Here is a 57,140-nt window from a genome sequence, read left to right as displayed (position 1 = left end):
GATAAACCTGGCGTTTTCGGTTATCTGGCTGCGGTATTTCCGCCAGGGGCCGCTGGAGTGGGCGTGGCGTCAGTTAACCGCAAAAGCGTCAGGTGTTTCATTGAATAATACATCCAGATAACGATCTGGATCACAATCATTAACAAAATGGATGTAACCGTTTTCATCTGTGTGAGCTTCTTCACGTAGTCCCCTTTCTCTCGCTGCCAAAATAGCCACCTTGCTAAACACAGGGGGTGTCTGTGAGTTGCTGCAATCCTTTTAAGGATGGTGAATATGATCACCATTCGTGACGTCGCCCGTCAGGCGGGCGTTTCTGTGGCCACCGTCTCTCGCGTGCTGAATAACAGCGCGCTGGTCAGCCCTGAAACCCGTGAAACCGTAATGAAAGCCGTGACCCAACTGGGTTACCGCCCCAATGCTAACGCGCAGGCGCTGGCTACGCAGGTCAGTGACACCATTGGCGTGGTAGTGATGGACGTGTCGGATGCGTTTTTTGGCGCGCTGGTGAAAGCGGTGGATGTTGTCGCCCAGCAGCACCAAAAGTATGTGCTGATCGGCAACAGCTATCATGAAGCAGAAAAAGAGCGCTATGCCATCGAAGTGCTGATCCGCCAGCGTTGTAACGCGCTGATTGTGCATTCAAAAGCCCTGAGTGATGAGGAGCTTGCCGGATTTATGGAGCAAATCCCCGGCATGGTGCTCATCAACCGGATTGTGCCCGGCTATGCCCACCGTTGCGTGGGGCTGGATAACGTGAGCGGCGCCATGATGGCCACGCGCATGCTGATTAATAACGGGCACCAGCGAATCGGTTATCTGGCCTCCAGCCACGCGATTGAGGACGACGAACTGCGTCGCGAAGGCTGGCAAAACGCCCTGAAAGAGCACGGCATTGCGCCTGCTGAAAGCTGGGTAGCCACCGGTACCCCGGACATGCAGGGAGGGGAGGCGGCGATGGTCGAGCTGCTGGGCCGTAACCTGCAGCTCTCCGCGGTGTTTGCCTACAACGACAGCATGGCTGCCGGAGCACTGACGGCGTTAAAAGATAACGGCATTGCGGTGCCACAGCATTTGTCGTTGATCGGTTTTGACGATATTCCCATTGCCCGTTACACCGACCCGCAGCTGACAACGGTACGCTATCCCATTGTCTCGATGGCCAAACTGGCGACTGAGCTGGCGTTACAGGGCGCGGCAGGGCTGCTTGATACGGGAGCAACACACTGTTTCATGCCGACATTAGTGCGCCGCCATTCGGTCTCTGCCCGGCAAATTGTGGTTCCGATCACTAACTGATAAAGCCAGCTGATGTAACCGTTTTCAATCTGTGAGTAAATTCACAGTATCTTAACAAGGCGCTGACTATGATGTCAGCGTTTTAGGGGCTGAAACGCTATGTAACAGTGATTATTCACTTTCACTATAGCCAACGTGCCGCAAACAACGAATAAAACGCATTTCTGGAGCGTTACCGAACACGGAAGATAGAAATTTTATAAGTGAACTTCGGCTGTCAGTAACGTTTTATTAACACCTGCCCGCCGATCGTTATTCACAAGAACTACCCTGCATAAAAAAAACCGGAGATACCATGAATAAGAAGGTGTTGACTCTGTCTGCTGTAATGGCAAGCATGCTTTTTGGTGCAGCAGCGCACGCTGCGGATACCCGTATTGGTGTGACTATCTATAAATACGACGACAACTTCATGTCTGTTGTGCGTAAAGCGATCGAGAAAGATGCTAAAGCAGCGCCAGATGTTCAGCTGCTGATGAATGACTCCCAGAACGACCAGTCCAAACAGAACGATCAGATTGACGTCCTGCTGGCAAAAGGTGTGAAGGCACTGGCAATCAACCTGGTTGACCCGGCTGCTGCAGGCACAGTTATCGAGAAAGCGCGCGGCCAGAACGTGCCAATCGTCTTCTTCAACAAAGAACCTTCCCGTAAAGCGCTGGACAGCTATGACAAAGCGTATTACGTCGGTACTGACTCCAAAGAGTCCGGTATTATTCAGGGCGATCTGATCGCGAAACACTGGGCGGCCAACCCGAACTGGGATCTGAACAAAGACGGCCAGATCCAGTTTGTGCTGCTGAAAGGCGAGCCAGGCCACCCGGATGCTGAAGCGCGTACCACTTACGTTGTCAAAGAGCTGAACGACAAAGGTCTGAAAACCCAGCAGCTGGCTTTAGATACCGCGATGTGGGATACCGCTCAGGCGAAAGATAAAATGGACGCGTGGCTGTCTGGTCCTAACGCGAACAAAATTGAAGTGGTCATCGCTAACAACGACGCGATGGCAATGGGTGCGGTAGAAGCCCTGAAAGCACACAACAAATCCTCTATCCCTGTGTTCGGCGTGGATGCGCTGCCAGAAGCGCTGGCACTGGTGAAATCAGGTGCGATGGCCGGTACCGTGCTGAACGATGCCAACAACCAGGCGAAAGCCACCTTCGATCTGGCGAAAAACCTGGCCGACGGTAAAGGTGCGGCTGATGGCACCAACTGGAAAATCGACAATAAAATCGTTCGCGTACCTTACGTGGGCGTAGACCAGTCCAACCTGGCTGAGTTTATCGGTAAATAAGATAGTTAGTTATGTCTCCACAGGGCGCAACATGTTGCGCCCTTTTATAACGCGATATGCGAGGCCAACAAGGTATAATTATGGTCAGCACAACTACTCCGTCGTCCGGTGAATTCTTGTTGGAAATGAACGGCATCAACAAGTCGTTTCCCGGTGTTAAGGCACTCGATAATGTTAATTTAAAAGTTCGGCCTCATTCAATTCATGCCTTAATGGGTGAGAACGGTGCCGGTAAATCAACATTATTAAAATGTCTTTTTGGGATCTATCAAAAAGATTCTGGCAGCATTCTTTTTCAGGGGAAAGAGATCGATTTCCATTCAGCGAAAGAAGCACTGGAAAACGGTATCTCTATGGTTCACCAGGAATTGAACCTGGTACTGCAACGCTCGGTAATGGATAATATGTGGTTGGGACGTTATCCAACCAAAGGTGTTTTTGTCGATCAGGACAAAATGTACCGTGACACCAAAGCCATTTTCGATGAGCTGGATATTGATATCGATCCGCGCGCCCGCGTGGGAACATTATCCGTCTCGCAAATGCAGATGATCGAAATTGCTAAAGCGTTCTCCTATGATGCCAAAATTGTCATCATGGATGAACCGACATCGTCATTAACGGAAAAAGAGGTTAACCACCTTTTTACCATTATTCGTAAGCTAAAAGATCGCGGCTGCGGCATTGTTTATATCTCCCATAAAATGGAAGAGATCTTCCAGCTGTGTGATGAGATAACCATCCTGCGCGACGGCCAGTGGATTGCCACTCAGCCTCTCGAAGGGCTGGACATGGACAAGATCATCGCCATGATGGTGGGCCGTTCCCTGAACCAGCGTTTCCCGGACAAAGAGAACAAGCCGGGTGAGGTGATCCTTGAGGTGCGTAATCTGACCTCGCTGCGTCAGCCCTCTATTCGCGACGTCTCCTTCGACCTGCACAAGGGCGAAATTCTGGGCATTGCAGGCCTGGTCGGGGCAAAACGTACCGATATCGTCGAAACCCTGTTTGGTATTCGCGAGAAAGCCGAAGGCACCATCACGCTGCACGGTAAGAAAATTAACAACCACAACGCCAACGAAGCCATTAATAATGGTTTTGCACTGGTGACGGAAGAGCGGCGTTCGACCGGTATTTATGCCTATCTGGATATTAACTTTAACTCGTTAATTTCTAATATCCGCAACTATAAAAACAAAGTGGGTCTGCTGGATAACTCCCGCATGAAGAGCGATACCCAGTGGGTTATTGACTCTATGCGCGTAAAAACGCCGGGGCATCGTACGCAAATTGGTTCGCTGTCGGGCGGTAACCAGCAAAAAGTCATTATCGGTCGTTGGTTATTAACGCAGCCAGAAATTCTGATGCTGGATGAACCAACCCGCGGTATTGACGTCGGCGCGAAGTTTGAAATTTATCAGCTGATCGCTGAGCTGGCGAAAAAGGATAAAGGGATCATTATTATCTCTTCCGAAATGCCGGAATTGTTAGGGATCACAGACCGTATTCTGGTTATGAGCAATGGTCTCGTTGCCGGTATTGTTGACACGAAAACGACAACGCAAAACGAAATTTTGCGTTTAGCGTCTTTGCACCTTTAAGATCAGGGGCTCCTCATGAGTGCGTTAAATAAAAAAAGTTTTCTCACTTATCTGAAAGAAGGCGGTATTTACGTTGTTCTTTTAGTATTGCTGGCCATTATCATTTTCCAGGACCCTACGTTCTTAAGTCTGCTGAACCTGAGTAACATTCTGACTCAGTCTTCCGTACGTATTATCATCGCGCTGGGCGTGGCGGGGCTCATCGTCACCCAGGGGACTGACCTTTCCGCAGGGCGCCAGGTCGGCCTGGCGGCGGTGATCGCGGCAACCCTGTTGCAGTCGATGGAAAACGCCAACAAGGTGTTCCCGGAAATGGCGACCATGCCCATTTTCGTGGTGATCCTGATTGTCTGCGCCATCGGTGCGGTGATTGGTCTGATCAACGGTATTATCATCGCTTACCTGAACGTGACGCCATTTATCACCACCCTGGGTACGATGATCATCGTTTACGGTATCAACTCCCTGTACTACGACTTCGTCGGTGCGTCCCCCATCTCGGGCTTCGACAGCGGCTTCTCGACCTTCACGCAAGGATTTATTGCGCTGGGCAGCTTCCGCCTGTCGTATATCACCTTCTACGCGTTGATTGCGGTGGCGTTCGTCTGGATCCTGTGGAACAAAACCCGCTTTGGTAAGAACATCTTCGCCATCGGGGGGAACCCGGAAGCAGCGAAAGTGTCCGGCGTTAACGTGGCCCTGAACCTGCTGATGATTTATGCCCTGTCCGGTGTGTTCTATGCCTTCGGCGGGATGCTGGAAGCGGGCCGTATCGGCTCTGCCACCAACAACCTCGGCTTTATGTACGAACTGGATGCGATTGCCGCCTGCGTGGTCGGTGGGGTCTCCTTCAGCGGCGGTGTGGGTACCGTGCTTGGCGTGGTCACCGGTGTGATCATCTTTACGGTCATCAACTATGGCCTGACCTACATCGGCGTGAACCCGTACTGGCAGTACATCATCAAGGGCGCCATTATCATCTTCGCGGTTGCGCTGGATTCACTGAAATACGCGCGTAAGAAATAATTATCAGGCGAATAAATAAAACCCGCTGCCCGTGAACGGCATGCGGGTTTTTTACGTGAAAAGTGAAGCTATAAGCGATTTGGAAATGGGCACCAGTCCGGTTTGAAGCCCAAAGGGTTTAAAGATTTTATTTATAATGTCAGCGGAATAATTGCCTCTGCCATTTTCTACATCCGACAATGTTTTCCGGGATACGCTGACCAGCTTTGCATATTCATCCTGCTTCATCCCCAACACTTCGACCCTGAGTCTTTTCAGCGCCTCACCCTGTGTGATTTTACCCAGTAAAATGTCCCGTATGGCTGCATGCAGTACAGCCTGGCGATCAAGAGTACTAATCCGTGTTAAGCCTGGTGAAACGCGTTGCCTCTTTACTACCGATGACTTGTCCGGATCTTCATCCTCATCATGACGTCGCTTTTCATTTACGCTGCGTACCCGGGCTAATGTTTGTAGAAGCTCTGATTCAAACTTATTAGATGTTTTCATAATAAACCCCAACGAGAAAGTTTATTCGGAATATAGCGAAAACCAATCGCGGGCATTTCCATTATTTGGTCGGGAACGCCTCGCGCCTCCAGCCTTTCCGGGAGATCGATGAGCTGGACGGCTGTCTCATGCAGAGCGTCAAGTAAAGTTGTGGGAGGGATCCACTCCGCCAGCGCTTGCGCGATAGCGTTGAAATTATAATCCCCCCCTGATTCACAAGATAATGACCACTTCAGGGTTCGCGGTATCCCCTCTGGATCGGCTTTCATTGGAGCAAAATCATAAACAGGGGAGAGCATAATGTGATTTTCAGCTTTCACAAAGGCGGTATTTCGCCCATGGTTGTCACTATTCCCAAAAATAATATTTAACAGATCGCGACGTACCCATTCTGTTACAAAACCAGGGATATCAAATTGATAGCCCTGCTGCTGAACCATATGGCTGGAGGTAATTTTATTAATTAACGCGCGCAGCGTTGCCTCATGATCCAGGAGAGTACCGGGTGCTTTTTGTAATAGTGAATACACCGATTCCATACCCAGCCTGATCAGTTGATCCTGCTCATTTCTCACTATGTCGAAACGTGGCAACCACAGCGAAGGATAGTGGCTACCTTCTTCAAGGCGCATTGTGTCCACTGGGATCGTGGAAAAGCCCATCGCGTTAAGCTCATGGTAATAATGAAATTCAGCCCGGAGAATATTACAATCAACTTCTGTTCTGTTTCCGCGTGGATATTTAACCAAATAATAGCGGTCCCGGTTATCCGGTTCGTTTTGCCAGGTATCGATCCATATGGCATCCGTTTCACTACAGCGCAGCAACAGTTTCGGCGCTTCACCCCCAGCGCCGGTTGCACCACCCGCCGCCGCGCCTCTTTCCTGGGCATAATCCAGAAAATCTGCCGCACGATCGATGACGTCCGCAACCGTAAACGTTTTAGTGCGTGCGAATTCATTCCATTCAGGAACGGATTCTTTTATACGCAAATTCCCGACAGGGGACATTGTGCCAAATTTCAACAATAAAAAATTCTGCTGACCAACAGGCAACTCACTGATATCGAGTGCATTTATCCAATAACGGCGACTGGCTCCGGCAGGAATGATATCGTCGATAAATCGCAGCCAGCCCGGTTGACCCTGGTCATCAAAAAAGAGTGATACAGGGTGGTTGACTGAGACCGCGTGAAAATCATCATAGTTAAGAAAATTAATCGCATACTCAGTAAGATAGTCTAACTGTGTGGTGTTCCAGTCATTGTTTTCGCTTCCCGGATATTTGATGAGGGCGATATCCGTCCATGTTTCATTCAGATATGCTTGTACGGTTAACGTCTCCATCTCACCTCCATAAAACGGCAATGAGTAAAATATTACTCATTGTTAATGAAAATGGCAACTAGCGCCACTTATATCACTCATTAGGCATCTGATGACAGAGTAGTGCGTGTTATATCACGCGTTATAGAATTTGATTACTTTTTCTTCTGCATGTCCAGCAACTGCTCCGGCGTCACCGCCGGATAACCCTGCGCATCTTCCGGCACTTCATGCATGGCCGGAATTGGCACCAGTGGGCCTAAAAAGCGCGGTTCACGTTTGAAGATATAGAGATCGGCCAGCGCGCCAAAGCGAGCGCCAAACTCACGCACGCGCACGCTCAGCATATCTTTTGGCGAGGGCACCGCATAACACTGCGCCTGAATGCCCATGTGCAGCGCGATAAACAGCGCACGTTCGCAGTGGAAGCGCTGGGTGATGATGATGAAGTCGTTGGTGTCGAACACTTTGCGCGTGCGCACGATGGAGTCGAGCGTGCGGAACCCGGCGTAGTCGAGCACGATATCTGCCGGATCAACGCCTGCGGCAATCAGGTCTTTGCGCATGGTGACCGGTTCGTTGTAGCTTTGCAGCGCGTTATCGCCGCTTAACAGCAGGTAATTGACCTTGCCGCTGTTGTAGGCGTTGAGCGCGCCCTGAATGCGGTAGCGGTAATACTGATTGATGACGCCGGTGCGGTAATACTTTGCGGTGCCGAGCACCACACCCACCTGGCGATAGGGCAGGTCCTGCAGGTCATCAAAAATGTAGGGGGCCGTTTTCCAGCTCATCCACCGGTCGAGACCCAGCACGATCAACAGCAGTATGCCGACCAGGACAGACAGGCTGTAAAAAACGCGCTTTAACATGCAGATGGCTCGTACCGAAGGTGAATTTAACTCAGGCTACTGTACCCGCCTGGTTAGCGCAAGAAACAGCGCATCAACTGAAGGCTTTTTCAGCAAAACGGGCGGGCATGTCTGCCCGCCAGAAGGATCACGCCAGCAATACACGCTCGATTGACGTGCAGCCCAGCGCTTTCAGGGTGGCGGCGGTGGCATCCCATTGAATCAGCGGTGCATCGGCAATTTCTGCCAGAATGGCGCGCTGAATATCCGGGTAGTCATAGCCGTTCAGACTCAGCAGGTTCAGTGCGCCCTGCAGCGGTGGCAGCGTTGGGTTAAACGCGGCGTTTTCGGCATAGCTGCCGCTAAAAATACGCCCATCGCGGCATTGCAGTGCCACGCCGCTCGGGGATTTGCTGTACGGCGTATGGCTTTTGTTGGCAGCGCGAATGGCCGCCTGGGTCAGGTCATCACCGGTCAGCGTGTAACCGTGATCCTGCTCGTCCATCAGCAGGGTTTTGATTTCAAGATCTTTCGGACCAAAGGCGTCAGGCAGGTAGTCGCCCAGCGTATGCGGCGCGCGACCCGGCAGATTGATGCGCAGCTGCAGCCCGCTGTTCAGTTCATTCATAAACTGACGGCAGTGCCCGCACGGGGTGTAGTTCACGGTAATGGCGCTCAGGGCCTTTTCGCCGCGCAGCCAGGCGTGGCTGATGGCGCTCTGTTCCGCATGAACAGTCTGCTGCATGGTTGCGCCCAGGAACTCCATGTTTCCGCCGAAGTACCAGGTTCCGCTGACGCCGCGCGCAATGGCGCCAACGTTAAAGTGGGAAAGATCGGCACGTGCACAGGCGGCAGCCAGCGGCAGCAATGCGAAAGCCAGCGCGTCTTCGTCAAGATCCGTGGCCTGTTTCAGCGTGGTGATCTGCTCAGCGGTGAGCAGGGCGGGGAAATGCTCATCCGCCAGAATCGGGGCCAGAGCTGATTGCAAATTCTCTGCAAGCCGGGCGAAAGCCGCTTGAAAACGTGGATGCATGGCGTTTGCCTCATAAAGGTTAATGGATCGGTAGTGTACGGAGCCGTCGGGGCTTTATATGTGATCCATATCTCATTATGTATGCAACTTATGAAAACAAAATGAAATTTGCGCGACGCATCGCAAATTTTAGCCCATCACCGCCAGAATCACGGGGAAAATGAACGGCGCCATCAGCGAGGTCATGATTCCGCAGATCACCAGTGCCAGCGAGCTGAACGCCCCCTCCTGATAATCCAGCTCCGCACAGCGGGCGGTGCCCAGCGCGTGCGACGCGGTGCCCATCGCCAGACCGCGTGCGGCTTTGGTATGAATGCGCATGACATTGAGCAGGGTATGGCCAAACACGGCGCCCAGTATGCCGACAAAGATCACGCACATGGCGCTGATGGCAGGAATGCCGCCGAGGCTGCCGCCCACGGCCATGGCGATAGGCGTGGTCACCGATTTCGGCAGAATAGAGGCGGCAATTTGCGCAGAGGCCCCCATCAGCAGTGCGACTGAAGTACCGGTGATCATCGCCACCAGGCTCCCCACAAAACAGATGGTAATAATGGATTTCCAGCGGGCGCGGATCTGGTGCAGCTGTTCATATAAAGGAAACGCGAGTGCGACCACGGCGGGTTGTAGCAGGTCGTTTAAAATTTTGCTCCCGGCAAAGTAGCGTTCGTAAGGAATACCGGTAAGCAGCAGGAACGGGATAATCACCACCATCGCCACCAGCAACGGGTTAAGCAGCGGCATCTTGAACCGGGCGGCAAGTTTGCGTGCCGCGAAGAATACCGCCAGGGTTAATGGCAGCGACCACCAGATATTGGCCATCATTGTTTTGTTCCTTTCTGTCCAACCACTTTACGTTCGCCATGTACCAGATGCGAACTCCAGCTCACCACAAGGAAAACCACCAGCGTACTGACCGCGCAGGAGACGACAATCGGGCCGAACTGGGCTTTAAGCAGATCGAAGTACTGCATGACCCCGACGCCAATCGGCACGAACAGCAGCGCCATATAGCGAATAAGAACGAAGCAGCCGGGGTTGACCCACTTAGCGGGCAGAATTTGCAACGCCAGCAGAACAAAGAGGATCAGCATGCCGATAATGCTGCCGGGAATGGTGATAGGAAGCAGGGAAGCGATGAAAATCCCGGCGTACAGGCAGGCGTAAATCAGGACGAATGCGCGCAGATATTGCCAGATAATGTTCAATGATTTTCTCATGGTTAAAATCCTTGCTGAAACGCATTCATCATACAATTAAACCCGAAAGTGTGCCATGGATCACATCATGAATTTTAAGCATACCCGTCATTCCAGAATAGAACGTCGTGCTTTCAACATACATACAGAGCGATTACTATAGCGCGTCTTTTTTCACAGGTACTGCTATGCGTGTTTTACTGGCCCCAATGGAAGGCGTGCTCGATTCCCTCGTGCGCGAACTTCTGACCGAGGTGAACGATTACGATCTCTGCGTGACGGAGTTTTTGCGCGTGGTCGATATGTTGTTGCCGGTAAAATCGTTTTACAGACTCTGTCCGGAGCTGCACCGCCAGAGCCGGACCACCTCCGGCACGCTGGTGCGTATTCAACTGCTGGGCCAGTATCCTGAATGGCTGGCCGAGAACGCCGCCCGTGCCGTCGAGCTCGGCTCTTACGGGGTCGATCTCAACTGTGGCTGCCCGTCGAAGCTGGTGAACGGCAGCGGCGGCGGGGCGACGCTGCTGAAAGATCCTGAGCTGATTTACCGTGGCGCGAAAGCGATGCGTGAAGCCGTGCCTGCCCATTTGCCGGTGACGGTGAAAGTGCGCCTGGGCTGGGACAGCGACGCGCGGCAGTTTGAAATTGCCGATGCGGTGCAGCAGGCCGGGGCTACTGAACTGGTGGTGCATGGCCGCACCAAAGAAGATGGCTACAAAGCCGAGCGCATTAACTGGCAGGCAATTGGTGAGATCCGCAAACGCCTCAGCATTCCGGTGATCGCCAACGGTGAAATCTGGGATTACCAGAGCGCGCAGGCCTGTCTCAAAGCCACCGGCTGCGAGGCGGTGATGATCGGCCGCGGGGCATTGAATGTGCCTAACCTCAGCCGGGTGATTAAATATAACGAGCCGCGTATGCCGTGGGCTGATGTTGTGACGCTGCTGCAAAAATATAGCCGTCTGGAAAAGCAGGGCGACACCGGGCTATATCACGTGGCGCGTATCAAACAGTGGCTCAGCTATTTACGCAAAGAGTACGATGAAGCGCTGGGGTTATTTCAGGAGATTCGGACATTACAGACTTCTGCGGATATTGCGCGGGTGATCCAGGCAAAATAATAAGCGTGTGACCGCAATTATCCCTGTGAAGCGCTGGACCAGACGCATGGGCTGGTTGACCTTTGCCCGGCGCGGTGCCGGGCAAATGAATCAGAAAATCATCTTGAACACACCCGTTACTACCAGCAGTCCTATCAGAAATATAATTAAAATGACCCACAATAATATTTTCATTCCCTTCTCCTGCGTATGTATGCCAACAGTAAGTGTAGCAGGCAATTTATAATTGAGATGAATTTGTTAATTTGGCTTATTCTCGGCATGTATAATTTTCTAATTACAAAAATGTATGACAATTTGCGCATTGCCACGCATTACTAAAAAAAAGAGAGGTATCAGGCGTACTTTGCGCCTTTATTTTTTGGCGTGAATGGCGTAATGAAACGTTTTCTTATTTTATCTCTGAGTGCTCCCTTTGCCGTTATTCTGGCCGGCTGTGCGCCGCAACATGCCACGGTAACTCCCCTTAATACCCAGTCACTCACGGCGTCGGTTAATACGGTGCTGCCTCATCAGGACTGGCCGAAAAATGCATGGTGGAAAGCGTATAACGATCCGCAGCTTGATAAGCTAATTGCCAAAGCATTAAGCGATGCGCCCGATATGCAGATTGCCCGTCAGCGTATTACCCTTGCCGAAGCCCAGGCCAAAGCAGCCCTGGCGGCCGACGGCCCGCAAATTGATTTTTCGGCCGATGCTGAACGTCAGAAAATGTCCGCTGAAGGGCTGATGGGGCCCTTTGCCATAACCGACCCGGCTGCGGGCACCACCGGCCCCTGGTATACCAACGGTACCTTTGGTCTGACTGCGGGCTGGGATCTGGATTTGTGGGGCAAAAATCGCGCCCGGTTGGAGGCCCGGATAGGCAAGGTGAATGCGCAAAAAGCGGAGCTTGAGCAGACCCGTCAACTGCTTGCCAGCAGCGTGGCGCGGCTCTACTGGGACTGGCAAACTCAGGCCGCCGTGGAGGAGGTCCTCACGCAGATCAAATCCCAACAGGACAATATCATCGGTGCCGATCGCGAGCTGTATCAGCACGGGATCACCTCCTCTGTGGAAGGTGTCGAAACCGACATCAGTGCCAGCAAAACCGAAGAGCAGATCGCAGAGGTTCACGGCAAAATGAAAGCCATCGAGGCGCGTCTGAACGCGTTGACTAATACCCCCGCGCTGGCGCTCACACGGCATGCCCTACCGACGGTTGAAGCGTCGTTACCGTCGACGCTGGGATATGAACTGCTGGCCCGACGACCGGATCTGCAGGCGGCGCACTGGTATATCGAAGCCTCAATGAGCGAGGTCGATGCCGCCAGAGCGGCGTTTTATCCTGATGTGAATCTGATGGCGTTTTTACAACAAGATGCCCTGCATCTGAGCGATCTGTTCCGTTCTTCAGCTCAGCAAATGGGTGTGACCGCCGGGCTGACTCTGCCCATTTTTGACAGCGGCAGGCTGAACGCGCAGCTGGATATTGCCCAGGCGCAGAACAATCTGTCGGTGGCGAACTACAACAAGGCGGTGGTGGATGCCGTGAACCAGGTGGCGCGTACGGCCAGCGAAGTGGAAATGCTGACGGCGAAAAATCAGCATCAGCAGCAGGTAGAAAAAGATGCGGCGCGCGTCGTGGAGCTGGCGCAGGCACGTTTTAGCGCCGGAATTATTGCCGGCTCGCGCGTCAGTGAAGCCAGAATTCCAGCGCTGAAGGAACATCTCGCCGGATTGATGCTGCAGGGCGAGTATATCGACGCCACGCTACAGCTCACCTCCGCGCTGGGTGGTGGTTATCATCATGGCTAATCAGGGTCATTATCTATACTTACCTCTTTGCCGTTCTTCAGGAGGTGAGTATGACCAAAGTAGCGATTGTTACCGCATCGGATTCCGGGATTGGTAAAACCACGGCCCTGATGCTGGCTGAACGTGGGTTTGATATTGGCGTCACCTGGCACTCTGATGAACAAGGGGCCCGGGATACCTGCCGCGAAGTGGAGGCGCAGGGACGGCGGGCTGAAGCTATCCACCTAGATCTAAGCACCCTCCCACAGGGCGCGCAGGCGATTGAAACGTTAATTGCCCGTTTTGGTCGCCTGGACGTGCTGGTTAACAATGCGGGGGCGATGACCAAAGCGCCCTTCCTGGATATGCCGTTTGACGACTGGCGAAACATTTTCACCGTCGACGTGGACGGTGCGTTTCTCTGTTCGCAGATTGCCGCACGTAAAATGGTGGAGCAGGGGGAAGGAGGGCGAATCGTCAATATCACCTCGGTGCACGAACATACGCCGCTGCCGGAAGCCAGCGCCTATACCGCCGCAAAACATGCGCTGGGAGGTTTAACCAAATCGATGGCGCTGGAACTGGTGCAGCACAACATTCTGGTCAACGCCGTTGCGCCGGGGGCGATTGCCACACCGATGAATGATATGGACGAGAGTGAAGTGAAGGAAGGATCGATGCCAGCGATCCCGCTCGCAAGACCGGGATATACCAAAGAGATCGCCAGTCTGGTGGCGTGGTTATGCGACAGCGACGCCAGCTACACCACAGGGCAGTCGTTTATCGTCGATGGCGGGTTTATGCTGGCGAATCCGCAGTTTAAGCCAGCGGGGTAGCTTCCCCTCACCCCGTGGGAGAGGGTGTGTTAAGTTCCCTCTCCCTGTGGGAGAGGGTTAGGGTGAGGGCAACAGACCGCACTCACTCCTCATCCTGCTTCTTCTCTCTGTGCCGCATCCACAGCCTGACTCCAATCACCGCCACAACCACCAGAATCAGCCACGCCCAGTGCTTCAGATGCTGGTCAAGGTTATGCAGCCACGGGCCAATCACTTCTCCCCCCACGTAACCGAGCGTGGTAAAGATCAGCGCCCAGGCGCACGCGCCAATCACGTTCAGCGGCAGGAAAATTTTCGGCGGCAGGCGGCTGGCGCCAATCAATATCGGCCCGATAATCCGAAAGCCGTACATAAAGCGGGTGCCAATCACAAACAGGTAAGGGTGGCGCTGGATCAGCCGCTGCGCGCGGTTAATTTTCTTCTTGTGCTTAGCGAAACGCTTAAGCAGCGTCGGCCCAAAACGCAGCCCCAGAAAGTAGAGCAGCTGATCGCCAATCATCCCGCCCAGCGCAACCGCGGCGACAACCAGCGGGAATTTAAGTAATCCCTGATGCGCGGCGACGCCGCCTAACAGGGTGATGGTTTCACCTTCTGCCACGCTTCCGACAACCAGCGCAGCGTATCCGTATTGTTCAATAACTCCGTTGATATCCATTACGTAAATATCATCTCCCTCAGCGTGCCTCGGTTAATCATATACCCCTTGTGACAACCGCGGGGCAATCAACGGAAATTTCCCACTGTACATAAAATAATCTAAACCCTGCATTATACTTAAGGTATCGATGACGGGCCGACAACAAGGGGGCGCTATGAACCATGTCTGGGGACTTTTTTCCCATCCCGATCGTGAAATGCATGTCATCAAAAGTGAGAACGAAACGGTCTCGCATCATTACACGCACCACGTGCTGCTGATGGCGGCGGTGCCGGTGATATGCGCGTTTATTGGTACAACACAAATCGGCTGGAACTTTGGTGATGGCACCGTAGTACAGCTTTCCTGGTTTACCGGGCTTTATCTTGCCATTCTCTTTTATGGCCTGATGCTGGCAGGGGTGGCGGTTATGGGACGCGTCATTCACTGGATGGCACGTAACTATCCGCAGCGTCCTTCCCTGGCACACTGTATGGTCTTTGCCGGATACGTCGCAACCCCGCTGTTCTTAAGCGGTATTGTTGCGCTCTATCCCCTGGTCTGGCTGTGCGCGCTGATCGGGACCATTGCGCTCTTTTACACTGGCTATCTGCTGTATCTGGGCGTACCAACCTTCCTGAATATCAATAAAGAAGAAGGCCTGAGCTTTTCCAGCTCTACGCTCGCCATCGGCGTGCTGGTACTGGAGGCGTTACTGGCGCTGACGGTGATTCTTTGGGGTTATGGTTACCGTCTCTTCTGAGTTAATTGCATTGCTGGCGTAAATGCCAGCAATGCAGCATCTGTTCACGATTATCCGCTGGCGACAATGCACGGTGACCGCTATGATGCCGAAGCCAGCCTGTGTTTCTCCGTCGACGCAGGCGGTGTACGTCATAACGTGCGTGAATAATTATCAGAAGTCTCACCATGCTGAAATTCCGAGTTTCTTTACTTAGCCTGGCACTGTTGCTGGGGGCGTCCGCTGGCGTGCCAGCTGTCGCCAAAACGCCCGCGGTGACCACCGCTGCTGCTCAACCGCAAATCGCTTCCGGCAGCGCGATGATTGTTGATCTCAACACTAATAAGGTGATCTACGCCAGCCACCCGGATCTGGTGCGCCCGATCGCCTCGATAACCAAATTAATGACCGCGATGGTAGTGCTGGATGCACATCTGCCGCTGGATGAAAAACTGAAAGTGGATATCAGCCACACGCCGGAGATGAAAGGGGTTTACTCCCGCGTGCGCCTGAACAGTGAAATCAGTCGTAAAAATATGCTCTTGCTGGCGCTGATGTCGTCAGAAAACCGCGCCGCGGCGAGCCTCGCCCACCATTATCCGGGCGGCTACGACGCCTTCATTCGAGCGATGAATGCCAAAGCCAAAGCGCTGGGAATGAATAACACCCGTTTTGTTGAGCCGACAGGTCTGTCGATTCACAACGTCTCTACGGCGCGCGATCTGACCAAACTGCTGATTGCCAGCAAACAGTACCCGCTGATTGGGCAGCTCAGTACCACCCGTGAAGAGATGGCGACCTTTGCGAACCCGGCCTATACGCTGCCGTTTCGCAATACGAACCACCTGGTGTACCGCGAGAACTGGAATATTCAGTTAACGAAAACCGGCTTTACTAACGCGGCGGGTCACTGTCTGGTGATGCGTACCGTGTTCAACGGTAAACCGGTGGCGCTGGTGGTGATGGATGCCTTCGGCAAATATACTCACTTCGCCGATGCCAGCCGACTGCGCACCTGGATTGAAACCGGGAAAGTGCAGCCTGTTCCGGCCGCAGCATTGACGTATAAAAAGCAGAAAGCCGAGCAGATGGCGACGGCGCAGAACGATTAGGTAAAAGCAAAACGGTAACTGTGTTACCGTTTTTTATGTTTTCTCCCTCTCCCGGTGGAAGAGGGCGGGGGTGAGGGCACCAGACCGCACTGGGCCTATTCCGGCAGGGTCCAGTCTCCGTCGTTGAGCGGGCGCTGCATAATCACCGTATCCCGCCAGTCGCCTTTTTTGTAGCCCACGCTGCGTAGCTGACCGACCACTTCAAAACCGTGCTTTTTATGCAGCCGCAATGACCCGGCGTTATTATGGCCATCCCCCACAACGGCAATCATCTGACGCCAGGGACCTTGTTCGCAGCGTTCAATCAGCGCGTCCATTAGTGCGCTACCAAAACCGCGTCCGGTGGTACTGGCATCCACGTAGATTGACTCTTCCAGCGTGAAGCGATACGCGTGTCGTGGACGGTATGGCGTGGCGTAGCAATAGCCCACCACAATGCCGCGATACAGCGCCACCAGCCAGGGCAAACCGTTATCGGTCACGTTTTTCAACCGCTTACGCATTTCATCAACGGTGGGGGGGATTTCCTCAAACGACGCACGTCCGTGAAGTACATGCCATGCATAAATAGCCGAAATGGCATGCACATCGTCGGGAAGGGCATCGCGCACTTCCACTTCGGTTACGGATAAAATATCAACAGCCGACATGATGTGCCTGCTCCTCGTCAAAGAATGCCGGAGAAACGTTTCTCCGGCGAGTGCAGGTACTCTAGTACGATTGAGCTGTGCTTAACAATCTCTTAAATATGGCTGTATGAATTAATCAGATGGTTGCGTAATGGCCTGCTCTGCGTTACCGCTCTCTTTCCAGTATTTATTCCGCGTTGTTTTACCAATGCCGGGATTCATACTGTTTGTAGGGTCATTCTCGCGATAAAACTGCTTAAGTGTCTCAGGGGCTTTGTAAAGATGCCCAACGTTGTGTTCCGCAGGATATTGTGCGCCTCGTTCGCGCAGAAGGGCGAGCATCTCCTCTTTCAACGCGTGCGCGTCGACCCCTTTTTTAACGATGTAATCCTGGTGGAAGACGTAGCACATAAAGTGGCCGTAGTAGAGCTTATGCACCAGCTTGCTGTCGATTTCAGGCGGCAGGTGTTCAAACCACTCGGTATCGTTGCGTCGCAGGGCAATATCCAGCGCCAGAATATCCTCTACTTCTTCTGAGTGTACGGCCTGATAACGGATGGCGGCCCCCGCAGCGGCAAAACGGTGCAGGAACGCTTTGCTCCCCTCCTCAGGTGTACAGGCGAAGAAATCTCCCTCGGCGGTTTTGAAGAATTCGCTCAGCCAGTTTTGTGCTTCGGCGATCCCGTCCCCGGCCATTTTCAGCAGCAGGTGATGTTCATACTTGTCGCGCCAGGTTTTCATTCGCTCCGGCAGGTGGGCCGGGAAAACGTTACCCAGCTTCTGCATAAAGCGGTCGGTGAAGTGGGGTTTAAACAGCGGCACTTTCTCCAGCATTGCATCAGTGCGGCCCTTCATGGTGAAGAAGAACGGCATTTTGTCGGTGCCGAGCTTGTCGATCATCAGGAACGTATCTTTGCCGTAGCGTTCGGCGATGTCGTAAATATCCCGATGCATATACTCGCCCGCCACCGGCAGATGCGTGAATTCGCCCAGAATATGACGACGGATTTCGGTCAGCACGTCAGGCTGATTGGTGCCGATGTAAAACACCTGCTGTTTTTTCTCGGCCGGGAAGGTGTCGAGCCGGACCGCGAAAACGGCCAGTTTGCCCGCGCAGCCGGAGGATTCGAACAGGCGATCCGGGTCGGCGTTGTAACGCGCTGGTGTATCCGCGTTGATATCCCGTACGCGGGTGATGTAATCGTGATCGTGGGCATGACGGCCATCGTGCTGTACATCTTCATCTTTCACGCGATCGTCGTCGAGCTTACTCAGGATCTGCTCCGGCGTGACGCCCAGATCGATTCCCAGATGGTTCACCAGCGTCAGCTTGCCGTTTTCATCAATACGGGCATAGAGCGACATTTCGGTATAAGCCGGGCCGCGCTGCACCAGCGAACCGCCGGAATTATTACAAATCCCACCAATGACGGAGGCGCCGATGCAGGATGAACCAATCACCGAATGCGGTTCTCGCCCAAGCGGCTTAAGCGCTTTTTCCAGCGAGTAGAGGGTGGTGCCAGGGAAGGCCAGTACCTGCTCGCCTTTATCGAGCAGGTGAAGTTTGTCGAGGCGCAGGGTGCTGATAATCACGATGTCGCGATCGTAATCGTTGCCGTTCGGCGTCGAGCCTTCGGTCAGGCCGGTGTTAGCCGCCTGCATTAAAATAATCTTGTCCGCGGCGACGCAGGCGCTCAGGACGCGCCACAGCTCCAGCAGCGTGCCGGGAAAAACCACCGCCAGCGCATCGCCCTGTCCGGAACGAAAGCCCTTACGGTAGCGGGCAGTTTTGGCCGGGTCGGTAAGCAGGTGAGAGTGACCAACCAGGCGCGACAGTTCGTTAATAAAAGTCGTGTTATCGGCAGTTCGAACAGAAGACATCTTCCACTCCTTGTGGTGGGGCAAATTTCTCGCTGTAAAGCATAGCGCGATTAGCTGTTTAGAGGGCGCGTATTTGCGAGAAAAATCAGAGAATAACCCTGCAACGTTCTGAGGGTTTGTGGCACACTGCGCTTTTCGCACGCCCTGGCCGAGATCTTCCGGCGGAAATTGATGAGAGAGTAAAACGACATGAAATGGCTATGTTCTGTAGGTGTCGCCGTCAGCCTGGCACTGCAACCTGCGCTGGCAGATGAACTGTTTGGCAATCACCCGCTTACGCCTGAAGCACGGGACGCGTTTGTCACGGAATTGCTCAAGAAAATGACGGTCGATGAGAAGATCGGCCAGCTGCGTCTTATCAGCGTCGGCCCGGATAACCCGAAAGAGGCGATCCGCGAGATGATTAAAGAGAGCCAGGTAGGGGCGATTTTTAACACCGTGACCCGTCAGGATATCCGCAAAATGCAGGATCAGGTGATGGAACTTAGCCGCCTGAAAATTCCGCTGTTCTTCGCCTATGACGTGGTACACGGACAGCGTACCGTTTTCCCTATCAGCCTCGGTCTGGCCTCCTCCTTTAACCTCGACGCGGTGAAAACCGTCGGGCGCGTCTCGGCATATGAAGCCGCAGACGACGGCCTGAACATGACCTGGGCCCCGATGGTTGACGTCTCCCGCGATCCGCGCTGGGGCCGCGCGTCAGAGGGCTTTGGTGAAGATACTTATTTGACCGCCACGATGGGGAAAACCATGGTGGAAGCGATGCAGGGTAAAAGCCCGGCGGATCGTTATTCGGTCATGACCAGCGTCAAGCACTTCGCCGCCTATGGTGCCGTGGAAGGCGGTAAAGAGTACAACACCGTCGACATGAGCCCGCAGCGCCTGTTTAACGATTACATGCCGCCGTACAAAGCAGGCCTGGATGCCGGTAGCGGCGCGGTGATGGTCGCCCTGAACTCGCTCAACGGCACGCCTGCCACCTCTGACTCCTGGCTGCTGAAAGACGTGCTGCGCGACCAGTGGGGCTTCAAGGGCATCACCGTCTCTGACCATGGCGCCATTAAAGAGCTCATCAAACACGGTACGGCCTCCGACCCGGAAGATGCGGTGCGCGTGGCGCTCAAATCCGGCATCAACATGAGCATGAGCGACGAATATTACAGCAAATACCTGCCGGGGCTGGTGAAGAGCGGCAAGGTGACGATGGCGGAGCTGGACGATGCCACGCGTCACGTGCTGAACGTGAAATATGACATGGGGCTGTTTAACGATCCATACAGCCACCTGGGTCCGAAAGAGTCAGACCCGGCGGACACCAATGCCGAAAGCCGTCTGCACCGTAAAGAGGCCCGTGAAGTGGCGCGTGAAAGCCTGGTGCTGCTGAAAAACCGCCTCGACACGCTGCCGCTGAAAAAATCCGGCACCATTGCGGTGGTCGGCCCGCTGGCCGACAGCAAGCGCGACGTGATGGGTAGCTGGTCTGCTGCGGGCGTGGCCGATCAGTCCGTGACCGTGCTCACCGGTATTAAAAATGCGGTCGGTGAAAACGCTAAGGTGGTGTACGCCAAAGGGGCGAACGTCACTGATGATAAAGATATCGTGACCTTCCTCAATCAGTATGAAGAGGCGGTGAAGGTGGATCCGCGCTCGCCGAAAGAGATGATTGACGAAGCGGTAAACGCCGCGAAACAGTCTGACGTGGTGGTTGCCGTGGTGGGTGAAGCACAGGGGATGGCACACGAAGCCTCCAGCCGAACGGACATCACGATCCCGCAAAGCCAGCGCGATCTGATCGCCGCCCTGAAAGCCACCGGCAAGCCGCTGGTGCTGGTGCTGATGAACGGTCGTCCACTGGCGCTGGTGAAAGAAGATCAGCAGGCTGATGCTATTCTGGAAACCTGGTTCGCCGGTACGGAAGGGGGTAACGCCATCGCCGACGTGCTGTTTGGTGATTACAACCCGTCGGGCAAACTGCCGATGTCCTTCCCGCGCTCTGTCGGGCAGATCCCGGTGTACTACAGCCACCTGAATACCGGCCGTCCGTATAACGCTGATAAGCCAAACAAGTACACCTCCCGCTATTTCGATGAAGCGAACGGTCCGCTGTATCCGTTTGGGTACGGTTTGAGCTATACCACCTTTAAGGTCTCTGACGTGAAAATGTCGGCCCCGAGCCTGAAGCGTGACGGTAAAGTGACTGCCAGCGTTGACGTGACGAACACCGGTAAACGTGAAGGTGCGACGGTGATCCAGATGTATGTTCAGGATGTGACCGCCTCCATGAGCCGTCCGGTGAAACAGCTGCGCGGCTTTGAGAAGGTCAACCTGAAACCTGGTGAAACCAAAACCATCAGCTTCCCGATCGACGTGGATGCCCTGAAGTTCTGGAACCAGCAGATGAAATACGATGCGGAACCGGGCAAGTTCAATGTCTACATTGGTGTGGATTCCGCCCGCGTCAATAAAGGCGAGTTCGAGCTGCTGTAACCTTTCCCTCCTTTGCATCCCCCGTTCACCGGGGGATGCGTCTTACCTTATGCTAAAAAGGCATTTTGCCGGGTAAATCCGCCGTTTTAAGCTACGCTTTTCTCTCAAGCCTCTGAAAAAGGCAGCAAAAAAATGAGGATAGTGGAATGACGATTAAAACGGGGATGGTAGTTTCTGCGGCGTTATTCGCGACGCTAAGCCTGCCGCTACAGGCGGCAGAACCGGTAAAAGTGGGCTCAAAGATCGACACTGAAGGCGCGCTGCTCGGGAATATTATTTTGCAGGTGCTGGAAAGCCACGGCGTGAAAACCGTGAATAAAGTTCAGCTGGGTACCACGCCCGTGGTACGCGGGGCCATCACCTCCGGCGAGCTGGATATCTACCCGGAATACACCGGCAACGGGGCATTTTTCTTCAAAGATGAAAACGATCCGGCATGGAAAAACGCCAAAGCCGGGTATGAAAAAGTCAAAAAACTCGATGCAGAACAGAACAAGCTGGTCTGGCTGACTCCGGCTCCGGCCAACAACACCTGGACCATCGCGGTGCGTAAAGACGTGGCGGAGAAAGGCAAACTGACGTCACTTGCGGATCTCAGCCGCTATCTGAAAGAGAAGGGCGACTTCAAGCTTGCGGCCTCGGCGGAGTTTATCGAGCGTCCGGACGCGCTGCCTGCTTTCGAAAAAGCCTACGACTTCAAGCTTGACCAGGCACAGCTGCTCTCGCTCGCGGGCGGTGACACCGCGGTGACCATCAAGGCGGCGGCGCAGCAGACCTCCGGTGTCAATGCGGCGATGGCCTACGGTACGGACGGCCCGGTCGCGGCGCTTGGTCTGCAGACCTTAACCGATCCAAAAGGCGTTCAGCCTATTTATGCCCCCACGCCGGTGGTGCGTGAGGCGGTGCTAAAAGCCTACCCGGATATCGCCGACTGGCTCAAACCGGTCTTTGAAAAACTGGATGCAAAAACGCTGCAACAGCTCAATGCGAGCATTGCCGTAGAGGGACTGGATGCCAAAAAAGTGGCCGCCGATTTCCTGAAACAACAAGGGCTTGTGAAGTAACAGGACAGGGCTGTGCCAATAAAATGTCATAACCGCGTACTGCTGCTGTTGGCCTGTGTGGCCATTGCGGCGGTCGCGCTACCGTTTGTCAATGTGGCGCCAAACCGCCTGATGTCGGGGGAAGGGCGCGCGCTCTGGCAGGTCTGGCCGTTTACGCCGCTGCTGCTGGTTGTGGCGCTGGGTGCACTGGTTGTGCTCTCGCTCAGCCGTGGGCGGGTTGCACAGTGGCTGACGTTACTCCTCAGTGAAGGTCTCTTCATCACCTTGTTCTGGAGTGCCGGGCTTGCCGCCACGCACATGACCTCGGCGGAAAGTCCACTGGCGCGAACCACCGTGGGCAGTGGCCTGTGGCTGTGGCTGGCGCTGTGTCTGCTGGCCTGCAGCGATGCGATCCGCCGCCTGATCCCGTCGTCTGCCTGGCGCTGGGTGCTCAATGCCCAGATCTGGTGTATTCCGTTGCTGCTGCTGTTCAGCGGTGAGCTGAATAATCTCTCGCTGTTAAAAGAGTACGCCAACCGTCAGGAGGTGTTTGATGATGCGCTGGCGCAACACCTGACGATCCTCTTCGGCACGCTGTTCCCGGCGTTACTGCTGGGGGTACCGCTGGGCATGTGGTGTTATCGTCATCCCTCCCGCCAGGGCGGGGTTTTTGCCGTGCTCAACGTGATCCAGACCATCCCTTCCGTGGCCCTGTTTGGCCTGCTGATTGCGCCGCTGGCGGGGCTGGTGAAGTCATTTCCGGCGTTAGCCTCGGTCGGTATCGCCGGAACCGGATTAACCCCCGCGCTTATTGCCCTGGTACTGTACGCGCTGCTGCCGCTGGTCCGTGGCGTGGTGGCAGGCTTAAGCCAGGTCGCGCCGGATGTGCTGGAGAGCGCCCACGCGATGGGGATGAGCCGGCGACAGTGCTTCTGGCAGATCCAGCTGCCGCTCGCCTTGCCCCTGCTGCTGCGCAGCCTGCGGGTGGTGGCAGTCCAGACCGTCGGGATGGCGGTTATCGCCGCGCTGATTGGCGCAGGCGGTTTTGGCGCGCTGGTGTTCCAGGGGCTGCTGAGCAGCGCGCTGGATCTGGTGTTACTGGGCGTGGTGCCCACGATTGCACTGGCGGTCGTCATCGATGCGCTGTTTGCCTTATGGCTCGCGTTGCTCGGGAGAAGAGCCAATGATTGAATTTCACGATGTCAGTAAAACATTTGCCGGTCGTCCGGCAGCAAGTCACCTGAACCTGAATTTTGCCGAGGGGGCGTTTTCGGTACTGATTGGCACCTCGGGGTCGGGGAAATCCACCACGCTGAAGATGATCAACCGCCTGGTGGAGCACGACAGCGGTGTAATACGTTTTGCCGGGGAAGAGATCCGCAGTCTGCCGGTGCTGGAGCTGCGTCGTCGCATGGGTTACGCCATCCAGTCCATCGGCCTGTTTCCCCACTGGACGGTCGCGCAGAACATTGCCACCGTGCTGCAGCTGGAAAAATGGTCGCGGGCAAAGAGTGACGAGAGGGTGGACGAGCTTATGTCGCTGCTGGGGTTAGAGCCTGGGCTGCGTGGCCGCTATCCGCATCAGCTTTCAGGTGGACAACAGCAGCGTGTGGGAGTGGCGCGCGCGCTGGCGGCGAACCCGCAGGTATTGCTGATGGATGAGCCTTTTGGCGCGCTCGATCCCGTTACGCGCGGGGCACTGCAGACCGAGATGACCCGCATTCACCGCATCCTTGGCCGGACGATCGTCCTCGTGACCCACGATATTGATGAGGCGCTGCGGCTGGCCGATCATCTGGTGTTGATGGACCACGGGGAAGTGATCCAGCAGGGCACGCCGCTTGAACTGCTGACCCATCCGCAGAACGATTTTGTGCGCGAGTTTTTTGGACGCAGCGAACTGGGCGTCAGACTGCTCTCCCTGCGAACCGTCAGCGATTATATGCGTCGACAGGATGTGGCGATGGGCGGTGAAGCATTACAAGAACAGATGAGCCTGCGGGACGCACTCTCCGCGTTTGTGGCGCGCCAGTGCGAGGTGCTGCCGGTTACGGATGCCGCTGGGGCACCGTGTGGCACCCTGCATTTTCGCGATCTGCTGGCCGGGGAGGTGACGCGTGAAGGTCATGCGTGATCCGCTCCTCTGGCTGACGGGGCTTTTTGTTGCACTGCTGTTTCTGATGCCACACAGTGGGGCGCTGTTCAGCTCGCTTTTTCCCGGCCTGCCGCGCCCCGTCTATCAGCAGGAGAGTTTTATCAATCTTGCCCTGGCGCACCTGTGGCTGGTGGCGCTCTCCAGCGCGATTGCCGTGGTGCTGGGCGTGGGGGCGGGGATTGCGGTCACCCGGCCCTGGGGGAGAGAGTTTCGCCCGCTGGTAGAGACGATTGCGGCTATCGGACAGACATTTCCGCCGGTGGCGGTACTGGCGATTGCGGTGCCGGTGATCGGGTTTGGTCAGCAACCGGCTATCATTGCGCTGGTCCTTTACGGCGTGTTGCCTGTTCTTCAGGGGACGCTGGCGGGCATTGCGTCGGTACCGGCATCGGTACTGAGCGTGGCCGAAGGGATGGGCATGAGCAGCGGTCAGCGGCTGTGCAAGGTTGAGCTGCCGCTTGCGGCACCGGTGATTATCGCGGGGATCCGTACGTCGGTGATTATTAACATCGGCACGGCGACCATCGCGTCTACGGTGGGGGCCAATACGCTGGGAACGCCGATCATTATCGGCTTAAGCGGGTTTAATACGGCCTATATCGTTCAGGGTGCGGTACTGGTCGCGCTGGCGGCCATCGTTATCGATCGCCTGTTTGAACGACTGGCCCGGCTTCTCAGCCGACACCGCCACGAACAATAAATGAGTACCCGGCCAGCATCACGCCGCCGATGCCGCTTACGGCCATCAGTACAAAAAGGGTAATTACGGCCAGTTTGGTTGCCTTCATCATCTGCTCCTGTTGTTAACGGAACAATTATACGGTGAAGCGCAGCTGTTAATGAACCATTAAATGCCGTTACGTTTCGTCGGGGCCTAGGGCGTAAACCGGATAACCGTGCTCCCGCCATTCCGTCAGCCGCTGTTGCTGCGAGGCGGTGGGCACTTCCCCGCACCAGACCAGCAGAGTCTGGCCGTCGAAGAATTCGGGCCGTAGCTGAGCCAGCGAATGCGCCAGCACCTCCACGCGCCAGCCCTGCTGGGTGGCGATCCAGGCTTCGAGCCACAGCCGCGTGGTATCGTGCACGTTCCAGCCAACAACCAGCGCGTCTTTTCCGCCCTTGTTTCGCGCCGAGGCAAGACAGACGGCGATATAATTGATCAGCACCCCGTCGAGCATACTCAGCAGCGCCTGCAGGGTAGAGTGCTGGCATTGCAGCCGTCGACGAAGCGGGATGAAAAGATGGTTGATTAAGGTTTGCGCCGGATAATCGCGGCCTTGCTCTTTGATCCACGCGCGCAGACGTTGAACGTTGCCCGCCTGCAGAAGCCGGAGCAGGGTTTCCTGCTGTTCGCGCCAGCGGTGTTGGGTATCGGGATCGTCATGGCAGAGCAGCGACTTTACCTTGCTCACCTGCACACCGTTATCTATCCAGCTTTTGATCTCGCGGATCCGATCGATGTCGGCATCATTGAAAAGGCGGTGACCACCGTCCGTGCGCTGCGGTTTGAGTAAACCATACCGTCGCTGCCAAGCCCGTAGCGTGACGGGATTGATATCACAAAGGAGTGCCACTTCACCGATCGTGTAAAGCGCCATATTCGCCCCCTGGCTAACGCGTCCCCAGCTTAACTGTAGACCCAGTTTGTCGAACCAGGAAGAATTGCCTTTTTTTTGTACAAATAATGCGAAGCAGCCGTTATGTTCGGCAAAAGATGTGATGACGGACACGATTTACCGCTTTTTTGGACTGCTTCAAAGAAACTTCGGCGCCTTCAGTGTATGTTACGCGTTTTCAGAAGGTGCGGTTCCTGAGTATGTACGAGTTTAATCTGGTGCTGCTGTTGCTTCAGCAGATGTGCGTGTTTCTTGTCATCGCCTGGTTGATGAGTAAGACGCGTCTGTTTATCCCGCTGATGCAAGTCACCGTCCGCCTGCCGCACAAGCTCCTCTGTTATGTGACCTTCTCCATTTTCTGCATCATGGGGACCTATTTTGGCCTCCATATTGAAGACTCGATTGCCAATACGCGCGCCATCGGCGCGGTGATGGGCGGGCTGCTCGGCGGCCCGGTTGTGGGTGGCCTTGTCGGTTTAACCGGTGGGCTGCACCGCTATTCCATGGGCGGGATGACGGCGCTGAGCTGCATGATCTCGACCATCGTGGAAGGGCTGCTTGGTGGCCTGGTGCACAGCTACATGATCAAACGTGGCCGCCCGGATAAAGTCTTCAGCCCGCTTACCGCTGGCGCGATCACCTTTGTGGCCGAAATGGCGCAAATGGCGATCATTCTGCTTATCGCCCGACCTTTTGAGGACGCACTGCATCTGGTGAACAGTATTGCCGCCCCGATGATGGTCACCAACACCGTGGGCGCGGCGCTGTTTATGCGCATTCTGCTCGACAAGCGCGCCATGTTTGAGAAATACACCTCGGCGTTCTCTGCCACGGCACTGAAAGTCGCCGCTTCAACCGAGGGGATCCTGCGTCAGGGCTTTAACGAAGAAAACAGCATGAAGGTGGCGCAGGTACTCTATCAGGAGCTGGATATCGGTGCCGTTGCGATTACCGATCGTGAAAAGCTGCTGGCCTTTACCGGTACCGGCGACGATCACCACCTTCCTGGCAGACCGATTTCGTCCGCGTATACGCTTCGTGCGATAGAGACCGGTGAGGTAGTCTATGCCGACGGTAACGAAGTGCCTTACCGCTGTTCGCTGCATCCGCAGTGTAAGCTCGGCTCTACGCTGGTCATTCCGCTGCGGGGGGAAAACCAGCGGGTGATGGGAACCATTAAGCTCTACGAAGCGAAGAACCGCTTGTTCAGCTCGATCAACCGGACGTTGGGGGAGGGGATTGCGCAGCTGCTTTCCGCGCAGATCCTGGCGGGGCAATATGAGCGGCAAAAAGCCCTGTTAACGCAGTCGGAGATTAAGCTCCTGCACGCTCAGGTGAACCCGCATTTCCTGTTTAATGCCCTCAACACCCTGAAAGCGGTGATCCGCCGCGACAGCGATCAGGCCGCGCAGCTGGTGCAGTTTCTGTCGACGTTTTTCCGCAAGAACCTGAAACGGCCGTCTGAGATTGTGACCCTGGCCGATGAGATTGAACATGTTAACGCCTATCTGCAGATTGAGCAGGCGCGCTTCCAGTCTCGTCTGCAGGTGTCGTTATCCGTGCCGGATGAGCTGGCGTATCAGCATCTCCCGGCCTTTACGCTGCAGCCTATTGTGGAAAATGCCATTAAACACGGGACATCGCAGCTTCTGGGCACCGGGGAGATCACTATTTCTGCCAGCCGTTTTAATCATCATCTGGTGCTGAATATTGAAGACAATGCCGGGCTTTACGTCCCGTCCGCTTCCGGCGGGCTGGGGATGAGCCTGGTGGATAAACGCCTGCGCGCTCACTTTGGGGATGGATGTGGCATCACCGTGGCCTGTGAGCCGGACCGATTTACCCGTATTACGTTACGATTGCCGCTGGAGGAGACCGCATGTTAAGAGTGCTGATAGTCGATGATGAACCGTTGGCACGGGAAAACCTGCGCGTGCTGTTGCAGGAGCAGAGTGACATTGAGATTGTGGGAGAGTGCGCCAATGCCATTGAAGCCATTGGTGCTGTGCATAAACTGCGCCCGGATGTGCTATTCCTCGACATCCAGATGCCCCGTATCAGCGGGCTGGAGATGGTCGGCATGCTTGACCCGGAGCATCGCCCGTATATCGTGTTTCTGACGGCGTTTGACGAATATGCCGTGAAGGCCTTTGAAGAACACGCGTTCGATTACCTGCTGAAGCCGATTGAAGAGAAGCGGCTCGAAAAGACCCTGACGCGTTTACGCCAGGAACGTACGGTACAGGACGTCACGCTGCTGCCGGAAAACCAGCAGCCGCTGAAGTTTATCCCGTGTACCGGGCATAGCCGGATTTACCTGCTGCAAATGGATGATGTGGCATTTGTTAGCAGCCGCCTGAGTGGGGTGTTTGTCACCAGCGCCGAGGGCAATGAAGGCTTCACCGAGCTGACGCTGCGCACGCTGGAGAGCCGCACGCCGCTTGTCCGCTGCCATCGGCAGTATCTGGTTAACATGGCGCACCTGAAAGAGATCCGTCTGGAAGATAACGGTCAGGCAGAGCTGGTACTGCGGGCCGGTCAAACGGTACCCGTCAGTCGTCGCTACCTGAAAAGTTTGAAAGAGGCGATTGGGCTGTAAAACTGGTACACTGCGCGCCATTGCATCATCGACAGTTAAAGGCACTCATGCTTAGTAATGATATTCTTCGTAGCCTGCGCTACACCCTGAAAGCAAACAACAACGACATGGTGCGCATTCTTGCGCTGTCTGCCATGGAATCCACCTCTGCTGGTTTTGACACCTGGATGACCAAAGAGGACGAAGAGGGGTTTGTTCGCTGCCCTGACATTATCCTGTCAGGCTTCCTGAACGGTCTGATCTACGATAAGCGTGGCAAAGATGATTCTGCACCTGAACTGGCGCTGGAGCGTCGGGTGGACAACAACACGGTGCTGAAAAAGCTGCGTATCGCGTTCTCGCTGAAAACGGATGATATTGTGGCGATCATGACGGAGCAAAAATACCGCGTATCCGTGCCGGAAGTGACCGCCATGATGCGTGCGCCGGGCCACAAAAATTACCGCGAGTGCGGCGACCAGTTTCTGCGTAATTTCCTGCGCGGGCTGACCCACCGGGTGCATAATACGAAGGCGTGATTGCGGAATGGGTGCGGCCTGATGCCCTCATCCCGGCCCTCTCCCTGTGCGAGAGGGAGAACAAAAAAAGCCGGAGATAATCTCCGGCTTTTTTTGTTATTTCACCTGCTGACCCGGCTTCGCGCCTTCGTCAGGGCTTAACAGGAAGATATCTTTCCCGCCAGGGCCTGCGGCCATCACCATCCCCTCAGAGATGCCGAAGCGCATTTTACGCGGTGCCAGGTTTGCGACCATGACGGTCTGACGGCCAATCAGTACCTGCGGATCAGGATAGGCAGAACGGATGCCGGAGAAGACGTTACGCTTCTCACCGCCCAGATCCAGCGTCAGGCGCAGCAGCTTGTCAGAGCCTTCCACGAATTCCGCGTTTTCAATCAGCGCCACGCGCAGGTCAACTTTAGCGAAATCGTCAAAGGTGATGGTCTCCTGAATCGGATCGTCTGCCAGCGGGCCGGTCACCGGTGCGGCAGCTGCTTTCACCTCTTCTTTCGAGGCTTCCACCAGGGCTTCAACCTGTTTCATTTCGATGCGATTGTAGAGCGCCTTGAAGGTATTCACCTTGTGGCCGAGCAGCGGTTGCTGGATTGCATCCCAGCTTAGTTCGGTGTTCAGGAATGCTTCTGCACGCGCTGCCAGCTGCGGCAGTACAGGCTTCAGCCAGGTCATCAGCACGCGGAACATGTTCAGACCCATGGTGCAGATCGCCTGCAGGTCAGCGTCGCGGCCTTCCTGTTTCGCGACAACCCACGGGGCCTGCTCGTCCACATAGCGGTTGGCAACATCGGCCAGCGCCATGATTTCACGAATTGCTTTACCGAATTCACGGCTTTCCCAGGCTTCGCCAATCGCAGCGGCGGCATCGGTGAAGGTTTTATACAGCTCAGGATCGGCCAGCTCGGCAGAAAGCACGCCGTCAAAACGCTTGGCGATAAAGCCCGCGTTTCGGGACGCCAGGTTCACCACCTTGTTCACGATGTCCGCGTTCACGCGCTGCACGAAATCTTCCAGGTTCAGGTCGATATCGTCGATGCGGGAAGAGAGCTTCGCCGCGTAATAATAACGCAGGCTGTCCGCATCAAAGTGGTTCAGCCAGGTGCTGGCTTTGATAAACGTCCCACGCGATTTGGACATCTTCGCGCCGTTCACCGTCACGTAGCCGTGAACAAACAGGTTGGTTGGCTTGCGGAAGTTGCTGCCTTCCAGCATTGCCGGCCAGAACAGGCTGTGGAAGTAAACGATGTCTTTGCCGATGAAGTGATACAGCTCGGCGGTGGAATCTTTCTTCCAGTATTCCTCGAAGCTGACGGTGTCGCCACGCTTGTCGCACAGGTTCTTGAAGGAGCCCATGTAGCCGATTGGCGCGTCCAGCCAGACGTAGAAATATTTGCCCGGTGCATTTGGAATTTCGAAACCAAAGTAGGGCGCATCGCGGGAAATATCCCACTGCTGCAGGCCGGATTCGAACCACTCCTGCATTTTGTTCGCTACCTGCTCCTGCAACGCGCCGCTGCGGGTCCACGCCTGCAGCATTTCGCTAAAGGATGGCAGGTCGAAGAAGAAGTGCTCGGAGTCACGCATCACAGGCGTGGCGCCGGAGACCACCGATTTCGGGTCGATCAGCTCTGTCGGGCTATAGGTAGCGCCGCACACTTCGCAGTTATCGCCGTACTGATCCGGTGATTTACATTTCGGGCAGGTGCCTTTGACGAAACGGTCCGGCAGGAACATGCCTTTTTCCGGATCGTACAGCTGAGAGATAGTGCGGTTTTTAATAAAACCGTTCTCTTTCAGACGGGTGTAGATAAGCGTTGACAGCTCTCGGTTCTCCTCGCTGTGCGTGGAGTGGTAGTTGTCATAGCTGATGTCAAAGCCAGCAAAATCGGTCTGATGCTCCTGACTCATTTCGGCAATCATCTGCTCCGGGGAAACTCCCAGCTGCTGGGCTTTCAGCATGATCGGCGTGCCGTGGGCATCGTCCGCGCAGATGAAGTTAACCTCGTGGCCGCGCATTCGCTGGTAACGGACCCAGACATCAGCCTGGATATGCTCCAGCATGTGGCCGAGGTGGATTGAGCCGTTGGCGTACGGCAGTGCGCACGTTACCAGAATTTTTTTCGCGACTTGAGTCATAGTAGGCATTACTTCTTTTAACTGTGAAAAGGGTTTTTGATATTACCAAAAGGGGCATTATTAAGTAAGCACAAACCACGGCCTTTCAGGTAAACTTGTTCATCTAAGGTCTTATTCACAAGAACAAAGGAGTCGGGATGAGTTCGCAATCCCAGGCCAAATCACCGGAAGCCTTACGAGCAATGGTCGCCGGGACGCTGGCTAACTTTCAGCATCCAACCCTGAAGCACAATCTCACTACGCTGAAAGCGTTGCACCATGTCGCATGGCTGGACGATACGCTGCACATTGAGCTGCAGATGCCGTTCGTCTGGACCAGCGCCTTCGACGCGCTGAAAGAGCAAACCAGCTCAGAGCTGCTGCGCATTACCGGTGCAAAAGCGATTGACTGGAAGCTGAGCCACAGTATCGCCACCCTCAAGCGGGTGAAAAACCAGCCCGGCGTTAACGGTGTGAAAAACATCATCGCCGTCAGCTCTGGCAAGGGCGGGGTGGGGAAATCGTCTACCGCCGTCAACCTGGCGCTCGCGCTGGCGGCGGAAGGGGCGAAGGTCGGTATTCTGGATGCGGATATCTACGGGCCGTCAATTCCCAACATGCTGGGCGCAGAAAACCAGCGTCCAACCTCGCCGGATGGAACCCACATGGCGCCAATCATGGCGCACGGTCTGGCAACGAATTCCATCGGTTATCTGGTGACTGATGACAATGCGATGGTCTGGCGTGGTCCAATGGCCAGCAAAGCGCTGATGCAGATGCTGCAGGAGACCCTGTGGCCGGATCTGGATTATCTGGTGCTGGATATGCCGCCGGGTACTGGTGATATCCAGCTGACGCTGGCGCAGAACATCCCCGTCACCGGGGCAGTTGTCGTCACTACGCCGCAGGATATCGCGCTGATCGACGCCAAAAAAGGCATCGTGATGTTTGAGAAAGTCGAGGTGCCTGTGCTCGGTATCGTCGAGAACATGAGCATGCACATCTGCAGCAACTGTGGTCATCACGAGCCTATCTTCGGCACCGGCGGTGCAGAAAAACTGGCGGCGCAGTACCACACCCAGCTGCTGGGACAGATGCCGCTGCACATCACGCTGCGTGAAGATCTGGATAGCGGGAAACCGACGGTCATCAACCGCCCGGACAGTGAGTTTGCGGAGTTGTACCGTCAGCTGGCGGGGCGCGTTGCGGCGCAGCTTTACTGGCAGGGTGAAGTCATTCCTGGCGAAATCGCCTTCCGCGCGGTGTAATTCTTCTGCGCTTGAGTGCCGGGTGGCGCTTCGCTTACCCGGCCTACAAATGGCACCATCATGTAGGTCGGGTAAGGCGAAGCCGCCACCCGACATTAACGCAATCGGTAATGCATCAGATAGTACTCTCCCTCCGGAGAATCCCCCGTTGCCTCGATGTGCCAGCCATGACGCTGATAAAACGCGATAGCCCGTTCGTTTCTCACCAGGCACTTTAACGCCCCCGTACTGGTAAACGTTTTTTGTACCTGTTCCAGCAGCAAACGACCTACGCCCAGGCTCTGATACTGCGGATCAACGAACAGATTGTGCAGAAAGTTATCATTCGTCCAGACTGACGCAAAGCCCACACGATGGCCGTTCTGTACAGCAACCCAAATCACTTCGTCTCGGGTTGCCTCGTCAAAATCTTCGAGTTGCCATTCTGCACCGTTCAGCCACGGCCACGCCTCGCGGCGGGCATGCAGGTAAAGGGTGCGCAGGAAAGGACGATCGCTCTCCTGCCACGGCCGAATATGGACGGTATCAGCGATGATAGAAGATATCTCCGTTATAGGCTTTATAGATCTTACCGTCGGCATTACCGATCAGGACATAGTTCTCGCCCATATAGGTCCAGTGCGTACCCGCATCCGGCGCCGGGAGGTTACGCAGTTGATACTGTTTGATGGTGTATTCAGGGGTTTGATACAGCGCCGGAGCCGTGTCGCCAATTTTGAACTTCGTGAAATCAGCAATGAACTCTTGTTCTTCATAAGCTTTGATGCCGCCAGATGCTGACGCCGTTTGCGGGGCTGCCGAAGCCGCGCTCGCAAGAGACATTACTACACCCAGAAGCAGCCATGTACGCTTAGCCATTTTTTCTCCAGTTATACCGTTACTGATACGCTCAGCCTGCTGTGTTGACGATATGGCAGACAGCCTATTTTAAGTATCCCAGCAGAGCCTGTTAGAAAAAAAATGTAACAAAAGTGGACGGTTTTGTGTAGATCAAACGGTTAATACTATTTTGTTTATGAATATTATTTCCTAGGACTTATTCAGAACGGAAATATTTTTTTTAATTAATTCTGAAAATATAAGTTTACTCTAAATTTGTGACCTGAAATGCATGCATTTCATTTGAAGACGATTTAAACTTCTAAAAGCGGAGCGGTTTAATTCTCAATTCTACGTGGTTCCGGTCCTTCAGTTCATTCTACACATCATTCAGTGATGTGTAATTTTACGTAATTGCTTGAAAAACAGCATGTTGAAAAAGTAGGCGATTCTTCCGGAATGGCCTGTTATGCGTTTTTTGCGCTCATGAATGAAATATTAATTCTAATGAAAAACACAACCACATTATCTGTAATATTCTTAGCGATAAGTCAGTTGACGGGCTGCGTATTTTCTCCCGGGCAAACATTAAGCTCAGCGGGAAAAAACGTCATTACGTCGGGTGATGAAAATAATAATTTAGATAAGCGCGTGGATCTCTATCCTGTTACCCCTTCATTGATTGAGAAATTGCGCCCTGCCGTCACCAAATCTCAGTCTAATCCTAAGCTCGATGAGCAGGTCAGAAACTGGGAGTACCGCATTGGAACCGGTGATATTTTGACCGTAACCGTCTGGGATCACCCTGAACTGACAACACCGGCCGGACAGTATCGCAGTGCCAGTGACACCGGCAACTGGGTCAACGCCGACGGTACGCTCTTCTATCCCTATGTCGGCAAACTCCCGGTGGCAGGAAAAACGGTCTCTGAAGTCAGGGAAGAGATCGCCAAACGGCTGGATAGCGTGATCGAAAGCCCGCAGGTGGACGTCAGCGTGGCTGCCTTCCGCTCGCAAAAGGCCTATGTCACTGGCGAAGTCGTCAAATCTGGTCAGCAGGCAATCACCAATATTCCCCTGACGGTCATGGATGCCGTCAACGCGGCAGGCGGGCTTTCTGCCGATGCGGACTGGCGCAATGTGGTTCTCACTCACGAAGGGAAAGATTCGCGCCTCTCTCTGTATGCGCTGATGCAGCACGGCGACCTGACGCAAAATAAGCTGCTCTATCCGGGCGATATCCTTTTTGTGCCTCGTAATGACGCCCTGAAAGTCTTCGTGATGGGGGAGGTGATCAAGCAGAGCACGCTCAAGATGGACAGGAGCGGAATGACCCTTGCTGAAGCGCTGAGCAATGCGGGCGGCCTGAATCAGGATATGGCCGATGCGACGGGCATTTTTGTTATTCGCTCCATTGCTAAAGGCAACGACGCGGGAAAAATTGCCAACATTTATCAGCTTAACGCGCAGGATGCCTCCGCGATGGTGTTGGGCACCGAATTCCAGCTTGAGCCGTACGACATTGTCTACGTTACCACGGCACCGCTGTCACGCTGGAATCGCGTCATTACGCAGCTCGTGCCGACCATCAGTGGCGTTCATGACCTGACCGAAACGGTCCGTTACATCAGATCGTGGCCGCAATAATGTTTGATTCCATCTTAGTGGTCTGCACCGGCAATATTTGTCGCTCGCCGATTGGCGAGCGGCTGTTGCGTCAGTTGCTACCGGGAAAACGGATAACCTCGGCAGGTATCTATGGGCTGGAGGGCAGCCCGGCGGATGTCAGCGCTCAGGACGTGGCCAAGCGACATGGGATCTCACTTGAGGGACATCGCGCGCGCAAACTGACCCCGCAGATCATGCGGGAATCGGATCTGATTCTGGTGATGGAACCTGCGCATCTTCGCTTTATCTCTGACATGGCCCCGGAAATTCGCGGCAAATCGCTGCTTTTTGGGCAATGGCTGGGGCCGCAGGACATCCCCGATCCCTATTGTAAAAGTCGTGAAGCGTTCGATTATGTTTTCGGTCTGCTGGGCAAAGCCAGTCAGGAATGGGCTCATCGTTTGAGTCAACAAGGAATGAAGCGTTAATGTCGTCTTACACAACAGACAGTTACGGTGCGGCAGCACCGGAGAATCATGAAATCGATCTCATTAGCCTGCTCGGCGAGGTGATCGATCACCGTGCAGTCATTTTATCGATAACTTTCCTGTTCACCCTGCTGGCGGGGCTGTATGCCTTTCTGGCCACGCCCGTTTATCGCGCTGATGCCTTAATCCAGGTTGAAGGAAAGCAGGATAACAGTCTGCTCAAAAATTTAAGGCAGTTTGGGAGTGAGATGTCTCCCGATGTCGAACCTGAAATTCTCCTGCTTAAATCGCGGATGATCCTGGGCGCAACCGTCGATGAATTAGGCCTAACGCAGCACGTGACGCAGCGTACGTTCCCGGTAGTGGGACGTCTGTGGGCACGATTGCAGGGCCGTAAACCGGCGACGGTTGCCCTTGGCTGGCTGCAACTTCCCCCTGTCGAAGGCAAACCTCGCACCCTTGTGCTCACTGTGCTGGAAAAAGGGGCATACCGGCTGGAGGGGGATAACTTTTATGCCGAGGGCAGGGAAGGGAAACCGCTGGAAAAAGCCGGCGTTTCACTGTTGGTGGTGAAAATGAATGCGCCAACGGGCACGCAATTCACGGTGCAAAACAGCACCCGTCTGGAAGCTATCAATACGCTCAGCACCCAATTTAGCGTCGTTGAATCGGCAAAGCAGAGTGGGGTGCTGACGCTCACGCTGACCGGAAACGATCCTGAGCGCATTGCGCATGTGCTTGACCGGATTGCCAACAACTATCTGCAGCAAAACATTGCGCGCCAGGAAGCACAGGATGCCCGCAGTCTTGCATTTTTGCAGAAGCAGTTGCCTAAAATCAGAAGCGAACTGGATCTGGCTGAAGAGCGGCTGAATCAGTATCGCAAACAGCGTGACTCGGTGGATCTCTCCCTGGAAGCGAAATCGGTTCTCGAGCAGATTGTGAATATCGAAAACCAGCTCAACGAGTTGACGTTTCGTGAGGCGGAGATTTCTCAGCTGTTCAAGAAAGAGCACCCGAACTACCGCGCCTTGCGTGAAAAGCGTCAGACGCTTGAGCAGGAGAAGGTCCGCCTTAATCAGCGTGTCGCCGCCATGCCATCAACTCAGCAGGATATTTTGCGCCTTAGCCGGGATGTGGAGTCAGGCCGCACCATCTATTTGCAGCTCCTCACCCGTCAGCAGGAGCTGAACATTTCGCGCTCCAGCGCCATTGGTAATGTGCGAATTATCGACAGCGCGGTGACGCAACCCGATCCCATCAAACCGCGAAAGCTGGTGGTCATCGTCTTAGGCATCCTGTTGGGGCTGATATGCTCAATGGGGCTGGTCCTGGTCCGCATGGCGCTCAGACGCGGCATCAACACCTCCGAGCAACTGGAAGGGCTTGGCGTACAGGTGATGGCCACCTTGCCCCGTTCCCAGTGGCTGTGGAAAAAAACCAACCTGCGTAAAAAACGCGTATTTGGCTCACGCTGGAGACACAAGATTGTCGATGTCCCTTTCCTGCCGGTTGATCGGCCTGCGGATGTTTTTGTCGAAGCCGTGCGGGGGCTTCGCACCAGCCTGCATTTCACCTTGCAGGATGCTGCTAACCGGATCGTGATGATTTCAGGCCCAACGCAGGACTGCGGTAAAACCCTTGTCAGCACCTCGCTGGCCGCGATTGAGGCGCAGGCCGGGCTCAGGGTGTTATTCATTGATGCGGATATGCGCGAAGGCTATGTACACAACATCTTCGATCTGAAAAACCATACCGGGCTTTCCGACGTGCTTGACGGAAAATGTCATTTCCAGGCGGCGATTCAGCGCTATGAGAAAGGCAACATTGATGTACTGACCTGCGGGCCGGTTCCGTTACGCCCCTCTGAACTGCTGATGAGCGAACGCTTCAGGGCGTTAATGACCTGGGCAGACGAGCATTATGACCTTGTGATCCTTGATACCCCGCCGGTGCTGGCCGTAACGGACGCCTCAGTGGCTGCCCCGGTGGCCGCCACCTCACTGCTGGTGGCCCGCTATGGTAAAACCAGCCTCAAAGAGATGGAGAACAGCATTAAGCGTTTGCAGCAAACGGGGGCGCATATCAACGGCACCGTGCTGAACGATGTGGTGAAATCAGCAGCGCTGTATTACCGTGCAGGCTATGGCCATTACGAGTATGGCCAACGCCCGACACGGCAACCGCGCAAGGATTAGTGCTTCACCAGCGTGGCAAAGTAATACACCAGCGGAATGGCGAGGATCCAAAGACTAACAGGGATTTCTCGCCATTTTCCTGCAATCGCCTTGATGACGATGTAAAACAGCAGCCCTCCCGCAATCCCCGTCCCGAAGCTGTTGGCAATCAGCGTAATCATTACCATCATCAGCACCGGCAGCCCGTCGGTGAAGTTTGCCAGATCCACCTTACGCAGGCCGCTGAACATATTCAGGCCGATCAGGATCAGGGCAGGGGCGGTGGCTTCTTTTGGGATCATGAGCGCAACGGGCGTAAACAGCAGCATCAGCAAGAACATGACCGCAGCGGCCAGCGCCGTCATGCCGGTTTTCCCCCCCGCTTCTGCGGCCGCGGAGGATTCAATCAGCGCCGTGGCGGCAGGAATACCCACCCAGGGGCCAATCGTGGCGGCAATCGAGTCCACCATAAACGGGCGATTGATGTTTGCCATATTGCCCTCTTCATCCAGCAGCCCAGCTTCACCTCCCACCGCCAGCGTGGTGCCCATGGTGGAGAAAAACTCCGATGCGAAAAAGACAAACAGGAACGGCAGGAAGGCAATATTCAGCGCGCCCAGCATGTCGATATGACCCAGCACCGGCGTCAGTGAGTGAGGCATATCAATAAAGCTGGCAGGAAGGTGGGTCACCCCCATCGGAATGCCCACGAGAGTGGCAAACAAAATGGCCCACAAAATGGCGCCCGGAATGCGACGCGCCTGCAGGGCAATGGCGAGGAACAGGCCGCTGAGCGCCACCAGCGCGCCTGGGGAGAGAAAATCACCCAGCATCAGCGCGTTCGTTTTTGCGTTAGCCAGCACCAGCCCGGCATTGCGAAAGCCCAGTACGGCGACAAAAAGACCGATAGAGGCCGTCAGTCCCAGTTTGATGGACTGCGGTACGGAGCGGGTCACAACCTCTCGCAGGCCAAAACGGGTGAGCAGGAAGAACAAAATTCCCGACCAGCAGGCAATGCCCAGACCAATTTGCCAGCCGATGCCTTCACTGCCTGCCAGCGTTACCCCAACCAGCACCGAACCACCAATGCCTGGCCCGACAATAAACGGCAGGTTGGCATAAAACGCCATCAGCAGCGTACCGGCCACAAACACCAAAATGGTGCCGGTGGTCGCCGCGCCTTTGTCCATCCCGCCCACGGCCAACAGCCCCGGGATGACCACCAGCAAATAGGCGGCGGCGAGAAAACCGGTGAGACCGGCCAGACACTCTGTGCGCACGGTACTGCCGCGCGTATGCAGTGAAAAACGACGTTCAAGCCAGTTCCCTGGTGCTGGCGAATTAACGGTATTGTCGGCCATTATCCGGCTCTCCTTCGGTATTATTGTGTGGTGTCCGGGGTTTCCCGGTAAGAAATCAGCGGATCGACAATCTGGCGCGTGCTGCCATCGGTCAGTCCAAGATCGGTTAAATGCGGCCCGGCGTTGCAGGCAAGGCATGTCCCTTCAATGGCTTTAAATACTCTGTATGGCGGCTCCCAGTCGGCAATCTGGCTGCTGCGTTCACGCAGCTCACGGAACTGGCGCGCCAGTTCCGCAGGGGCGAGTTCTGACAACATCCCCGCAATGGGCATCGCCACATGGGCGATCACGTCCCCGTTCTGGACCAGCGCCATCCCGCCACCGCTTTGGATCAGCGTGTTGGCGGCCAGTGCCATGTCATCAGGATCACGCCCCAGTACCACCAGGTTGTGTGAATCGTGGGAGTAGCTGGTGGCAATGGCCCCCCGCAGCTCTCCCCAGCCTTCCAGCAGGGCGATTTGCGGTTTTGCCGCATGGCGCGCGTGGCGGTGCTGAACCCAAATCAGGCTAAAACCAGCCGGTATCTCAACGCGTCCGTCACGTACCCGGGCGTCGGTTTCTCCCCAGCGGGTAAAACGTGCGCCGCTGATATGACGCAGGCGCACCACACCGTGGTTTGCGTTGTCGATGCGCATGTAAAAATCACTGGCGGTCAGCGACGACAGGCGCACGGTATCCCGGGGCAGCGTCAGGGGCGTATCAACAATCGGCTCGATCATCGCTCCGTTACGGGCAATGCATTTTCCGGCGACGTACACCCGGCGAGCCGTCAGTTTATCCAGTGAATCGAACACCACCAGATCCGCACGACGACCCGCGGCAATCAGCCCGAGATCGTTACGCTGCAGGCGCAGGGAAGCATTCAGGGTGGCAAACCGCAGCGCGTCCGTCGCCGGAAGGCCATGTTCAATCAGCAGGTTGAGCAGGGCGATGATGCCGCCTTTTTCCATCAGGATGTCCGGTGGGACATCGTCAGTGCAGACCGTGATTTGTGACGACAGATGCGGCAGCGTTTTCAGCGCGCTGACGATATCAGGCAGCAGATAAGGATGCGAGCCGCGGATCTCCAGCGTCAGCCCGGCGCGTAATTTTTCCAGCGCATCGTCGGCGGAGGTGAGTTCATGATCGGAGGTGACGCCCGCCGCCAGATACGCCTGTAAATCCGCGCCGCTCAGACCACGCGCGTGACCTTCAATCAGCTTCCCACTTTCCAGCCCGGCCTGCAGGATCTCCAGCATACGCTGACTGCCATTCAGCACCCCGTGCATGTCCATCACTTCCGCCACGCCGCGCACTTCGGGCCAGCCAAGCAGGGTATTCATCTCTTCGCCCGCAAAGTCTGCGCCGGACATCTCCAGCCCCGGTGTGGAAGGGACGCTCGATGGCGCCGCGACCATTACCTGCAGTGGCAGGTTGCGGCTCGCCTCAATGGCAAAGCGGACGCCCTCAATGCCCAGCACGTTCGCCAGCTCGTGCGGATCCCAGAACACCGCGGTGGTGCCCTGCGCCAGTACGATCTCTGCGTAGCGGGCGGGCAGCAGGTGCGAGCTTTCAAGGTGAACATGCGTGTCCATTAGCCCCGGAGAGAGAAACTGGTTATTCAGGTCATGCGTCTCAAGCGCATCGTTGCGGCTGCCGCGTGGATGGACGCTGGCGATAAGCGAGCCGACGATGCCCACATCCGCGTCGCGGATCTCACCGGTTGCCATATCAACAACTCGGGTATGCGTAAGCAACAGGTCAAACGGCGTTTCGCCTCGTGCAGCCTTCACGGCGCGGCGTCGGGTTTCGGCAGTCATGCAATTAACAGTTCCAGCATTGAAATATTGACGTTACTCTATGCACCCGGCAAACGTTTGCCCAGCTGATAAAATTTATCGCCCGATAACCCCGGGTTATTCTGTGACGCGTGTAATGGATAATGATGACGGAACCCTGGCAGCGCTTGCCTGCGCTCTCCCTTCGGCAGCTACAGTATTTTGTCACTCTGGCGCAGCTGCGTCATTTTACGGATACCGCCAGTAAACTGGCCATCAGCCAGCCGGCGCTCAGCAGCGCCCTGCGGCAAATCGAAACCGTGCTCGGCGGTAAACTGGTCAACCGTACCGCGTCGGCGGTCACGCTGACCGAGCTGGGGCACGCCATTCTGCCACACGCCCAGCGGGTGCTCAGCGTGGCGCAGCTGGCGTTTGATGATATGCAGCAGATTGTGCAGGCCGGCGGCGACGGTACGGTGCGGATCGGTCTGGTGCCTTCAGTCAGTTCACTGCTGTTTCCGCTGTTGCCGCAGACGCTGGCGCAGGCTTTTCCGCGCCTGCGGGTGGAGTTTCACGACCAGACCAACGATGCGCTGGTGGCGCAACTGCTGAAAGGGCAGATTGATTTTGGCATCGGGGCGCTGGACAACTCGGTACCCGAACAGCTGGACGTGTTCCCGCTGCAGGAGGATCCATTTGTGGCCGTGTTGCACTGCGACGATCCGCTCGCCGCGTCGGCACATGTTCCCTGGAAACAGCTGGTGGGCCGGGATATTGCCGTTTTCTCAAAAGGCAATATTCAGCGGCTGGTCAATGCGCTTGCCGAAAGCCACCGTCTGTCCCTGCAGACCCGTTATCAGGTGGACTATATCGAGACATTATACGGGCTGGTGCGCTCGAAGCTTGCCGTGGGGATATTGCCTCAGCTTTATACCACCCACCTGCAGGACCCGCAGCTTAAGGTGGTTCACCTTCAGCAACCGGCCCTGGCGCGCACGGTGGCGCTGATGCGTGCCCCGCAGGCGCTGCCTCCGCTCATTGAATCCTGCTTTACCCTGATGGTTGATACCTTACGCAGCAGGTAGGGCGACACTTCTTTACAGCGAAACGGCGCGCAGCTCGCTAAGATGACCTTCGTTAAATCACGAGGTCACAATGGAAAACCGCAAATTCAGCCAACTGCGCCGCTGGGCGCGGGAAGGGATCATACTCGTACTGCTGGCGCTGGCCGTGATGTGGGGTGTGGATCAGTACCGCAAGCCGACATTACCCGCCACGTTTAGCGCTACCCCAATGCAGGGCATTGATGGCTCAGTACATGACATTGCTGCACTCAGTCAGGATCGGCCGCTGCTGATTTACGTCTGGGCGACCTGGTGCAGCATCTGTCGCTATACCACGCCTGCGGTCAATAGGCTGGCAGAAGAAGGCGGGAACGTGGTGAGTATTGCCATGCGCTCTGGTGATGACGCTAAGCTTGCGCGCTGGGTCGAAAAGAAGCAGCTGAAAATGCCGGTGATTAATGACGAAAACGGTGCGCTGTCACATCAATGGCAGGTTAGCGTAACGCCGACGCTGGTGCTGGTCTCTAAAGGCAATGTCGTCAGTACAACAACGGGCTGGACAAGCTACTGGGGATTAAAAGTCAGGATGTGGTGGGCAGGGTTATAAAAATAGCCCCTCTCCCGGTGGAAGAGAGGCTGTGGTATTACTTCCCCAGAACTTCCTGCGCAGTACGCTCAACCAGAGACAGCAGGGTTTTGATATCCTCCAGCGTCACGGTTGGGTTCAGCAGCGTCAGCTTCAGACAGGTCACGCCGTTATGCTCGGTCACGCCGACGTTTGCACGGCCGGACTCCAGCAGCGCATCACCAATTTTCTGGTTCAGCAGGGCGATACCTGCATCATCTGCCTGCACCTCGCCACGGAAGCGGAACAGCACGCTTGCCAGCTGTGGCTGCATAACCAGTTCCAGAGCGGGCTGCTCTTTCACATAAGCTGCAACCTGCTGTGCCAGCGTCACGCCGTGATCGATAATCGCCGCGTATTGCTCCTGACCCAGCGCTTCCAGGCTCATCCACAGCTTCAGCGCGTCGAAACGGCGTGTGGTCTGCAGCGATTTGGAAACCAGGTTCGGCACGCCGGCTTCTTCGTCGAACTCAGAGTTCAGGTAAGCCGCTTGATAGCGCATCAGCTCATAGTGGCGCGCTTCCTTCAGCAGGAATGCACCGCAGCTGATGGTCTGGAAGAACTGTTTGTGGAAGTCCAGAGTAACGGAATCCACCAGTTCAATGCCGTCCAGGTAGTGGCGATACTGCTCAGACATCAGCAGTGCGCCGCCCCAGGCCGCATCAACGTGTACCCAGATGTTCTGCTTCGCCGCCAGTTCAGCAATGGCACGCAGCGGGTCAATAGCACCGGCATCGGTGGTCCCGGCTGTCGCGACAATCGCCAGAATCTGTTCGCCGTTGGCGTTGCACTGCTCAATTTTCGCCGCCAGATCGGTCAGATCCATGCGAGAGAATTCGTCAGTTTTCACCTGCACGACGGACTGATAACCCAGACCCATCAGCGCCATGTTTTTCTGCACGGAGAAGTGCGCGTTTTCGGAGCACAGTACGCGGATCTTACGCAGATCGCCCGTCAGACCATCCTGCTGGACAGAGTGGCCCTGACGTGCGAAGAACGCATCACGTGCCAGCATCAGACCCATCAGGTTGCTCTGGGTGCCGCCGCTGGTGAAGACACCCGCGTCGCCAGCCTGATAACCCACGCGGGTACGCAGCCATTCGATCAGTTTGATCTCAATAATGGTTGCGGACGGGCTTTGATCCCAGGAGTCCATGCTCTGGTTAGTGGCGTTAATCAGCACTTCCGCCGCCTGGCTAACGACCAGGCTTGGGCAGTGCAGGTGCGCCACACACTGCGGGTGATGAACGGACAAACTGTCTTTCAGGAAAAACTCCACGGCGCGTTCAATCGCCGCTTCGTTGCCCAGCCCTTTCGGGTTGAAATCCAGCTTAATGCGGTCGCGCAGTTCCGCGACCGTTTTGCCCTGATACATCTCAGGCTGTTTCAGCCACTGCATCACAGCCTGAGTGCTTTGTTCAATCGCCTGCTGGTAAGCTTCAATGCTCTGCGCAGAGGAGAACAAAATTGGGTTTGAATCAGACATCGTAATCAACAACTCCGGTTACGCCGGGCGAACGCCCGCAGCAAGCAGTGCCTGCTCGAATTTATCCAGGAAGACTTTCAGCTCATCATCGCTGATCAGCAGAGAAGGCAGCAGACGCAGAACGATACCGTTACGACCACCGCGCTCCAGAATCAGGCCGGCTTCGAAGCACTTCTTCTGAATCAGTGCAGACAGCTCGCCATCACCCGGGAAGCAACCCATGTGGTCAGCGGCTTCGTGTGGCTTAACGATCTCAATACCGATCATCATGCCCAGACCGCGAACGTGGCCGATAACCGGATAGCGTTTCGCCATCTCGTTCAGCTGGCCTTTCAGCCATTCGCCCTGTGCAGCCACTTTGCCAGCGATGTTCTGGTCTTTCAGGATCTTCAGCGTCGTCAGACCGGTTGCCATCGCCAGCTGGTTGCCGCGGAAGGTGCCGGTGTGGTGACCTGGTGCCCATGCATCGAACTGCTTTTTGATACCCAGCACAGCCAGTGGCAGACCGCCACCAACGGCTTTAGACATCACGATGATGTCTGGCTCAATGCCAGCGTGTTCGAACGCGAAGAATTTACCGGTACGGGCAAAGCCTGCCTGAACTTCGTCCAGGATCAGCAGAATGCCGTGTTCCTGAGTCACTTTACGGATGCGCTGCAGCCACTCAACAGGAGCCGGGTTCACGCCGCCTTCACCCTGAACGGCTTCCAGGATTACCGCAGCAGGTTTACGCACGCCGCTTTCAACGTCGTTGATCAGGTTTTCGAAGTAGTAGGTCAGCGCTTTCACGCCCGCTTCACCGCCGATACCCAGTGGGCAACGGTACTGGTGTGGGTAAGGCATGAACTGCACTTCTGGCATCATACCGTCTACCGCTTCTTTCGGAGACAGGTTACCGGTCACGGACAGTGCACCGTGAGTCATACCGTGGTAACCACCCGAGAAGCTGATGATACCGCTACGGCCGGTGACTTTTTTCGCCAGCTTCAGCGCCGCTTCCACGGCGTCAGCACCGGATGGACCGGTGAACTGCAGGCAGTACTCTTTGCCCTGACCAGGCAGCAGAGAGAGCAGGTATTCGGAAAACGCGTCTTTCAGAGGCGTAGTCAGATCCAGAGTATGTAACGGCAAGCCGCTGGTAATGACATTTTGGATGCTTTTCAGCACATCAGGGTGGTTATGGCCAAGCGCGAGGGTGCCTGCGCCTGCTAAACAGTCAAGGTATTCTTTATTATCTGCATCGGTGATCCACACGCCTTCTGCTTTAGTGATGGCTAAAGGCAGTTTGCGCGGATAACTCCTGACGTTAGATTCAAACTCGGCCTGACGGGCCAGATAGGTTTCGTTGCTTTTGTGGGCATCTACGGTGTCAATACGGACTTTATCCGTCATCATATCACTCCTACAACCGCCGCTTCGTTATGAGCCACGATTGAATAAAAAGTTAAAAAACAGATGGGGGCCTGAAAAAAACGCCGCCAATATAGAGCCTTTTGCCACGGGGCTCAATGGTTAATTTGTTTACTGTTTTGTGACATGGGGCACAGGGGACGGAATATCCCCGTTTTGAGAAAGAAAATTATGCGTTATGGCAAATAAAAACAGCCGGTTACGTGCTAACTGCCCGGAGGGTAAAATCATAAAAAAGAGTGTGACAAATCGTGCCATTTTTCCCTGAAAGGGAGGTTGACCGCCTCCTTAGCCTGCTTATTACTGCGACAGGGCTAAAAAGCGGTGGTCATCATAGATGCGTAATGGAATTCCGCATTAAAAATGGACTTTCAACGCGCGTGGTTTCCCGATGGGTTTCACCGTTAATAATATGCAGAGCACTGAGGCGACCAATTTCATAATGCGGCAGTTGAACCGTTGAAAGAGGCGGAAGAAAGAGTTCTCCAATGCCTACCATATTGTCATAGCCGATCACCGCGATATCTTCAGGGATGCGAATCCCTTGCGCCAGCAGGGTCTGGTAAACCATCAATGCGATACGATCGTTGCCGCAGATAACCGAGTCGAATTGGGGAAGGCCATTCTGAATGTGCGCCTGCAGAACTGACGGAATGTCGCGATAGTGCTCGTCCCCAAACGCCATATAACTATGATCCAGACGGTCCGGGTCGAGCCCCGCTTCACGGCATGCACGTTCCAGCCCGTGACGGCGTCGGGTTGTGGCCAGATGATCTGCGGGTAAATGCAGGCACAGGGACTGTCGATAGCCTGCGGCGAGTAACGCCTGTACGGCGGCGTACTGCCCCTGTTCATCATCAGGAATATAGCTGGCGACCTTTTCATCGATACTTTCGCAGTTGGCCAGCACGCAGGGAAGGGTAAGGAGCTTGGCCGGGAGAGGAACCTGACGTAATCCCATGGTGGTGTAAATAATGCCGTCCGGGCGGTGAGAGAGCAGCAGATCGACGATTGCCTCCGGGTTGTCATCGGTAAACATATTCATGACGAAGCTGTTCCAGCCGTGCATCCGGGCCGTCTCTTCAATGGACAGCGTAATCTCCACCGAGAAAGGTGTCGTCACCGTATCGAGTGCCAGCACGCCTATGGTTTTTGGCGAGGCATGCGCGCCGCGTACTTTCTTGGCGGAAAGATCGGGTACGTAGCTGGTCTGCTCAATAGCCTGCTGTACGCGTTCCAACGTTTCCGGTTTAAGGCGCTCCGGGTTGTTAAGCGCGCGTGAAACGGTCATCAGCGATACGTTAGCCAGCTTTGCGACGTCCTTCAGGGAAGCCATTTTCTTACTCCGTTAATGTCACGTGTTAAAGAGTATACAACTAAGTTACTGATGTAAAAGGAAAGTGGACATGTGAGTGGAGCCAGACAGGCTTCATTGATGAATAATTGATCGCGATCTCACTTCTGTAATGTTAACGTTAACTTTCGTGATTAACATCATGAATCTGATCCAAACCGCATGAGTAGCGCTCAATGTTAACGTTACCATTTTGTCATTACTCCAACATGAGAATGTCATGATGAAAACGCATCACTCTCACAGCTATCCATTATTGAGCGCATTACTGTTTTTCTTTTTTGTCACCTGGTCTTCTTCCGGCTCTTTGCTTTCCATCTGGCTCCACCAGGAGGTGGGCTTAAAAGCGGGCGACACCGGCATTATCTATGCCGTGCTTTCTGTCTCCGCGCTTTTCGCTCAAATCTGCTATGGATTCATTCAGGACAAACTTGGTCTGCGCAAGAACCTGCTCTGGTTTCTGACCAGCCTGCTCATTCTTTCTGGTCCGGCCTTTTTGCTGTTTGGTTATCTGCTGCAGATTAACGTCTTACTCGGCAGTATTTTCGGCGGGATTTATATCGGCCTGACGTTTAACGGTGGGATAGGGGTACTGGAGTCCTATACCGAGCGTGTCGCCCGCCAGAGCCAGTTTGAGTTCGGCAAGGCGAGGATGTGGGGATCGCTTGGCTGGGCGGTGGCAACCTTTTTCGCGGGACTTCTGTTTAACATTAATCCGAAGCTGAACTTCGCTGTCGCAAGCTCTGCAGGACTGCTGTTTTTTGTTTTGCTGGCGCGTCTCAGGGTCTCTTCCGCCCCGCACGCCATGCAGGAAGCGGTGTCAGGCGGTAAAGTCACGCTGGAAGATGCATTACGTCTGCTGACGCTGCCGCGGTTCTGGGCGCTGGTGTTTTTTGTTATCGGCACCTGTATTTATGGCGTTTACGACCAGCAGTTCCCGGTCTATTTCTCCTCCCAGTTCCCGACGTTACAGGAAGGAAACGCCATGTATGGCTATCTCAACTCCTTCCAGGTTTTCCTTGAGGCGGCGGGCATGTTCTGCGCCCCATGGCTGGTGAACCGCCTTGGCGCAAAGAATGGCCTGATTTTTGCGGGAATGGTGATGGCGATGCGTATGGTGGCTTCGGGGCTGGTCGAGGGACCGGTACTGATCTCCATTACCAAGCTATTACACGCGGTCGAACTGCCCGTTTTGCTGGTCTCAATTTTTAAATACAACAGCTTACATTTCGATAAACGGCTCTCTTCCACCCTCTATCTGGTGGGCTTTGCCTGTACCAGCTCGGTGATCGCCTCGGTCCTCTCGCCGCTGGCGGGTTACAGCTATGAGAAATACGGCTTCGCCCAGTCCTATCTCATTATGGGGCTGTTAGTTTTCAGCACCACGTTTATCTCCATCTTCCTGTTGCGCTCGGGTAAATCCTCTTCTGACCCGCTCATGCCGCAACCTTCCACCATCTGATCGAAAGAGTAGAGAAATGACGTATTCAATTACTAAAGCAGAGCAGGAACTTCAGTCCAGACGCGAAGGGCTCAACCTGCGCTGGTATCCGCGTTACCACCTCGCTGCGCGCGCTGGCTGGATGAACGACCCAAATGGCCTGGTCTGGTTTGACGGCTGGTATCACGCTTTTTACCAGCATCATCCGTACTCCACCCAGTGGGGGCCTATGCACTGGGGCCATGCGCGCAGCAAGGATTTAGTTCACTGGGAGCATCTCCCCGTTGCGCTGGCGCCAGAAGGGCCTGAAGACAAGGATGGCTGTTTTTCCGGATCGGCGGTGGTGGATGGCGATACGCTGGCGCTGATTTACACCGGACATAAATTCCACGGCGATCCTGATGACGAGGCGAATCTCTACCAGGTGCAATGTCTGGCGACCAGCCGTGACGGCATTCATTTTGTCCGGCAGGGAATGATCGTTGATACCCCGCCAGGTCTGCATCACTTCCGCGACCCGAAGGTGTGGCGTGAAGGGGAGAGCTGGTACATGGTTGTCGGTGCACGGGACGGTGAGACGGGCCAGGTGCGCATTTATCGTTCTGCCGATCTGCGTGAGTGGCAGGATATGGGCGTGCTGGCGGTGGCTGAAAAAGAGATGGGCTACATGTGGGAATGCCCGGACTTTTTCATGCTCAATGGCAAACGCGTGCTGATGTTTTCGCCTCAGGGGATGGCCGCTGAAGGATTCAAAAATCGTAATCTTTTCCAGAGCGGCTATCTGTTGGGCGAGTGGCAGCCCGGGCAGCCTTTTGTGCGGGAAGGTGAGTTTGTGGAGATGGATCGCGGGCATGATTTCTATGCGCCACAAAGTTTCCTCACGCCTGATGGTCGCCGCATCGTTATCGGCTGGCTGGACATGTGGGAATCCTCCCAGCCGGAACAGGAGGACGGCTGGGCAGGCATGCTCTCTTTACCGCGCGAACTGACGCTTAGTGCGGATAACCGTCTGCAAATGCGACCGGCCAGAGAGGTCGAAGGTCTCCGGCGAGCGTGGTTCCCCTGGCCGGTCAGTACGCTGACTCATCAGCAGATGGCTCTGGTGGAGCGCTGCGACGCGATGGAGGTTATTCTGCAGTGGGATTGTGCCAATAGCAGTGCCGAGCAGTACGGCATGAGTCTGGGAGAGGGGCTGCGCGTCTACGTGGATGCTCAAATGCAGCGTCTGGTTCTTGAGCGAAACTATCCGCAGTATGGCCTGTGCGGGACACGAAGCGTCGCGCTGAACCTGGATAATACGCTTAATCTGCGTCTGTTCTTCGACAGTTCATCCGTGGAAGTTTTTGTCAATGAAGGCGACGCGTGTTTAAGCAGCCGAATTTATCCTGAGGCAGGGCGAAGGGAAATAAACGTATTTGCCTGGGGTGGCTCAGCGTTATTATTCGAAGCCGGAGCCTGGCAGCTGGAGTGACGACTTCCCGTTCATTCGCATGGTGAGTTTGCAATAAAGGGGCAGCCACCCCTTTATTGTTGCCGGTTTAGATCATCATTTTGACAGCTGGCTGTTCACAACAATTCCCTTTTCAACCACCAGCGTTATGGTATATCCCTGTTTATGCCATTTACCGTTGTTTGGTTTCCATCCTTGCCCCAGCAGGAATGCCGCACCGTCATCGATGGTACCGTTCATTACCGCTTCGGCCTCGCGGGAGAGCTGTTTTAAATCACGCGATTGACTTTTATCTGAATTTGCAGTGCATTCGCCGTTAGCTTCCTCAACCTGCGTACATCCTGAACGAGCAAGCTCTTTTCTGTGCTTATGTGTCATTTGTGCATGTTGCACCGCATGAGCCGCATTCGCAAAAGCCGCATTCATCGACGCGTTGCTGATCGCTGCCTGGCGTTGTGATTCTGCGAGATAACAGGTGTCTTTAGAAATGCCTTCATTAAGACACTCCTGCATCCTTGACGCCTTTGTTGCACATCCGCCGAGAAAATACGCTATGCTGAGTATGACTACAGTAAATATCGTTTTTTTCATTGCACTAACATCACAATTTTAATATATGCTGTGATGATGATAATTATTATAAAAATAACTATCACCGCTAATGACCAGTAAATTATTTTAATTTTACACCCCAGTAAATCATTTAATTGTGCTCTTGCTTTGATATAAACAAAGCATGTCATTGTAAGAGCAGATATCTAAATTATTTCAGGAATTTAAACGCAACTTGCGATTAATGGTTTTACTCTATGTGGTTGTTTTTAATTACCAGCCAAGCCCTATACCCGCCCCTACAGCATAATCGTTATTCGTTGTGGTGGTGACACCCGCTTTCACAATGGCATGTTCACCCGCATGGAAGGACGCGCCTACCGCAACGGCGCTTTCGTCATGAAAAGTCCCGGCACCCGCACTCACCATAAACGTTTGATCCCGCTCGACTTGCGGCATTGAAGCGATAGCAACGGCACCGGCGATTCCACTACGGGACTCTTTTTTATTATCGTCCACGTCGTCTTTAAGGCTTTTAAACTGTGCGTTAGAACTTTTTTGCTGCTGAATAAGCATTTGTCGGGCCGCGTTGAGCTCCTGTGCTTGCCCGGCTGTTTGCGTAGTCAGCGTATTGATCTGTTTAACGGCGGCTGTATCAGTGACATTACGGGTGATGATCGTCGTCACGCCGTCTTTGCCCGGACGGCCATCACGACCATTAATGACCTGGTTGTGTTGACCGTCTAAATGTGTTGCCTGCGCGGTTTTCAACGCCGTTGCAGAACCATCAACAGAGGTTTGTATTGGGTCAACCGCAATTTGTTTCACGGGAGTTTTCTGCGGCGGCAGAACAGGCGTGGGCGCCTGACCAGGCTCAATATGCTGCCCGTCCAGGTGAGGGGCTAATAATACTGGCTGTGGTGCAACCGGTGTTTGTTGCGTCGGCAGGGTAATAACAGGTGTGGCAGTAAATTGCTCATTCTTTGCGGAAATATATGCGTCCCCCCAACTGGATGTAACCGGCGAGGTAGAGGCAAGAACTGCTGTGCCAGGAACAGAAGTTAAAATAAAAACAGATACGGCGGTTTTAATACATTTCATTTCCAAACTCTCATCAATAAAATTATTTCGCTATCCTGGCGGGAGGATATAACGTCTTGTTATATTTAATTTAAAAAAGGAGGTTGCGGTGATTTTTTCTAAATCACTTTTTTTGTAACGCGCAGCAACTATCCCGGATATTCACGTTTTATTTATTGATCTTCATCAATACTGGCACGCATGGCTAAAAAGGGGAGTTTGAGAGCGGATTGATCTACTCATTATAAAACAAGGAGTTAATTTTTATGGGGATTGACGGGCGTTCTTGGGTAAAACTAAGAATACATTAATCTTGCTTATCTGTTTTCGTCAAAAAATTACATTATTACGCCTGTTTAATTAATTTATTTAAAGCGTCTTTTGGTTTTCCTTTCTATTGATTTCGTTATTTGTTTTGAATGAAACTTTTATTATTGCCTCTGCAAAATATTTTCCACATGAAAAAATATCATGTTGTAACGGTTTAAAAACAACGAATTTATCGTGTTTAGGTAACAATGATTTAATTATCGCGAAACGTATAGCTAAAAAATAAAGGAATGATCTCCCTACGATAAGCTGCGGCCACATGCTGCATGCGACTGGCCTTGTAGAAACCCCTTGCACCGTGGCCTTCGCTACGGTTACACTAAATTCAAGCAAATGTTTGCATCTAACTATTTGTTTTAAAAGTATTTTGACTCGGGGTGCCCTTCTTCGTTGAAGGCTGAGAAATACCCGTATTACCTGATCTGGATAATGCCAGCGTAGTCCTGGCGATTATCCTCATATAAATCAAAAGATTATTACTCCTTTTCGTCCCGTATTGTTCAGCCGTAACACATTGAGGCTCTCCAAATGGGACACAAAACCATACGCCACACCATTAAACGTAACGGGGTTTATTACGTTCGTTTTCGCCTGCCTGATAATAAGTTTTTCCGTAAGTCGTTAGAGACTGACAGCCACACCCAGGCGCAGTTGCTCATGTCTTTTGCTTCTCCTGTAATTCCTTTGGTCCAACGTGGAACCATCCAACCGGATCACTTCGGTAAGCGTCTTTCCGAGTATGGCAATAGCCTGAAGCAGCAGAATGAACAATGGCTGGCACAACAATTTCTCAGTGAAGAACGGCCCAATCTTCAGCCGATAGTTGTTCAGGAATACCGCGAGGTTGTTGCGCCTTCAGAAGATGAGGAAGAACAAACAGAAGCACAGTCAAAGGATGTGTTAACACTGGCTGGTGCTTGGAATATGTACAAAAAGGAAAAGGCTCTGAACTGGACGAAGGCAATCTCACAGGCCAATGAACGCTTTATGGAAGTGCTGATGATTGTCTTGGGTGCATCCACAGACGTAACTACGATCACCAAACAGGACATTAAGCAGGTGATGGAGGTTGTTGAAAACTTGCCTAAGCGTGTTGTGCAGCCTTATCGGTCAATGACGGTTCAGCAACTGATCGAGTGTGATGATGTGCCACCTGAAGATTTGGTTGGCGCTGAGTCTATCCACAAGCATTTAAAGATTTACAAATCGTTGTTCAAAACCTTCCTGACTGACAATAAAGACATTCTGGAGAAGTCTCCGACTGATGGAGTAGTCGCCGCACCGTCGAAAGCGAGGTTTGGAGCTTACAGTGCAGCAGAAATGAGAAAGTTTGTAGGGTGGGCGCTCAAGCAGCCTGATGGCTGGCAGAAATGGATCACCTTGTTATTGGCGTATACGGGAGCCAGAAGAGGGGAGATCGCCAAGCTGGAGAAATCACAGATCAAATATGATGAAGATAGCCAGCGGCACTATCTCCTGATAGCGGAAGGAGGGCAGGGGAAAACCGAGAATGCTACAAGGCAGGTGGCGATCCATCCCAAACTGATCGAGTGGGGTTTCCTTGATTTTGTTAACCGCCAATGGAAAGAGAAAATCTTCTCGCCTGTGTCGGGTAAGAACATGCCGAAGATAGGCAAAGTTTTAGCGGATGTCCGCGATCAACTTGGCATCCCGTATCTTGATGACTATGGACAACGGCGGTTGGTTCACTCTTTCAGGCACACCATGATCTCAACATGTTTAGCTGGCTGGGTTGGTAACCTGGCACACTTGCAACAGGTGGTAGGACATGAGAAAAGCGGTTCAGGGATTACCGGACGCTATTTGCACAATTTTCCTTTAAGTTCAGTTTGTTACGTGATTGATGGTTTGGCCTGGTTAAATTGAGGTGATATTTGTGAGAGGGTTGAACAAATAGAGAAAATCATGTTGTTACCTCATTGGCTGGAGATATAATGACCAGATTGTCATTTTGAGGAACATAAGCATGGCTGCTCGTTCTAACCTTGTAAATTTAGATGCACTGATTAAGCGTGCTGATCTAGGTTTAAAGATCCAGGATAATTCTTCATTTGAAACTCTAAACAGTATTCCTGCAAGAGAACTGAAATCAGGAAATGGAATTGCAGCGCTTCTGAGAAAACCAGATTTCCAGCGTGAAACAAATCATTGGGGGCCTGAGCAGGTCGTATCTCTGCTCGAATGCTACATCAATGGTGATTTGATACCTTCCGTTATTCTTTGGCGATCATCAACCAATCTTTTTGTGATCGATGGTGGTCACCGTTTAAGTGCATTACGTGCCTGGGTAGAAGATGATTATGGCGACGGTCATATATCCCATCAACTTTTTGGGCATGATATTCCTCGTGAGCAACGCCGCGCTGCTGATAGAACGAGAAAGCTTGTTAAGGACAGGGTCGGCAGCTGGGAATATTATCAGAAACTGCTTGCCGATGATGCTTCATTGACCGAGGAGCAACAGCGAAGAATCAGTGTACTGACGTCCCGTGGAATCTCCGTCCAATGGGTAGTTGGTGATGTAGATAAGGCTGAAACCTCATTTTTTAACATTAATATGAAGGGAACTCCTCTTGATGCTATCGAAGAAATGCTTTTAAAGAATCGCAAGAAAAGTATTCCGATAGCAACCCGAGCAATTATTCGTGCTGGTAAAGGCCATCGCTACTGGTCTGAGTTTGATCAGGGCATTGCCCAGCAACTTGAAGAGAAATCTGCAAAGCTGCATCGTTTGCTCTTCGAACCTGAGGTTGATCGCCCTATCAAAACTCTTGATCTTCCATTAGGCGGTTCCAGGGGGGTCAGGACAGCGATCCAAGTTTTGAAAGATTTCTTACTGATCACTGATTGCAACCAGAATGGTGTTTTGAAAAAAATCGAAGATTACCCTGATGATGTGTCGGGTACCGATACATTAAGAATCCTTTCCAAAGCCACAACATTAAGCAACAGAATTACAGGTAATGGCGATGGTAGCCTGGGACTTCATCCAGCGATTTATTTTTATGGTCCGACTGGAATCCACTCAACGCCAATGTTTTTAGGAACCGTGCTACTGGTAGCAAAACAACTCTCCAACAATAACGGTCAATTCTTTAAAGACTTCATAACAATCAGGTCAAGGCTTGAGAGAATAATGATTGAATTTAAGGACTTGATCGCAATGATAGTACAAAAACCAGGCAGCAACGTCCGAGTGACTCGCTACTGTGATTTTTTAAATGCGGTGATCAAATCACTCAAGCAGGGAGAGAATATTGATGAGAGTAAGCTCATCGAACTGGCCGAATTGGAGGGGAGAATACTCTCTGGCGATTTTAAGAGAACATCTGCAAAAATCAGCGATGAACAAAAAAGTAAGGTGTTCATTGATGTGGCTCTGCGCAACGCTTTGAAATGTCCGATTTGCCAGGGTTACCTTGATACTGAAAAATCAGTTTCTTATGACCATATTGTACGTGTCCGTGAAGGTGGTGATGGCAACTCTAACAATGTACAGTTGACACATCCTTACTGTAACCAGTCAGTGAAGTGTTAAAATTACGTTTCACTTTTCATTATCATTTGTATCGAACGTTTTTGAGAAAGGGCAGGATTGCGAGCGAGTCACCAACGTGAACAAGTAAATGCTGTTTTCGTAAGTGCAAAGCTTCTTTCCGCCCTTTAATTCTTGTTCGTCGGGGTTGCTCATGGTGATTTTTCCTGCATGAGCCGCCAGCGGCAGCAGTGCCACAACACAGAGTAAAACTTTCTTCATAGTTGCACCCTCAATAATCGATTGCCTGGAATACGTCTTCAACATCCTTTTCCATGATCCCACAATACGCCAGCGTGACCGCCTGCGATGAATGCCCGTACAGCTTCGTGAGCGTCGGCAGACTGACCCCACGTTTTATAGCGTGATAACCAAGGTTCTTGCGTGGGCTGTGCGCCGCGATGTGAAGATTGAGCATATCCCCGGCCTCTTTGAATTTGGCTGATACCGTTACCCGGCTGATCGGTTTTCCTTTGGCCCGGTTGCTGTCCACTTCGAACAGGTATTCCTGACCTGGATTATCAGCACGGCGCTGTGCCACCAATTCAAGTGCTTTTGGTGTCAACATAATTGAGCGTGTCTTCCCGGTCTTCTGTTCCTTCAGGTTCAACACGTTCCCTTCGATATGGTTAAAGTCGGCATACCGCAACTTAAGAGCGTCACCAATCCGCGCCGCTGTCTGATTCAGGAACACCCACAAATCACCGTAGATAGCGCTGCTGTTATTCTGGCGCAGCAGTCTTTCAACCTCTGCGATCTTCTCTTTGTCTCTGACTGGTTCGACCTTCTTCATAAAATCCCCCATCGCTGTCTCATTAAGTAAGTTACAAAGAAAATATTGATCATAATATGATCATTGTAAAGGGTTTTTTATATGTTATTTCACCCGCTCCCGTGCGGTGGGAAACGAAAGTGAGGGGGCCACTCTTCAGATATTAGTGTCGGAAAATATCCGGTCTCACTTGGGGATCTGCTGGACCGTCTCTGCGGTGGTTCAATAAAAATGAACTATTATTTTAAAATATCGAAGGGTAGTCCTTTGCACACCACACATGCTGGCTCTAGTAATGAATAAACCTTGCCTGATTCTGCATAAATTCTGCATAAGACAGCCTCTTAGATGTTCATCCACAACACGACTCATAAGAATCAATGACTTGCTAACTTACACATGTACATTGTGTAAGTTAGAGGTGAGTTCTTATACCTGCCAGCAGGCCACTACGTCAGCCACCAACGGGTGATATTCACCGAGCCAGGCCGCCACCATTTCGTACCATTTCCCACAACAATGTAAACAGCCAACCCACCAATCCCTTCTACGCTTCACCAGAAGCCCGTAGCGGCGTTATCTCCACACAATCGCGAACTGACCCACCCATATCCAAGCCCCCCCGCTGAGAGGCTCTCACAGGCCCAGAAATGGAGGTTTTCAGTTGTTTTTTCGAAGAAAATTAATTTTTTCGGCTTGAAATGAGGAGGGGTGTAAACTGGTTTGACACACATTTGGTTGACAGATTTAACGCATCCAGCACTGGCGCGGGTTCGTTGTGTACATCTCGATATAACGATCACCAAATCCCACAGGCGAGCCAGTGACACCAGACGGCAGGAGGGGGCATTTAACGAGTATTTAACTCTATTTAAGCTGTATTTAATTCCCCAGAATGGTGTGGATTATTGACAAGTAGGCCACTGAAGAAAGTTCAGTGGCCTCGTAGGATGCAGACCATTAGCACGTCTAGCCACTGAAGAAAAGTAAGTGGTAATCCACTGAATAAAGGTAAGTGGTATAGTGCCGTTTTACCACTGAAGAAAGTTCAGCTTACTAAATTGACCTGCCCCCACGATTAGATACAACACTCAGTTAGTAACGTCGGAATCTTCATTCTCAGAATGACCCTTTCTCCAGCCCGCTGCAAATTCAGACGGTGTCTGA

At 53.8% G+C, this 57,140-nt stretch carries 51 protein-coding genes (1 of these 51 running past the window's edge); 28 read left to right on the top strand and 23 right to left on the bottom strand.

What is annotated here, in order from left to right:
* The 5 genes from yeiB to mglC all read left to right on the top strand — a co-directional run.
* On the top strand, window positions 1–121 hold the end of the coding sequence (gene yeiB / locus ACOTX3_RS05165) for a DUF418 domain-containing protein YeiB (protein WP_020690129.1). 1,037 nt of this gene lie to the left of the window's left edge; only the last 121 of its 1,158 coding nucleotides appear in the window; its start codon lies off the left edge, out of view; its stop codon occupies window positions 119–121.
* Between the two features lie 155 nt (window positions 122–276).
* Window positions 277–1,299: an HTH-type transcriptional regulator GalS gene (galS, locus tag ACOTX3_RS05160; RefSeq protein WP_058678816.1), complete on the top strand. Its 1,023-nt coding sequence runs from the start codon at window positions 277–279 to the stop codon at window positions 1,297–1,299.
* A 295-nt stretch (window positions 1,300–1,594) separates the two neighbouring features.
* A complete protein-coding gene (gene mglB, locus ACOTX3_RS05155) occupies window positions 1,595–2,593 on the top strand; it encodes a galactose/glucose ABC transporter substrate-binding protein MglB (RefSeq protein ID WP_014832691.1) in 999 nt (332 codons plus the stop codon).
* A gap of 80 nt (window positions 2,594–2,673) precedes the next feature.
* Window positions 2,674–4,194: a galactose/methyl galactoside ABC transporter ATP-binding protein MglA gene (gene mglA, locus ACOTX3_RS05150; protein WP_029883073.1), complete on the top strand. Its 1,521-nt coding sequence runs from the start codon at window positions 2,674–2,676 to the stop codon at window positions 4,192–4,194.
* A 15-nt stretch (window positions 4,195–4,209) separates the two neighbouring features.
* On the top strand, window positions 4,210–5,220 hold the full coding sequence (mglC, locus tag ACOTX3_RS05145) for a galactose/methyl galactoside ABC transporter permease MglC (RefSeq protein ID WP_013097952.1): 1,011 nt from the start codon (window positions 4,210–4,212) through the stop codon (window positions 5,218–5,220).
* Window positions 5,221–5,271: 51 nt separating this feature from the next.
* Here mglC and ACOTX3_RS05140 read toward each other — a convergent pair whose 3' ends face one another.
* The 6 genes from ACOTX3_RS05140 to ACOTX3_RS05115 form a co-directional block, all read right to left on the bottom strand.
* On the bottom strand, window positions 5,272–5,709 hold the full coding sequence (locus ACOTX3_RS05140) for a helix-turn-helix transcriptional regulator (protein WP_058678815.1): 438 nt from the start codon (window positions 5,707–5,709) through the stop codon (window positions 5,272–5,274).
* Complete coding sequence (locus ACOTX3_RS05135) at window positions 5,706–7,055, bottom strand: type II toxin-antitoxin system HipA family toxin (RefSeq protein WP_058678814.1); 1,350 nt, start codon at window positions 7,053–7,055, stop codon at window positions 5,706–5,708. Before ACOTX3_RS05135 ends, ACOTX3_RS05140 begins: the two co-directional genes overlap by 4 nt.
* 134 nt (window positions 7,056–7,189) lie before the next feature.
* A complete protein-coding gene (gene sanA, locus ACOTX3_RS05130; protein ID WP_023619764.1) occupies window positions 7,190–7,903 on the bottom strand; it encodes an outer membrane permeability protein SanA in 714 nt (237 codons plus the stop codon).
* A gap of 127 nt (window positions 7,904–8,030) precedes the next feature.
* Window positions 8,031–8,915, bottom strand: a complete 885-nt coding sequence (cdd, locus tag ACOTX3_RS05125; protein ID WP_023619765.1) for a cytidine deaminase — start codon at window positions 8,913–8,915, stop codon at window positions 8,031–8,033.
* Between the two features lie 129 nt (window positions 8,916–9,044).
* The gene (locus ACOTX3_RS05120; protein ID WP_013097948.1) at window positions 9,045–9,740 is read right to left on the bottom strand and encodes a CidB/LrgB family autolysis modulator; all 696 of its coding nucleotides are present in this window, start codon (window positions 9,738–9,740) and stop codon (window positions 9,045–9,047) included.
* Window positions 9,737–10,135 (bottom strand): CidA/LrgA family protein, encoded by a 399-nt coding sequence (locus ACOTX3_RS05115; protein ID WP_023619766.1) that lies wholly within the window; start codon window positions 10,133–10,135, stop codon window positions 9,737–9,739. The genes ACOTX3_RS05120 and ACOTX3_RS05115 overlap by 4 nt, the downstream gene beginning before the upstream one ends.
* A 167-nt stretch (window positions 10,136–10,302) precedes the next feature.
* On the opposite strand from ACOTX3_RS05115, the gene dusC reads away from it, so the two are divergent.
* From dusC to ACOTX3_RS05100, 3 genes are all read left to right on the top strand, one after another.
* Window positions 10,303–11,235, top strand: coding sequence for a tRNA dihydrouridine(16) synthase DusC (gene dusC, locus ACOTX3_RS05110; protein WP_013097946.1), 933 nt, complete (start codon window positions 10,303–10,305; stop codon window positions 11,233–11,235).
* A 378-nt stretch (window positions 11,236–11,613) separates the two neighbouring features.
* Window positions 11,614–13,032, top strand: a complete 1,419-nt coding sequence (gene mdtQ / locus ACOTX3_RS05105) for a multidrug resistance outer membrane protein MdtQ (RefSeq protein ID WP_038979487.1) — start codon at window positions 11,614–11,616, stop codon at window positions 13,030–13,032.
* Between the two features lie 50 nt (window positions 13,033–13,082).
* The gene (locus tag ACOTX3_RS05100; protein ID WP_072205129.1) at window positions 13,083–13,847 is read left to right on the top strand and encodes an SDR family oxidoreductase; all 765 of its coding nucleotides are present in this window, start codon (window positions 13,083–13,085) and stop codon (window positions 13,845–13,847) included.
* An 82-nt stretch (window positions 13,848–13,929) separates the two neighbouring features.
* Here the strand turns inward: ACOTX3_RS05100 and ACOTX3_RS05095 are convergent, their stop codons facing one another.
* On the bottom strand, window positions 13,930–14,502 hold the full coding sequence (locus ACOTX3_RS05095) for a DedA family protein (RefSeq protein WP_013097943.1): 573 nt from the start codon (window positions 14,500–14,502) through the stop codon (window positions 13,930–13,932).
* A gap of 157 nt (window positions 14,503–14,659) precedes the next feature.
* On the opposite strand from ACOTX3_RS05095, the gene ACOTX3_RS05090 reads away from it, so the two are divergent.
* Window positions 14,660–15,247, top strand: coding sequence for a Yip1 family protein (locus ACOTX3_RS05090; RefSeq protein ID WP_013097942.1), 588 nt, complete (start codon window positions 14,660–14,662; stop codon window positions 15,245–15,247).
* Between the two features lie 167 nt (window positions 15,248–15,414).
* Window positions 15,415–16,338, top strand: a complete 924-nt coding sequence (gene pbpG / locus ACOTX3_RS05085) for a D-alanyl-D-alanine endopeptidase (RefSeq protein WP_038979491.1) — start codon at window positions 15,415–15,417, stop codon at window positions 16,336–16,338.
* Window positions 16,339–16,433: 95 nt separating this feature from the next.
* Here the strand turns inward: pbpG and ACOTX3_RS05080 are convergent, their stop codons facing one another.
* Together ACOTX3_RS05080 and dld are read right to left on the bottom strand one after the other, a co-directional pair.
* Entirely contained in the window at window positions 16,434–16,988 is a 555-nt protein-coding gene (locus ACOTX3_RS05080; RefSeq protein WP_020690140.1) for a GNAT family N-acetyltransferase, read from the bottom strand.
* A 111-nt stretch (window positions 16,989–17,099) separates the two neighbouring features.
* Window positions 17,100–18,848, bottom strand: a complete 1,749-nt coding sequence (dld, locus tag ACOTX3_RS05075) for a D-lactate dehydrogenase (protein WP_058678813.1) — start codon at window positions 18,846–18,848, stop codon at window positions 17,100–17,102.
* Between the two features lie 189 nt (window positions 18,849–19,037).
* On the opposite strand from dld, the gene bglX reads away from it, so the two are divergent.
* The 5 genes from bglX (at window position 19,038) to ACOTX3_RS05050 (ending at window position 25,233) form a co-directional block, all read left to right on the top strand.
* Window positions 19,038–21,335, top strand: coding sequence for a beta-glucosidase BglX (gene bglX, locus ACOTX3_RS05070; RefSeq protein WP_020690142.1), 2,298 nt, complete (start codon window positions 19,038–19,040; stop codon window positions 21,333–21,335).
* Window positions 21,336–21,481: 146 nt separating this feature from the next.
* Window positions 21,482–22,399 carry a glycine betaine ABC transporter substrate-binding protein OsmF gene (gene osmF / locus ACOTX3_RS05065; protein WP_058651739.1) on the top strand — a complete coding sequence of 306 codons (918 nt, stop codon included), beginning with the start codon at window positions 21,482–21,484 and terminating at the stop codon, window positions 22,397–22,399.
* A gap of 12 nt (window positions 22,400–22,411) precedes the next feature.
* The gene (locus tag ACOTX3_RS05060) at window positions 22,412–23,569 is read left to right on the top strand and encodes an ABC transporter permease (RefSeq protein ID WP_020690143.1); all 1,158 of its coding nucleotides are present in this window, start codon (window positions 22,412–22,414) and stop codon (window positions 23,567–23,569) included.
* Window positions 23,562–24,512 (top strand): ABC transporter ATP-binding protein, encoded by a 951-nt coding sequence (locus ACOTX3_RS05055; protein ID WP_058651738.1) that lies wholly within the window; start codon window positions 23,562–23,564, stop codon window positions 24,510–24,512. Before ACOTX3_RS05060 ends, ACOTX3_RS05055 begins: the two co-directional genes overlap by 8 nt.
* Window positions 24,496–25,233, top strand: a complete 738-nt coding sequence (locus ACOTX3_RS05050; RefSeq protein ID WP_058678812.1) for an ABC transporter permease — start codon at window positions 24,496–24,498, stop codon at window positions 25,231–25,233. Before ACOTX3_RS05055 ends, ACOTX3_RS05050 begins: the two co-directional genes overlap by 17 nt.
* Here ACOTX3_RS05050 and ACOTX3_RS05045 read toward each other — a convergent pair.
* Window positions 25,208–25,321 (bottom strand): protein YohO, encoded by a 114-nt coding sequence (locus ACOTX3_RS05045; protein ID WP_010433613.1) that lies wholly within the window; start codon window positions 25,319–25,321, stop codon window positions 25,208–25,210. The genes ACOTX3_RS05050 and ACOTX3_RS05045 overlap by 26 nt on opposite strands.
* Window positions 25,322–25,390: 69 nt before the next feature.
* A complete protein-coding gene (gene mlrA / locus ACOTX3_RS05040) occupies window positions 25,391–26,131 on the bottom strand; it encodes an HTH-type transcriptional regulator MlrA (protein ID WP_029881769.1) in 741 nt (246 codons plus the stop codon).
* Window positions 26,132–26,349: 218 nt separating this feature from the next.
* Between mlrA and ACOTX3_RS05035 the strand changes: the two genes are divergently transcribed.
* The 3 genes from ACOTX3_RS05035 to ACOTX3_RS05025 are packed head-to-tail and all read left to right on the top strand — an operon-like array spanning window position 26,350 to window position 29,266.
* The gene (locus ACOTX3_RS05035) at window positions 26,350–28,035 is read left to right on the top strand and encodes a sensor histidine kinase (protein WP_013097931.1); all 1,686 of its coding nucleotides are present in this window, start codon (window positions 26,350–26,352) and stop codon (window positions 28,033–28,035) included.
* On the top strand, window positions 28,029–28,748 hold the full coding sequence (gene btsR, locus ACOTX3_RS05030) for a two-component system response regulator BtsR (RefSeq protein ID WP_014832665.1): 720 nt from the start codon (window positions 28,029–28,031) through the stop codon (window positions 28,746–28,748). Before ACOTX3_RS05035 ends, btsR begins: the two co-directional genes overlap by 7 nt.
* Before the next feature lie 47 nt (window positions 28,749–28,795).
* A complete protein-coding gene (locus tag ACOTX3_RS05025) occupies window positions 28,796–29,266 on the top strand; it encodes a DUF1456 family protein (protein ID WP_020690148.1) in 471 nt (156 codons plus the stop codon).
* A 96-nt stretch (window positions 29,267–29,362) separates the two neighbouring features.
* Here the strand turns inward: ACOTX3_RS05025 and metG are convergent, their stop codons facing one another.
* Entirely contained in the window at window positions 29,363–31,396 is a 2,034-nt protein-coding gene (metG, locus tag ACOTX3_RS05020) for a methionine--tRNA ligase (protein WP_048971021.1), read from the bottom strand.
* A 137-nt stretch (window positions 31,397–31,533) separates the two neighbouring features.
* Between metG and apbC the strand changes: the two genes are divergently transcribed.
* Window positions 31,534–32,643, top strand: coding sequence for an iron-sulfur cluster carrier protein ApbC (apbC, locus tag ACOTX3_RS05015; RefSeq protein ID WP_013097927.1), 1,110 nt, complete (start codon window positions 31,534–31,536; stop codon window positions 32,641–32,643).
* Between the two features lie 95 nt (window positions 32,644–32,738).
* Here the strand turns inward: apbC and ACOTX3_RS05010 are convergent, their stop codons facing one another.
* Both ACOTX3_RS05010 and ACOTX3_RS05005 read right to left on the bottom strand, forming a co-directional pair.
* Window positions 32,739–33,224: a GNAT family N-acetyltransferase gene (locus ACOTX3_RS05010; protein ID WP_028028119.1), complete on the bottom strand. Its 486-nt coding sequence runs from the start codon at window positions 33,222–33,224 to the stop codon at window positions 32,739–32,741.
* Complete coding sequence (locus ACOTX3_RS05005; protein ID WP_127869166.1) at window positions 33,169–33,501, bottom strand: RcnB family protein; 333 nt, start codon at window positions 33,499–33,501, stop codon at window positions 33,169–33,171. Before ACOTX3_RS05005 ends, ACOTX3_RS05010 begins: the two co-directional genes overlap by 56 nt.
* A gap of 468 nt (window positions 33,502–33,969) precedes the next feature.
* Here ACOTX3_RS05005 and ACOTX3_RS05000 point away from each other — a divergent pair, with 468 nt between their 5' ends.
* Genes ACOTX3_RS05000 through etk form a run of 3 tightly spaced genes read left to right on the top strand, consistent with a single transcriptional unit; the run spans window position 33,970 to window position 37,756 of the window.
* The gene (locus ACOTX3_RS05000; RefSeq protein ID WP_023622076.1) at window positions 33,970–35,109 is read left to right on the top strand and encodes a polysaccharide export protein; all 1,140 of its coding nucleotides are present in this window, start codon (window positions 33,970–33,972) and stop codon (window positions 35,107–35,109) included.
* Window positions 35,109–35,558: a protein tyrosine phosphatase gene (locus ACOTX3_RS04995; RefSeq protein ID WP_058678811.1), complete on the top strand. Its 450-nt coding sequence runs from the start codon at window positions 35,109–35,111 to the stop codon at window positions 35,556–35,558. Before ACOTX3_RS05000 ends, ACOTX3_RS04995 begins: the two co-directional genes overlap by 1 nt.
* Window positions 35,558–37,756, top strand: coding sequence for a tyrosine-protein kinase (gene etk, locus ACOTX3_RS04990; RefSeq protein WP_038420175.1), 2,199 nt, complete (start codon window positions 35,558–35,560; stop codon window positions 37,754–37,756). The genes ACOTX3_RS04995 and etk overlap by 1 nt, the downstream gene beginning before the upstream one ends.
* Here etk and ACOTX3_RS04985 read toward each other — a convergent pair.
* The gene (locus ACOTX3_RS04985; protein WP_127869165.1) at window positions 37,753–39,096 is read right to left on the bottom strand and encodes an NCS2 family permease; all 1,344 of its coding nucleotides are present in this window, start codon (window positions 39,094–39,096) and stop codon (window positions 37,753–37,755) included. The genes etk and ACOTX3_RS04985 overlap by 4 nt on opposite strands.
* A gap of 20 nt (window positions 39,097–39,116) precedes the next feature.
* Window positions 39,117–40,895 (bottom strand): adenine deaminase, encoded by a 1,779-nt coding sequence (locus ACOTX3_RS04980; RefSeq protein ID WP_058678809.1) that lies wholly within the window; start codon window positions 40,893–40,895, stop codon window positions 39,117–39,119.
* A gap of 122 nt (window positions 40,896–41,017) precedes the next feature.
* Here ACOTX3_RS04980 and ACOTX3_RS04975 point away from each other — a divergent pair, with 122 nt between their 5' ends.
* Together ACOTX3_RS04975 and ACOTX3_RS04970 are read left to right on the top strand one after the other, a co-directional pair.
* A complete protein-coding gene (locus ACOTX3_RS04975) occupies window positions 41,018–41,938 on the top strand; it encodes a LysR family transcriptional regulator (protein WP_161496903.1) in 921 nt (306 codons plus the stop codon).
* A 70-nt stretch (window positions 41,939–42,008) separates the two neighbouring features.
* The gene (locus ACOTX3_RS04970; protein ID WP_038979515.1) at window positions 42,009–42,524 is read left to right on the top strand and encodes a protein disulfide oxidoreductase; all 516 of its coding nucleotides are present in this window, start codon (window positions 42,009–42,011) and stop codon (window positions 42,522–42,524) included.
* A 37-nt stretch (window positions 42,525–42,561) separates the two neighbouring features.
* Here ACOTX3_RS04970 and ACOTX3_RS04965 read toward each other — a convergent pair whose 3' ends face one another.
* The 3 genes from ACOTX3_RS04965 to ACOTX3_RS04955 form a co-directional block, all read right to left on the bottom strand.
* Window positions 42,562–44,028, bottom strand: a complete 1,467-nt coding sequence (locus ACOTX3_RS04965; protein ID WP_127869164.1) for a pyridoxal phosphate-dependent decarboxylase family protein — start codon at window positions 44,026–44,028, stop codon at window positions 42,562–42,564.
* Between the two features lie 18 nt (window positions 44,029–44,046).
* Entirely contained in the window at window positions 44,047–45,423 is a 1,377-nt protein-coding gene (locus ACOTX3_RS04960; protein ID WP_013097916.1) for a diaminobutyrate--2-oxoglutarate transaminase, read from the bottom strand.
* A gap of 346 nt (window positions 45,424–45,769) precedes the next feature.
* On the bottom strand, window positions 45,770–46,774 hold the full coding sequence (locus ACOTX3_RS04955; RefSeq protein ID WP_058678808.1) for a LacI family DNA-binding transcriptional regulator: 1,005 nt from the start codon (window positions 46,772–46,774) through the stop codon (window positions 45,770–45,772).
* Window positions 46,775–47,012: 238 nt separating this feature from the next.
* Here ACOTX3_RS04955 and ACOTX3_RS04950 point away from each other — a divergent pair, with 238 nt between their 5' ends.
* Window positions 47,013–48,254 (top strand): MFS transporter, encoded by a 1,242-nt coding sequence (locus ACOTX3_RS04950; protein ID WP_020690161.1) that lies wholly within the window; start codon window positions 47,013–47,015, stop codon window positions 48,252–48,254.
* 16 nt (window positions 48,255–48,270) lie between these two features.
* Entirely contained in the window at window positions 48,271–49,704 is a 1,434-nt protein-coding gene (locus ACOTX3_RS04945) for a glycoside hydrolase family 32 protein (protein ID WP_038979519.1), read from the top strand.
* A gap of 75 nt (window positions 49,705–49,779) precedes the next feature.
* On the opposite strand, the gene ACOTX3_RS04940 is transcribed toward ACOTX3_RS04945, so the two are convergent.
* Both ACOTX3_RS04940 and ACOTX3_RS04935 read right to left on the bottom strand, forming a co-directional pair.
* Window positions 49,780–50,274: a hypothetical protein gene (locus tag ACOTX3_RS04940; protein ID WP_176601166.1), complete on the bottom strand. Its 495-nt coding sequence runs from the start codon at window positions 50,272–50,274 to the stop codon at window positions 49,780–49,782.
* 234 nt (window positions 50,275–50,508) lie between these two features.
* Window positions 50,509–51,336 carry a YadA C-terminal domain-containing protein gene (locus ACOTX3_RS04935; protein WP_080292706.1) on the bottom strand — a complete coding sequence of 276 codons (828 nt, stop codon included), beginning with the start codon at window positions 51,334–51,336 and terminating at the stop codon, window positions 50,509–50,511.
* Between the two features lie 837 nt (window positions 51,337–52,173).
* Between ACOTX3_RS04935 and ACOTX3_RS04930 the strand changes: the two genes are divergently transcribed.
* Together ACOTX3_RS04930 and ACOTX3_RS04925 are read left to right on the top strand one after the other, a co-directional pair.
* Complete coding sequence (locus tag ACOTX3_RS04930) at window positions 52,174–53,532, top strand: integrase (protein WP_058678807.1); 1,359 nt, start codon at window positions 52,174–52,176, stop codon at window positions 53,530–53,532.
* A 100-nt stretch (window positions 53,533–53,632) separates the two neighbouring features.
* Window positions 53,633–55,204 carry a GmrSD restriction endonuclease domain-containing protein gene (locus ACOTX3_RS04925; protein ID WP_058678806.1) on the top strand — a complete coding sequence of 524 codons (1,572 nt, stop codon included), beginning with the start codon at window positions 53,633–53,635 and terminating at the stop codon, window positions 55,202–55,204.
* A 9-nt stretch (window positions 55,205–55,213) separates the two neighbouring features.
* Here the strand turns inward: ACOTX3_RS04925 and ACOTX3_RS04920 are convergent, their stop codons facing one another.
* Window positions 55,214–55,423: a hypothetical protein gene (locus ACOTX3_RS04920; RefSeq protein ID WP_058678805.1), complete on the bottom strand. Its 210-nt coding sequence runs from the start codon at window positions 55,421–55,423 to the stop codon at window positions 55,214–55,216.
* Between the two features lie 10 nt (window positions 55,424–55,433).
* A complete protein-coding gene (locus ACOTX3_RS04915) occupies window positions 55,434–55,994 on the bottom strand; it encodes a tyrosine-type recombinase/integrase (protein ID WP_032669563.1) in 561 nt (186 codons plus the stop codon).
* Window positions 55,995–57,140 lie beyond the last annotated feature (1,146 nt).

It is taken from the genome of Enterobacter cloacae complex sp. IR5384 (assembly GCF_049237265.1).
GTDB classification, from domain to species: domain Bacteria; phylum Pseudomonadota; class Gammaproteobacteria; order Enterobacterales; family Enterobacteriaceae; genus Enterobacter; species Enterobacter cloacae.
Note: the sequence above shows the minus strand (reverse complement) of the source record. Positions and strands in the feature narration are given on the sequence as shown.

What these genes read in the sequence shown, in the direction of transcription:
- galS (WP_058678816.1), top strand. Translation starts at nt 277, where the DNA reads ATGATCACCATTCGTGACGTCGCCCGTCAGGCGGGCGTTTCTGTGGCC.
- mglB (WP_014832691.1), top strand. Translation starts at nt 1,595, where the DNA reads ATGAATAAGAAGGTGTTGACTCTGTCTGCTGTAATGGCAAGCATGCTT.
- mglA (WP_029883073.1), top strand. Translation starts at nt 2,674, where the DNA reads ATGGTCAGCACAACTACTCCGTCGTCCGGTGAATTCTTGTTGGAAATG.
- mglC (WP_013097952.1), top strand. Translation starts at nt 4,210, where the DNA reads ATGAGTGCGTTAAATAAAAAAAGTTTTCTCACTTATCTGAAAGAAGGC.
- ACOTX3_RS05140 (WP_058678815.1), bottom strand. Translation starts at nt 5,709, where the DNA reads ATGAAAACATCTAATAAGTTTGAATCAGAGCTTCTACAAACATTAGCC.
- ACOTX3_RS05135 (WP_058678814.1), bottom strand. Translation starts at nt 7,055, where the DNA reads ATGGAGACGTTAACCGTACAAGCATATCTGAATGAAACATGGACGGAT.
- sanA (WP_023619764.1), bottom strand. Translation starts at nt 7,903, where the DNA reads ATGTTAAAGCGCGTTTTTTACAGCCTGTCTGTCCTGGTCGGCATACTG.
- cdd (WP_023619765.1), bottom strand. Translation starts at nt 8,915, where the DNA reads ATGCATCCACGTTTTCAAGCGGCTTTCGCCCGGCTTGCAGAGAATTTG.
- ACOTX3_RS05120 (WP_013097948.1), bottom strand. Translation starts at nt 9,740, where the DNA reads ATGATGGCCAATATCTGGTGGTCGCTGCCATTAACCCTGGCGGTATTC.
- ACOTX3_RS05115 (WP_023619766.1), bottom strand. Translation starts at nt 10,135, where the DNA reads ATGAGAAAATCATTGAACATTATCTGGCAATATCTGCGCGCATTCGTC.
- dusC (WP_013097946.1), top strand. Translation starts at nt 10,303, where the DNA reads ATGCGTGTTTTACTGGCCCCAATGGAAGGCGTGCTCGATTCCCTCGTG.
- mdtQ (WP_038979487.1), top strand. Translation starts at nt 11,614, where the DNA reads ATGAAACGTTTTCTTATTTTATCTCTGAGTGCTCCCTTTGCCGTTATT.
- ACOTX3_RS05100 (WP_072205129.1), top strand. Translation starts at nt 13,083, where the DNA reads ATGACCAAAGTAGCGATTGTTACCGCATCGGATTCCGGGATTGGTAAA.
- ACOTX3_RS05095 (WP_013097943.1), bottom strand. Translation starts at nt 14,502, where the DNA reads ATGGATATCAACGGAGTTATTGAACAATACGGATACGCTGCGCTGGTT.
- ACOTX3_RS05090 (WP_013097942.1), top strand. Translation starts at nt 14,660, where the DNA reads ATGAACCATGTCTGGGGACTTTTTTCCCATCCCGATCGTGAAATGCAT.
- pbpG (WP_038979491.1), top strand. Translation starts at nt 15,415, where the DNA reads ATGCTGAAATTCCGAGTTTCTTTACTTAGCCTGGCACTGTTGCTGGGG.
- ACOTX3_RS05080 (WP_020690140.1), bottom strand. Translation starts at nt 16,988, where the DNA reads ATGTCGGCTGTTGATATTTTATCCGTAACCGAAGTGGAAGTGCGCGAT.
- dld (WP_058678813.1), bottom strand. Translation starts at nt 18,848, where the DNA reads ATGTCTTCTGTTCGAACTGCCGATAACACGACTTTTATTAACGAACTG.
- bglX (WP_020690142.1), top strand. Translation starts at nt 19,038, where the DNA reads ATGAAATGGCTATGTTCTGTAGGTGTCGCCGTCAGCCTGGCACTGCAA.
- osmF (WP_058651739.1), top strand. Translation starts at nt 21,482, where the DNA reads ATGACGATTAAAACGGGGATGGTAGTTTCTGCGGCGTTATTCGCGACG.
- ACOTX3_RS05055 (WP_058651738.1), top strand. Translation starts at nt 23,562, where the DNA reads ATGATTGAATTTCACGATGTCAGTAAAACATTTGCCGGTCGTCCGGCA.
- ACOTX3_RS05045 (WP_010433613.1), bottom strand. Translation starts at nt 25,321, where the DNA reads ATGAAGGCAACCAAACTGGCCGTAATTACCCTTTTTGTACTGATGGCC.
- mlrA (WP_029881769.1), bottom strand. Translation starts at nt 26,131, where the DNA reads ATGGCGCTTTACACGATCGGTGAAGTGGCACTCCTTTGTGATATCAAT.
- ACOTX3_RS05035 (WP_013097931.1), top strand. Translation starts at nt 26,350, where the DNA reads ATGTACGAGTTTAATCTGGTGCTGCTGTTGCTTCAGCAGATGTGCGTG.
- btsR (WP_014832665.1), top strand. Translation starts at nt 28,029, where the DNA reads ATGTTAAGAGTGCTGATAGTCGATGATGAACCGTTGGCACGGGAAAAC.
- ACOTX3_RS05025 (WP_020690148.1), top strand. Translation starts at nt 28,796, where the DNA reads ATGCTTAGTAATGATATTCTTCGTAGCCTGCGCTACACCCTGAAAGCA.
- metG (WP_048971021.1), bottom strand. Translation starts at nt 31,396, where the DNA reads ATGACTCAAGTCGCGAAAAAAATTCTGGTAACGTGCGCACTGCCGTAC.
- apbC (WP_013097927.1), top strand. Translation starts at nt 31,534, where the DNA reads ATGAGTTCGCAATCCCAGGCCAAATCACCGGAAGCCTTACGAGCAATG.
- ACOTX3_RS05010 (WP_028028119.1), bottom strand. Translation starts at nt 33,224, where the DNA reads ATGCCGACGGTAAGATCTATAAAGCCTATAACGGAGATATCTTCTATC.
- ACOTX3_RS05005 (WP_127869166.1), bottom strand. Translation starts at nt 33,501, where the DNA reads ATGGCTAAGCGTACATGGCTGCTTCTGGGTGTAGTAATGTCTCTTGCG.
- ACOTX3_RS05000 (WP_023622076.1), top strand. Translation starts at nt 33,970, where the DNA reads ATGAAAAACACAACCACATTATCTGTAATATTCTTAGCGATAAGTCAG.
- ACOTX3_RS04995 (WP_058678811.1), top strand. Translation starts at nt 35,109, where the DNA reads ATGTTTGATTCCATCTTAGTGGTCTGCACCGGCAATATTTGTCGCTCG.
- etk (WP_038420175.1), top strand. Translation starts at nt 35,558, where the DNA reads ATGTCGTCTTACACAACAGACAGTTACGGTGCGGCAGCACCGGAGAAT.
- ACOTX3_RS04985 (WP_127869165.1), bottom strand. Translation starts at nt 39,096, where the DNA reads ATGGCCGACAATACCGTTAATTCGCCAGCACCAGGGAACTGGCTTGAA.
- ACOTX3_RS04980 (WP_058678809.1), bottom strand. Translation starts at nt 40,895, where the DNA reads ATGACTGCCGAAACCCGACGCCGCGCCGTGAAGGCTGCACGAGGCGAA.
- ACOTX3_RS04975 (WP_161496903.1), top strand. Translation starts at nt 41,018, where the DNA reads ATGATGACGGAACCCTGGCAGCGCTTGCCTGCGCTCTCCCTTCGGCAG.
- ACOTX3_RS04970 (WP_038979515.1), top strand. Translation starts at nt 42,009, where the DNA reads ATGGAAAACCGCAAATTCAGCCAACTGCGCCGCTGGGCGCGGGAAGGG.
- ACOTX3_RS04965 (WP_127869164.1), bottom strand. Translation starts at nt 44,028, where the DNA reads ATGTCTGATTCAAACCCAATTTTGTTCTCCTCTGCGCAGAGCATTGAA.
- ACOTX3_RS04960 (WP_013097916.1), bottom strand. Translation starts at nt 45,423, where the DNA reads ATGATGACGGATAAAGTCCGTATTGACACCGTAGATGCCCACAAAAGC.
- ACOTX3_RS04955 (WP_058678808.1), bottom strand. Translation starts at nt 46,774, where the DNA reads ATGGCTTCCCTGAAGGACGTCGCAAAGCTGGCTAACGTATCGCTGATG.
- ACOTX3_RS04950 (WP_020690161.1), top strand. Translation starts at nt 47,013, where the DNA reads ATGATGAAAACGCATCACTCTCACAGCTATCCATTATTGAGCGCATTA.
- ACOTX3_RS04945 (WP_038979519.1), top strand. Translation starts at nt 48,271, where the DNA reads ATGACGTATTCAATTACTAAAGCAGAGCAGGAACTTCAGTCCAGACGC.
- ACOTX3_RS04940 (WP_176601166.1), bottom strand. Translation starts at nt 50,274, where the DNA reads ATGAAAAAAACGATATTTACTGTAGTCATACTCAGCATAGCGTATTTT.
- ACOTX3_RS04935 (WP_080292706.1), bottom strand. Translation starts at nt 51,336, where the DNA reads ATGAAATGTATTAAAACCGCCGTATCTGTTTTTATTTTAACTTCTGTT.
- ACOTX3_RS04930 (WP_058678807.1), top strand. Translation starts at nt 52,174, where the DNA reads ATGGGACACAAAACCATACGCCACACCATTAAACGTAACGGGGTTTAT.
- ACOTX3_RS04925 (WP_058678806.1), top strand. Translation starts at nt 53,633, where the DNA reads ATGGCTGCTCGTTCTAACCTTGTAAATTTAGATGCACTGATTAAGCGT.
- ACOTX3_RS04920 (WP_058678805.1), bottom strand. Translation starts at nt 55,423, where the DNA reads ATGAAGAAAGTTTTACTCTGTGTTGTGGCACTGCTGCCGCTGGCGGCT.
- ACOTX3_RS04915 (WP_032669563.1), bottom strand. Translation starts at nt 55,994, where the DNA reads ATGAAGAAGGTCGAACCAGTCAGAGACAAAGAGAAGATCGCAGAGGTT.